General features: G+C 72.2%; 42 protein-coding genes and 1 riboswitch (1 of these 43 cut by a window edge). Of the genes, 21 read left to right on the plus strand and 21 right to left on the minus strand.

The annotated features are described in order from the left end of the window. Both N2041_RS03695 and N2041_RS03700 read left to right on the plus strand, forming a co-directional pair. Window positions 1-380, plus strand: partial view of a Fur family transcriptional regulator gene (locus N2041_RS03695; protein WP_297675932.1) — the 3' portion only. It extends 67 nt beyond the left edge of the window; 380 of the gene's 447 nt are visible here — the last part of the coding sequence; its start codon lies beyond the left edge, outside the window; its stop codon occupies window positions 378-380. 53 nt (window positions 381-433) lie between these two features. After that, on the plus strand, window positions 434-1609 hold the full coding sequence (locus N2041_RS03700; protein ID WP_297675934.1) for a thiolase family protein: 1176 nt from the start codon (window positions 434-436) through the stop codon (window positions 1607-1609). A 31-nt stretch (window positions 1610-1640) separates the two neighbouring features. Here N2041_RS03700 and N2041_RS03705 read toward each other — a convergent pair whose 3' ends face one another. Both N2041_RS03705 and N2041_RS03710 read right to left on the minus strand, forming a co-directional pair. Further along, complete coding sequence (locus tag N2041_RS03705; protein ID WP_297675936.1) at window positions 1641-2258, minus strand: TetR/AcrR family transcriptional regulator; 618 nt, start codon at window positions 2256-2258, stop codon at window positions 1641-1643. A 22-nt stretch (window positions 2259-2280) separates the two neighbouring features. Continuing rightward, window positions 2281-2451: a hypothetical protein gene (locus N2041_RS03710; RefSeq protein WP_297675938.1), complete on the minus strand. Its 171-nt coding sequence runs from the start codon at window positions 2449-2451 to the stop codon at window positions 2281-2283. A 148-nt stretch (window positions 2452-2599) separates the two neighbouring features. On the opposite strand from N2041_RS03710, the gene N2041_RS03715 reads away from it, so the two are divergent. Both N2041_RS03715 and N2041_RS03720 read left to right on the plus strand, forming a co-directional pair. Continuing rightward, a complete protein-coding gene (locus tag N2041_RS03715) occupies window positions 2600-3508 on the plus strand; it encodes a matrixin family metalloprotease (protein WP_297675940.1) in 909 nt (302 codons plus the stop codon). Window positions 3509-3536: 28 nt separating this feature from the next. Then, complete coding sequence (locus N2041_RS03720) at window positions 3537-4493, plus strand: hypothetical protein (RefSeq protein ID WP_297675942.1); 957 nt, start codon at window positions 3537-3539, stop codon at window positions 4491-4493. A gap of 2 nt (window positions 4494-4495) precedes the next feature. Here N2041_RS03720 and N2041_RS03725 read toward each other — a convergent pair whose 3' ends face one another. After that, window positions 4496-4987 carry an NUDIX domain-containing protein gene (locus N2041_RS03725; protein WP_297675944.1) on the minus strand — a complete coding sequence of 164 codons (492 nt, stop codon included), beginning with the start codon at window positions 4985-4987 and terminating at the stop codon, window positions 4496-4498. A 51-nt stretch (window positions 4988-5038) separates the two neighbouring features. Beyond that, window positions 5039-5119: riboswitch (ZMP/ZTP riboswitch) on the plus strand. A gap of 47 nt (window positions 5120-5166) precedes the next feature. Here N2041_RS03725 and purH point away from each other — a divergent pair. Beyond that, complete coding sequence (purH, locus tag N2041_RS03730; protein ID WP_297675946.1) at window positions 5167-6741, plus strand: bifunctional phosphoribosylaminoimidazolecarboxamide formyltransferase/IMP cyclohydrolase; 1575 nt, start codon at window positions 5167-5169, stop codon at window positions 6739-6741. A 115-nt stretch (window positions 6742-6856) separates the two neighbouring features. Beyond that, complete coding sequence (locus N2041_RS03735) at window positions 6857-7375, plus strand: group 1 truncated hemoglobin (protein ID WP_297675948.1); 519 nt, start codon at window positions 6857-6859, stop codon at window positions 7373-7375. A 7-nt stretch (window positions 7376-7382) separates the two neighbouring features. Here N2041_RS03735 and N2041_RS03740 read toward each other — a convergent pair whose 3' ends face one another. Then, on the minus strand, window positions 7383-9698 hold the full coding sequence (locus N2041_RS03740; RefSeq protein ID WP_297675950.1) for a DEAD/DEAH box helicase: 2316 nt from the start codon (window positions 9696-9698) through the stop codon (window positions 7383-7385). A 148-nt stretch (window positions 9699-9846) separates the two neighbouring features. Between N2041_RS03740 and N2041_RS03745 the strand changes: the two genes are divergently transcribed. The 3 genes from N2041_RS03745 to N2041_RS03755 all read left to right on the plus strand — a co-directional run bounded on the left by N2041_RS03745 (window position 9847) and on the right by N2041_RS03755 (window position 13103). Beyond that, window positions 9847-10686 (plus strand): FxLYD domain-containing protein, encoded by an 840-nt coding sequence (locus N2041_RS03745; RefSeq protein WP_297675952.1) that lies wholly within the window; start codon window positions 9847-9849, stop codon window positions 10684-10686. 66 nt (window positions 10687-10752) lie between these two features. After that, window positions 10753-11397, plus strand: a complete 645-nt coding sequence (locus tag N2041_RS03750) for a TlpA disulfide reductase family protein (protein WP_297675953.1) — start codon at window positions 10753-10755, stop codon at window positions 11395-11397. Further along, complete coding sequence (locus N2041_RS03755; RefSeq protein ID WP_297675955.1) at window positions 11394-13103, plus strand: cytochrome c biogenesis protein ResB; 1710 nt, start codon at window positions 11394-11396, stop codon at window positions 13101-13103. Before N2041_RS03750 ends, N2041_RS03755 begins: the two co-directional genes overlap by 4 nt. A gap of 13 nt (window positions 13104-13116) precedes the next feature. Here the strand turns inward: N2041_RS03755 and N2041_RS03760 are convergent, their stop codons facing one another. The 7 genes from N2041_RS03760 to N2041_RS03790 form a co-directional block, all read right to left on the minus strand. Beyond that, on the minus strand, window positions 13117-14889 hold the full coding sequence (locus N2041_RS03760; RefSeq protein WP_297675957.1) for an ABC transporter ATP-binding protein: 1773 nt from the start codon (window positions 14887-14889) through the stop codon (window positions 13117-13119). Continuing rightward, window positions 14886-16634, minus strand: coding sequence for an ABC transporter ATP-binding protein (locus N2041_RS03765; protein WP_297675959.1), 1749 nt, complete (start codon window positions 16632-16634; stop codon window positions 14886-14888). The genes N2041_RS03760 and N2041_RS03765 overlap by 4 nt, the downstream gene beginning before the upstream one ends. Before the next feature lie 186 nt (window positions 16635-16820). Further along, a complete protein-coding gene (locus tag N2041_RS03770; RefSeq protein WP_297675961.1) occupies window positions 16821-18065 on the minus strand; it encodes a hypothetical protein in 1245 nt (414 codons plus the stop codon). Window positions 18066-18246: 181 nt separating this feature from the next. Beyond that, window positions 18247-18639, minus strand: coding sequence for a hypothetical protein (locus N2041_RS03775; protein ID WP_297675963.1), 393 nt, complete (start codon window positions 18637-18639; stop codon window positions 18247-18249). 181 nt (window positions 18640-18820) lie between these two features. Beyond that, on the minus strand, window positions 18821-19774 hold the full coding sequence (locus N2041_RS03780) for an LLM class F420-dependent oxidoreductase (protein ID WP_297675964.1): 954 nt from the start codon (window positions 19772-19774) through the stop codon (window positions 18821-18823). A 164-nt stretch (window positions 19775-19938) separates the two neighbouring features. Further along, window positions 19939-20388 (minus strand): DUF6691 family protein, encoded by a 450-nt coding sequence (locus tag N2041_RS03785; RefSeq protein WP_297675966.1) that lies wholly within the window; start codon window positions 20386-20388, stop codon window positions 19939-19941. A 10-nt stretch (window positions 20389-20398) separates the two neighbouring features. Next, the gene (locus tag N2041_RS03790; RefSeq protein ID WP_270057524.1) at window positions 20399-20902 is read right to left on the minus strand and encodes a YeeE/YedE thiosulfate transporter family protein; all 504 of its coding nucleotides are present in this window, start codon (window positions 20900-20902) and stop codon (window positions 20399-20401) included. 131 nt (window positions 20903-21033) lie between these two features. Here N2041_RS03790 and N2041_RS03795 point away from each other — a divergent pair, with 131 nt between their 5' ends. The 3 genes from N2041_RS03795 to N2041_RS03805 all read left to right on the plus strand — a co-directional run bounded on the left by N2041_RS03795 (window position 21034) and on the right by N2041_RS03805 (window position 23764). Next, window positions 21034-21396: a CZB domain-containing protein gene (locus tag N2041_RS03795; RefSeq protein WP_297675971.1), complete on the plus strand. Its 363-nt coding sequence runs from the start codon at window positions 21034-21036 to the stop codon at window positions 21394-21396. Window positions 21397-21478: 82 nt separating this feature from the next. Then, window positions 21479-22444: a hypothetical protein gene (locus N2041_RS03800; protein WP_297675973.1), complete on the plus strand. Its 966-nt coding sequence runs from the start codon at window positions 21479-21481 to the stop codon at window positions 22442-22444. 492 nt (window positions 22445-22936) lie between these two features. Further along, entirely contained in the window at window positions 22937-23764 is an 828-nt protein-coding gene (locus N2041_RS03805) for a DNA-formamidopyrimidine glycosylase family protein (RefSeq protein WP_297675975.1), read from the plus strand. On the opposite strand, the gene N2041_RS03810 is transcribed toward N2041_RS03805, so the two are convergent. Next, window positions 23743-32028 (minus strand): GAF domain-containing protein, encoded by an 8286-nt coding sequence (locus N2041_RS03810; RefSeq protein WP_297675977.1) that lies wholly within the window; start codon window positions 32026-32028, stop codon window positions 23743-23745. The two genes, N2041_RS03805 and N2041_RS03810, sit on opposite strands and share 22 nt — an antisense overlap. 135 nt (window positions 32029-32163) lie before the next feature. On the opposite strand from N2041_RS03810, the gene N2041_RS03815 reads away from it, so the two are divergent. After that, window positions 32164-32817: a M23 family metallopeptidase gene (locus tag N2041_RS03815; RefSeq protein WP_297675979.1), complete on the plus strand. Its 654-nt coding sequence runs from the start codon at window positions 32164-32166 to the stop codon at window positions 32815-32817. Between the two features lie 115 nt (window positions 32818-32932). Beyond that, window positions 32933-34756 carry an ABC transporter substrate-binding protein gene (locus N2041_RS03820; protein WP_297675982.1) on the plus strand — a complete coding sequence of 608 codons (1824 nt, stop codon included), beginning with the start codon at window positions 32933-32935 and terminating at the stop codon, window positions 34754-34756. Between the two features lie 109 nt (window positions 34757-34865). On the opposite strand, the gene N2041_RS03825 is transcribed toward N2041_RS03820, so the two are convergent. Further along, the gene (locus tag N2041_RS03825; RefSeq protein WP_297675984.1) at window positions 34866-35693 is read right to left on the minus strand and encodes a hypothetical protein; all 828 of its coding nucleotides are present in this window, start codon (window positions 35691-35693) and stop codon (window positions 34866-34868) included. A 162-nt stretch (window positions 35694-35855) separates the two neighbouring features. Between N2041_RS03825 and N2041_RS03830 the strand changes: the two genes are divergently transcribed. The 3 genes from N2041_RS03830 to mgtE all read left to right on the plus strand — a co-directional run bounded on the left by N2041_RS03830 (window position 35856) and on the right by mgtE (window position 38669). After that, entirely contained in the window at window positions 35856-36074 is a 219-nt protein-coding gene (locus tag N2041_RS03830; protein ID WP_297675986.1) for a hypothetical protein, read from the plus strand. A 4-nt stretch (window positions 36075-36078) separates the two neighbouring features. Further along, window positions 36079-37089, plus strand: coding sequence for a GNAT family N-acetyltransferase (locus N2041_RS03835; RefSeq protein WP_297675988.1), 1011 nt, complete (start codon window positions 36079-36081; stop codon window positions 37087-37089). A 236-nt stretch (window positions 37090-37325) separates the two neighbouring features. After that, window positions 37326-38669 (plus strand): magnesium transporter, encoded by a 1344-nt coding sequence (gene mgtE, locus N2041_RS03840; protein WP_297675990.1) that lies wholly within the window; start codon window positions 37326-37328, stop codon window positions 38667-38669. A 10-nt stretch (window positions 38670-38679) separates the two neighbouring features. On the opposite strand, the gene N2041_RS03845 is transcribed toward mgtE, so the two are convergent. After that, complete coding sequence (locus tag N2041_RS03845) at window positions 38680-39435, minus strand: class I SAM-dependent methyltransferase (protein WP_297675992.1); 756 nt, start codon at window positions 39433-39435, stop codon at window positions 38680-38682. A 79-nt stretch (window positions 39436-39514) separates the two neighbouring features. Further along, window positions 39515-40261 carry a hypothetical protein gene (locus tag N2041_RS03850; RefSeq protein WP_297675994.1) on the minus strand — a complete coding sequence of 249 codons (747 nt, stop codon included), beginning with the start codon at window positions 40259-40261 and terminating at the stop codon, window positions 39515-39517. A gap of 105 nt (window positions 40262-40366) precedes the next feature. On the opposite strand from N2041_RS03850, the gene N2041_RS03855 reads away from it, so the two are divergent. The 3 genes from N2041_RS03855 to N2041_RS03865 all read left to right on the plus strand — a co-directional run bounded on the left by N2041_RS03855 (window position 40367) and on the right by N2041_RS03865 (window position 43167). Then, a complete protein-coding gene (locus N2041_RS03855; RefSeq protein ID WP_297675996.1) occupies window positions 40367-40702 on the plus strand; it encodes a helix-turn-helix transcriptional regulator in 336 nt (111 codons plus the stop codon). A 115-nt stretch (window positions 40703-40817) separates the two neighbouring features. Continuing rightward, window positions 40818-42866: an MMPL family transporter gene (locus tag N2041_RS03860; protein WP_297675998.1), complete on the plus strand. Its 2049-nt coding sequence runs from the start codon at window positions 40818-40820 to the stop codon at window positions 42864-42866. A gap of 28 nt (window positions 42867-42894) precedes the next feature. Then, a complete protein-coding gene (locus tag N2041_RS03865; RefSeq protein ID WP_297676000.1) occupies window positions 42895-43167 on the plus strand; it encodes a DUF2892 domain-containing protein in 273 nt (90 codons plus the stop codon). A 69-nt stretch (window positions 43168-43236) separates the two neighbouring features. On the opposite strand, the gene N2041_RS03870 is transcribed toward N2041_RS03865, so the two are convergent. The 5 genes from N2041_RS03870 to mnmA form a co-directional block, all read right to left on the minus strand. Next, on the minus strand, window positions 43237-43497 hold the full coding sequence (locus N2041_RS03870; RefSeq protein WP_297676002.1) for a glutaredoxin family protein: 261 nt from the start codon (window positions 43495-43497) through the stop codon (window positions 43237-43239). Window positions 43498-43507: 10 nt separating this feature from the next. Next, complete coding sequence (gene lgt / locus N2041_RS03875; RefSeq protein WP_297676004.1) at window positions 43508-44467, minus strand: prolipoprotein diacylglyceryl transferase; 960 nt, start codon at window positions 44465-44467, stop codon at window positions 43508-43510. Between the two features lie 72 nt (window positions 44468-44539). Further along, entirely contained in the window at window positions 44540-45295 is a 756-nt protein-coding gene (locus tag N2041_RS03880) for a hypothetical protein (protein WP_297676006.1), read from the minus strand. 60 nt (window positions 45296-45355) lie between these two features. Beyond that, complete coding sequence (locus tag N2041_RS03885; protein WP_297676007.1) at window positions 45356-46015, minus strand: hypothetical protein; 660 nt, start codon at window positions 46013-46015, stop codon at window positions 45356-45358. A gap of 149 nt (window positions 46016-46164) precedes the next feature. Continuing rightward, window positions 46165-47292, minus strand: coding sequence for a tRNA 2-thiouridine(34) synthase MnmA (gene mnmA, locus N2041_RS03890; protein WP_367187681.1), 1128 nt, complete (start codon window positions 47290-47292; stop codon window positions 46165-46167). Here mnmA and rsfS point away from each other — a divergent pair. Beyond that, window positions 47283-47675, plus strand: a complete 393-nt coding sequence (rsfS, locus tag N2041_RS03895) for a ribosome silencing factor (RefSeq protein WP_297676010.1) — start codon at window positions 47283-47285, stop codon at window positions 47673-47675. The genes mnmA and rsfS overlap by 10 nt on opposite strands. A gap of 15 nt (window positions 47676-47690) precedes the next feature. On the opposite strand, the gene N2041_RS03900 is transcribed toward rsfS, so the two are convergent. After that, window positions 47691-48569, minus strand: a complete 879-nt coding sequence (locus N2041_RS03900; RefSeq protein WP_297676012.1) for a crotonase/enoyl-CoA hydratase family protein — start codon at window positions 48567-48569, stop codon at window positions 47691-47693. Window positions 48570-48694 lie beyond the last annotated feature (125 nt).

Below are 48694 nucleotides of genomic sequence, written 5' to 3' on the forward strand. Positions count from 1 at the left end.
CCCAGCGGCTGGCCCTCCTCGCCGCTGTCCTCGATTCGCACGACCGCCACCTCTCGGCCGAAGACCTCTACCGCGAACTCTCCGAAGAGCTCCCCACCCTCAGCCGCGCCACCGTCTACAACAACCTCGCCGCCCTTGGCGCCGCCGGTCTCATCGAAAAGCTCGAAACCCCCGACGGCTCCCGCTACGGTCCCGTCGCCCGGCCCCACGTCAACCTCGTCTGCACCGCTTGCGGCAGCATCTCCGACGTCCTCGTCGGCGACCCCGACCTCGAAGCGCTCATCGACCGCGCCGCCGCCAGCGGTCAATTCCAGCCCCGCTCCGTCTCCCTCAGCGTCAACGGCCTCTGCAGCCCCTGCGCCGCCGCGGCCGCCGGCTGAGCCGCCCCGCCATCCTGTACCTTCGCCGCGCCCGCGGCTACGCTGGAGCCGCCATGCCTGCCGCCTTCATCTACGACGCGACCCGCACCCCGTGGGGCAAGTTCGGCGGCGCCCTCAAAGACCACGCGGCCAGCGACCTCGCCGCCCTCCTCATCCGCACCCTCGTCCAGCGCAACCGGCTCGACCCGGCCGCCATCGATAACGTCATCCTTGGCCAGGTCCTCCAGGCCGGCGCCGGCCAGCTCCCCTCGCGCCAGGCCCTCATCGCCGCCGGCCTCCCCGAATCGACGCCCTCCACCCTCGTCAACAAGGTCTGCGGCTCCGGCATGCGCGCCGTCACCCTCGCCGCCTCCCTCATCCAGCTCGGCGAGGCCGACCTCGTCCTCGCCGGCGGCATGGAATCCATGTCCAACGTCCCCTACTACGACGTCCACACCCGCTGGGGCGCCCGCATGGGCAACAAGACGCTCATCGACGGCATGGTCTACGACGGCCTCTGGTGCGCGTTCGACGATGTCCACATGGCGAACCAGGCCGACGACATGGCTGCCCGCCGCGAAGTCTCCCGCGAAGAGATGGACGAATGGTCCGTCCGCAGCCAGAAGCGCTGGGGCGCCGCCTTCGAAGCCGGCCACTTCGAGCGCGAAATCACGCCCGTGCCGAACCGGCGCGACCCCAACCACATCGCCCTCGCCCGCGACGAAAGCCCGCGCCCGAACTCCACCGTCGAACGCCTCGGCCGCATCCCCACCGTCTACGGCACCCGCGCCATCACCGCCGGCAACGCCCCCGGCACGAACGACGGCGCCGCCGTCCTCCTCCTCGGCTCCGAAGAAGCCGGCCGCCGCCACGGGCTCACCCCCCTCGCCCGCATCGCCGGCTGGGCCGAATCGGCCACCCGGCCCGCCGAGTACCCCGTCGCCTCGGCGCTCGCCCTCCGCCGCCTCGCCGACAAAACCCGCCTCGCCGTCGACGATTTCGACATCATCGAAGTCAACGAAGCCTTCGCCTGCGTTCCGCTCATCTGCGGCCGCGAACTCCACTGGGACGCCGACCGCGTCAACCGCTGGGGCGGCTCCGTCGCCATGGGCCACCCGATCGGCGCGACCGGCGCCCGTCTCGTGCTCACCAGCGCCTACCAGCTGCAGGAAGCCGGCGCGCGCTACGCCGCCGCCGCCATCTGCTCCGGCACCGGGCAGGGCGACGCCATCCTGCTCGAACGCCCCTGAAAGCAGCCGCCGTCCCGCGCCGGCCGGGCGCTCAGCCGGCGCCCGCCTCCATCCGCTCGCCGAACGCCGCCTCCATCAGCCGCTGGAGCGCCTCCAGCTGCCGCACCGGGCCGGGCGCGCCGGGCGCCATCAGCTGCACGAACCGCGCGCCCCAGTAGAACGAATAAAGCGCCTGCGCCAGCGCCTCGATGTCCCAGCCCTCGAGCCGGTCGCCGAAATCCCGCTTCAGGAGGAAGGCCACCGCCCGCAAGATCCGTCCCAGCTCCTCGCCGAATTCGTTCAGCAGCGCCGCATCCTCGTCCCGCACCGCCACCAGCGCCCGCTCGAACAGCAGCCGCGTATCGAGGTCCGCCCCCGGCAGCTCGAGCGCCGCGAACGTCGCCCGCGAAAGCTCCGCGAAGCCCGTCTCCACCTGCTCCGGGTGCTCCCACGCGGCTTTCACCGCCTCCGCCGGCCCCGCCATCCCTTCGCGCGCCAGCTCTTCCTTGCTCGCGAAATACCGGTAAATCGCGCCCGGCGAAATGCCCGCCTCCTGCGCGATCTCGGCCATCGTCGCCGCCGCGATGCCCTTCTGCGAAAACACCCGCGCGGCGGCTTCGAGGATGCTCCGCCGCCGCGCCTCCAGGTGTGCCTGCGAAACTTTCGCCATCCGTGTCCCTGCCCCCGCCGGCTCAGTTCGCCTTCGCCAGGTCCGGGAGCACCTGCAGTTTAGCGCGGGCGCGCTTCAGCGCACGCTCCAGCTTCTCCACGCGCAGCAGCCGCTCCAGCGTCATCCGCTGCGCAATCTCCCGCTCGAACGCCTCCAGCTCGCGCTGCCGCGCCACCATCAGTTCGTACAGCATCGTCCTGCCCTCCACGACAGTCTGTGAACGTTCGTTCACTGAATGAATAGTCGTTCATTTATGCCGGGACGTCAAGGCCCTCCCCGGCCCTAATCGTGAAATTTCCGCACCGATTCCCCGCCCCGCCCTGTGCGATACTCCCCATCCCATGCGCTTCGCGCTCCGGGCAGCCGCGCTCCTCCTCGTCGCCGCTTGCCTCGCTGGCGGCCGGCCCGCGCCTGCCCCCGCGCGCGCCGGCCCCGGCGAACCGCCGTACCCGGCTGCGTCGCCGGCCTTCACCGAAACCCGCCTCGCCTTCCTCCTCCCCGGCCCGGCCGGCCCGCTCGTCCTCGAAATCGCCGCCATCGCCCCCGCCGGCGCCGCCGCCGACCCGGCCGCGCTCGCCGCCATCCTCCTCGCCGCGAACCCGGGCGCCGTGCCCCTCGCTCCGCGCGAAGCCTCCGCCGCCTACGTCCTCGGGGATGAGCGGGGCGGCGTCCGCTGGCGCGTCCCCGTCGTCCCGTGGCGGTACAACCCTGCCAACGCGACCCCCTTCCTCGACCCCAAGGCCGCCCTCGAAGCCGTCAGCCTCGGCGCCGACGGCTGGCGCTTCGCCGGCGGCACTCCCGTCCAGTTCGTCTACGACGGCGAAACCGCCACCCCCACCGGCTGCCGCGGCGACCCCCGCGTGACCGGCTACGCGCCCGACGGCGAGAACGTCGTCGGCTGGGGGCCGATCCCGGGCGGCTACCTGGGCTACGCCTGCTGGGTCTCCTCCCCCTTCCTGGTCCAGGGCACCCCGTTCTTCGAACTCGTCGAGTTCGATATCGTCCTCCGCCCCGATTTCCAGTACACGCCGGAGCTCCTCCGCGCCCTCGCCCTGCACGAATTCGGCCACGCCCTCGGCCTCGGCCACAGCGACCGCTGCCCCGGCGCCGCGATGTGCGGCGGCCCCGCCTCGCTCGACAACATCGAGCCCCAGGCCGACGACATCGCCGGCCTCATCGCCCTCTACGGCCGGGCCGGGCCGGCACCCCTCCCGCCCCGCGCCCTCCTCCCGCTCGTGGCCCGCGATTGAGCGCCGCCCCGGCGCTACACTCCCCCGCATGACCATCGTCCAGGTCGATCACTGGCTGCGGCTGGCCGCCCTCGCCCCCTCCCCGCTCAACACCCAGCCGTGGCGCTTCCGCGTCACGCCCGCCGCCATCGAGCTGTTCGGCGACCCGGCCCGCGCCCTGCCCGTCGCCGACCCCGACGGCCGCGAACGCACCATCGCCTGCGGCTGCGCTCTCCTCAACCTCCGCGCCGCCGGGGCCGCCGCCGGCTGCGAAGAGCAGGTCGCGCTCCTGCCCGACCCGGCCCGCGAGGGGCTCCTCGCCCGCGCCGTCCTCGCCGAAGGCCCGCCCGATGCCGCGCTCGCCGCCCTCGCGCCCGCGATCGAGCGCCGCTGGACCACCCGCCGCGCCCTTCGCGCCGAACCCCTCCCACCCGGCCTCCTCCCCGCCCTCGCCGCTGAAGCTGCAGCGGAAGGCGCCGAACTCCTGCCGCTCGAAGGCCGCGCCGCCCGCCAGCTGTTCGCCGACCTCTGCGCCGAGGCCGACCGCCTCCAGCACCACGACCCCGCCTGGCGGCACGAGGTCGCCCGCTGGATCCACCCCGGCCGCGCGAACGACGGCCTCCCCGCATCCCGGCTCGGCGGCCGCGCCCTCCGCTTCCTCGTCGACCGCTTCGATTTCGGCGGCACCTCCGCCTCCCGCGACGAGGTCTACATCCTCCACGCGCCGGCGGTGCTCCTCCTCGCGTCCCCCGGCGACGAGCCGCGCGACTGGCTCCGCGCCGGCCAGGCGCTCGAGCGCATCCTCCTCCGCGCCGCGCTCGACGGCATCCAGGCCGGCTACCTCCAGCAGCCGCTCCAGGTGCCCGACCTCCGCGAGCGGGTCGCCGCCGCCTTCTGCCCCCGCCGCTGGCCGCAGGTCTGCCTCCGGCTCGGCCGCCCGGTCGAGGACCCCCCGCCCCGGCGGCGCCGCCCCGTCGCCGAATTCGTCGAGTTCGCTCCCGCCTGAGCCTACCAGCGCCCCGCGTACGGTCCGCCGCCCGCCAGCCACTCCCCGATGCGCCGCGCGCAGCCGGGGTCGATGTCCCCCGGCAGCCCGCCGCAGGCGAACCACCGCACCTCCGCAATCTCCCCGTTCGGCGCCGGCGCCTCCCACGCGAATTGTTCGCTGCCGAACACCGCGATGTAGTCCTCTTTCGCGTCCGAGAAGTCGGCGTACACCCCGAGCAGCCGCGCCTCCTCCAGCACGGCTCCTGCCTCCTCCCGCGCCTCGCGGCGGGCCGCCTCCTCCAGCGTCTCCCCCTTGTCGACGCCCCCGCCCGGCAGGAACCACCCCTCCCGGTAGCTGTGCCGCACGAGCAGCACCTCCCCCTCCCGCACGAGGATGACCCGCGCACCGATCGTCACCGGGTGGAACAGCCGCCAGCGCAGCCGCTCGCCCTCCCACATCCCCCGGCGGGCCAGCCCCTCCGCGCGCGTCCGCAGCCGCTGCCACATGGCCATCAGCCTACGCGCTCCCGCGCCTGCGGCGAACCGCCCCCGCTGCTACACTCGAAGCTGCCGGGCGACTGGCGTCACGCGGAGCACCGCGGGGGAGCCCGGCCTCGCGCATGGCCGCTCGCCTGGGCCGGCGGGCCGCACCGCACCCGCCGCAGACCACCCTTCCCAAGGAGCTCTGCCCCATGCGCGCCCTCCTCGGCGTCTACGATAAGACCGGCATCGAAGCCTTCGCCCGCGGCCTCGCCGACCTCGGCTGGGAGCTCGTCTCCACCGGCGGCACCTTCGCGGCCCTCCAGGCCGCCGGCCTCCCCGTCCGCAAGGTCGAAGACCTCACCGGCTTCCCCGAAATGCTCGACGGCCGCGTGAAGACCCTCCACCCGGCCGTCCACGCCGGCATCCTCGCCCGGCGCGACCTCCCCGCCCACATGGCCGCCCTCGAAGCCCACGGCATCGGCCCCATCGATCTCGTCGCCTGCAACCTCTACCCCTTCTACGCGACCGTCACCCGCCCTGGCGGTGTCGCCTTCGAAGAGGCCATCGAGAACATCGACATCGGCGGCCCCACCCTCCTCCGCGCCGCCGCCAAGAACCACGAGGCCGTCCTCCCGGTGGTCGACCCCGCCGATTACGCCCGCGTCCTCGAAGCGCTCAGCGCCGGCGCCGCCGGGCCGGACCTCCGCCGCGAACTCGCCTGGAAGGCCTTCGCCCACGTCGCCGCCTACGACAGCGCCGTCGCCGAGTGGCTCTGGAGCCAGCAGCACCCCGGCGACTTCCCGCCGCGCCTCACCATGCCGCTCGAACTCGCCCAGCCCCTCCGTTACGGCGAAAACCCCCACCAGCGCGCCGCCTTCTACCTCGACCGCTCCCTCGCCGCCCACGGCCGCGGCGGCATCGCCACCGCCATCCAGCACCACGGCAAAGAGATGTCCTACAACAACTACCTCGATGCCGATGCCGCCTGGAACTGCGTGAACGACATCCCCACGCCCGCCTGCGTCATCGTCAAGCACACGAACCCCTGCGGCGCCGCCACCCGCGACGACCTCTGCGAAGCCTACCGCCTCGCCGTCCGCGCCGACGCCACCAGCGCCTTCGGCGGCATCGTCGCCTTCAACCGCCCCGTCGATGAAGCCCTCGCGCGCGAAATCCGCGAATTCCGCAGCCCGAACGACGGCGAAACCCGCATGTTCTACGAAATCGTCATCGCCCCGGGCTACACCCCCGAAGGCCTCGCCACCCTCAAAGGCAAGTCCAAGGACCTCCGCATCCTCGAAGCCCGGCCCCTCGCTGCGGGCGGACTCGCCCTCCGCCAGGTGGGCGGCGGCTGGCTCCTCCAGGACCCCGACGACCTCCCCGCCGAGCGCATCGACTTCCGCGTCGTCACCGAACGCCAGCCCACTCCGCAGCAGCTCGACGACCTCCGGTTCGCCTGGCGCATCGTCAAACACGTGAAGAGCAACGCCATCGTCATCGCGAAGGACGGCCGCCTCCTCGGCATGGGCAGCGGCCAGCCGAACCGCGTCAAGAGCGTCGAAATCGCGATGGAGAAGGCCGGCGAGGAGGTGCGCGGCGCGGTCCTCGCCTCCGACGCCTTCTTCCCCTTCGCCTGGAACGACAGCATCGAAAAGGCCTGCCAGGCCGGCATCGCGGCCATCGCCCACCCCGGCGGCGCCCTCCGCGACCAGGACGGCATCGACTGCTGCAACCAGTACGGCGTCGCCATGGTCTTCACCGGCATCCGCCACTTCCGCCACTGAGCCCCGGGCGGAAACGCGCGGTAAAGGCGAGCGGGCCGCGCCCGCGCGGCCGGATCAACACCCCGCGCGTCCCCTGCGTACTACCGTGCAGCTTCGCACGCAGGAGACGCAGGCCATGTCCGAATCCCCTTCCATCATCGTCCGCGGAGGCCAGAGCCGCCGCGCCTTCCTCCGCTCCGCCGGGGCCGTCGCCGTGTTCGGCGGCGCGTTCCTCGTGGTCGGCTGCAGCGATGACGACAAGAAGGCGATGCCGACCCCCGTGCCCACCCGGCCCGGGCAGGCGAAGCTCTACGACCGGCTCGGCGGCAAGCCCGCCATCACGGCCGTCGTCGATGCCTTCGTCGCCAACGTCGCCGCCGACGCCCGCATCAACCGGTTCTTCGCGAACACCGATATCCCCACCCTCAAGATGCACCTCGTCAACCAGATCGGCGAGGCGACCGGCGGGCCCGAGAAGTACACCGGCCGCGATATGAAGACGGCCCACGCCGGCCTCATGATCACGAAGGCCGATTTCGACGCTCTCGTCGAAGACCTCGTCAAAGCGCTCGACCAGTTCAAGGTCCCGGCGCAGGAGAAACAGGAGCTCCTCGGCCTCCTCGGCCCCATGGAGAAGGACATCGTCACCGCCTGACCGCAGCTCAGCTCCCCCTGGCCCCGGCGAGGCGCTCCAGCAGCAGCAGCGCGGCGCGCTTCGCCGGGCTTCCCCGCTCCGCCTGCGGCCCCACGCACGAGGGGCAGCCGCGCTCGCAGCCGCAGCCTGCCACCGCATCGCGCGCCGCCCGAAGCAGCCGCTCCCGCGCTTCGAAGACCCGCTCCGCCAGCCCGATGCCGCCCGGCACCATGTCGTACAGGTACACCGTCGGCGCGCCGGTCGAAGGCGACCGCACCTGCGCATCCGCTCCCAGGTCGCGCGGGTCGCACAGGCAGAACACCGGCGCGAGGTTCCGCAGCACGTGCGCCAGCCCCTCCAGCCCGAGCGCCAGCTCGTCCCGCCGCAGCCCCGCGGCGGCGCCCTCCCCGAGCGTCAGCCATGCCGCCGCCGTGTGCATCGTTTCCTCCGGGATCGCGATCTGCCCCCAGCCCACGTTCTCGTGCGTGTGCAGCTTCACCTTCTTGAAAATCGTGGCGAGGAACGTAATCGCCGCCTCGCCGAGCTCCCACGCGCTGTCCCCGCCCGCCGGCGCCTCCCGCTCCCGCTCCAGCACCTTCAGGTCCACCGCCAGCTGCGCATCGGTGTAGTAGTCCACCGAGACCGCCCGGACGTACGCCTTCTTGTCGTCCCAGTCCAGGTGCTCCACCTGGTACTGCTGCCCCCGGTGCAGGTAAATCGCGTCTTCGTGGATGAGCAGCGGCGCGCTCGGCCGGTCGCACTCCCCGATGACCCGCGGCTTCGGTCCCTGCTCGATGATCACGAAGTTGTCCGTGCTCGCCGTCCGGAGGCTCACCTCCTCCGCCGGGTACGCTTCCGACATCCAGTAGTAGCGGCCGTTCGCCAGCTGGAGCACGCCCTCCTCGACGAGGATGTCCAGCATCACCTCCCCGTGCGCGCCGAACGGCTCCCCGTTCGCGAACGGCAGCTCGAAGGCCGCGCACTTCAGGTGGCTCGCGAGGATGTACGGGTTGTCCGGGTCGATCGCCGCGCCCTCCACGCCCTGCTCGAAGATGAACTCCGGGTGCTGCGCCACGTACTGGTCGAGCGGGTTCGACGAAGCGACGAGCACCGCAAGCGAACTCTCCCGCGCGCGGCCCGCCCGGCCGAACTGCTGCCAGAGGCTCGCCAGCGAACCCGGGTAGCCCGTCACGACGCTCGCCCCCAGCCCGCCGATGTCGATGCCCAGCTCCAGCGCGTTCGTCGCCACCACCCCGCGCACCGTCCCCTCCCGAAGCCCCCGCTCGATCGCCCGCCGCTCGTTCGGCAGGTAGCCGCCCCGGTAGCCCGCCACCCGCTCCGGGTCGCCCGGCTTCTCCCGCAGCGCCTCCCGCAGGTACGTCAGCAGCAGCTCGACCCGCACCCGGCTCGGCGCGAACACGATTGTCTGGACGCCGGAGCGGATCAGCTGCGCCGCGATGTCCCGCGCCGACTTCAGCGACGATTGCCGGATGCCCAGCTCCCGGTTCACCACCGGCGGGTTGTGCACGACGACGATCCGCTCCCCACGCGGCGCGCCGCTCTCGCTGATCACCTCCACGCTATCGCCGATGAGCCGCTCCGCCAGCTCGCCCGGGTTCGCAATCGTCGCCGAGCAGAGGATGAACGCCGGGTCGCTCCCGTAGAACTGGCAGATGCGCCGCAGCCGCCGGATCACGTTCGCCACGTGGCTGCCGAACACCCCCCGGTAGGTGTGCAGCTCATCGATGACCACGAACTCGAGGCTCTCGAACAGCTGCACCCACTTCGTGTGGTGCGGCAGGATCGCCGTGTGCAGCATGTCCGGGTTCGTCAGCACGATGTGCCCCGCCTGCCGCACCGCCCGCCGCGCGTCCGCCGGCGTGTCCCCGTCGTAGGTGAACGTCCCGATCTCCCCGCCGAGGTCGCCGATCAGCCCGTGCAGCTCGTCCAGCTGGTCCTGCGCCAGCGCCTTCGTCGGGAACAGGTAGAGCGCCCGCGCCGAGCGGTCCTTCAGCACCCGGTCCAGCACCGGCGCGTTGTAGCAGAGCGTCTTGCCGCTCGCCGTCGGAGTCACGACCACGGCATTGCGGCCCGCCATCGCCGCCGCGATGGCCCGCGCCTGGTGGGTGTACGGCTGGCGGATGCCGCGCCGCCCGAGCACGTCGATGAGCCGCGGGTCCAGCCCCTCCGGCCACTCACCGAACCGCGCGGGCTCCTCCTCCAGCCGCCGGACCCACGTCTCCGTCTCCTTCTGCCGCAGCTCCGTCACCAGCCGCTCGGCGACGAGCGCCGGCGGCACCGGGCGGACGGCAGGAACCGGGTAGCTCGGCGGCGGCTTCGCCATCGCGGGCCCTCCATCGCACAGATGTTCGCATTCTGACGGCCCGCCGGCCCCGGCGCAAGGTGCCGGACCGCCGACGCCGGCCGCGCGTCAACACCTGACGCCTCCCGGCGCGAAACTCCGGCGCCAATCCCTCGCACAGGAGCGGACCATGCCGCGCCCCCGCTATCTGCTCGCCCTCGCCGGGCTCCTCCTCGCCGGCTTCGCCGCCGCGCTCGTCAGCGCCCCCCGCGATGCCGGGAGCCAGGTCTTCACGCCCCGCGCCGTCGTGCCGATGGTCGCCCGCGACGAAGGCGCGCCGCCCCCGCCGCCCCCGGCCACCCCGACCCCGTTCGCGCCGAACGCGACGCCCACCGCCGCCCAGCCCACCCCGACCCCGCGTCCCCCGACCGCCACCCCGACGCCCGCTCCCTCCGGCCTCCGCCTCCAGGGCGTCAACTGGTACATCGATGAAGACATCGATTTCCTGTACGTCCTCGGCATTGTGGTGAATGGCCTGAGCACACCGGTGGAGTTCGTCGAGGTTTCGGCGCGGTTCTACAGCGCGTCAGGTCAGCTGCTCGCCACGGACTGGAGCTTCGCGGATGTCACGATCATCCCCGCTGGGGGGAGTTCTTCCTTCGGGCTCATCCTCATCGACCCGCCCGCGGGGATCACCCGCGTCGAGGTGGATATCACTGACTACGACATCTCGCGCCGGACTCCCATCACCGGGCTCCAGGTAACGGTCACCAACATCTACCGCGACTCGCTCGGCTGGCTGCATGTCGTCGGCACGGTGCGGAACACGTCGTCGACCTCCTACCGCTTCGTCAGCCTGTACGCCGCCTTTGTCGACCCGCTCGGCCGAGTCATCCGGCGAGATGTCGACGTTTCCACCCCCAGTGACCTTGCTCCCGGGCAAGCGGGGACGTTCCAGATGCTCCTCATCGACGCGCCGCCCGGTCTCGAGAATCTCAACCTCCTGATCTGGACCGACGCCATCCGCTGAATCTCGTAGCCCCCTTTCCCCCGCCCAACCCGGTCCGGTGGTACGCTCGTACCACCGGACCGCCCCATGACCGACCAGCTCCCCGACGAACGCCCCCAGCGTCGCCGCGAATACTCCGGGCCCGCCTCCACCCTCGGGCTCGCCGCCCTCGTCATCGCCGTCGTCGGCTTCGCCCTCTGGTGGTTCGAATTCCGCGATGACCCCTCCGCCGGCACGGCCAACTCCGCCGGCGGCCTCGGCGTCATCGCCCTCCCCGATGCCCTCAACCCCACCGGCCAGCCGCCCGCTGCCCGCGAAGGCCGCGCCGCCCCCAACTTCCGCCTCGCGGCCCTCGAGGGCGGCCCCCGCTCCCTCGATGAGTTCCGCGGCAGCTGGGTCCTCCTCAACTTCTGGGCCTCCTGGTGCGGCCCCTGCCGCGCCGAAACCCCCGACCTCCAGGAGTTCCACTCCCGCACGCTCGATCGCGGCATCGCCGTCATCGGCGTCAACCAGCAGGAGGACGCCGCCACCGCCCGCCAGTTCACCGCCCAGTTCGGCGTCACCTACCCCATCCTGCTCGATACCAGCGGCGCCGTCTCCCAGGCCTACCGCACCGGCGTCGGCGGCCTCCCCATGACGGTCCTGGTCGACCCCCAGGGCGTCATCCAGCGCATCTACCTCGGCCGCATCACCTGGGACCAGCTCAGCGAACTGGAGGCGCAGCTCCCGTGAGCGCCAGCCCCCGCGCCGCCTCCGCCTCCACCCTCCAGCCCGGCGGCCTCGACCCCCTCCGCTGGGCCTGGCAGCTCCTCACCAACGTCAAGTTCGCGCTCTTCCTCGTCGGGCTCGCCGGCGTCGCCGGCCTCATCGGCACCATCCTCCCGCAAATGCCGGCGCCGATGATCGGCAACCCGGCCGCCAAATCCGCCTGGCTCGAACTCCAGCGCGAAACCTACGGCCCCGTCACCGGCCTCTTCGATGCCCTCGGCTTCTTCCAGGTCTTCCACACCGCCTGGTTCAACGGCCTCTGGTTCCTGATCATCGTCGCCGTCACCGTCTGCACCGTCTCCCGCCTCCGGCCAACCATCCGCGCCGTCCGCCAGCCCCCGAAGCGCGTCCCCGATGCCTACTTCGAACGCGCCCACCACCGCGCCAGCTTCTCCCACCCCGGCGGCGCCGACGCCGTCGAACGCCTCCTCCGCCAGCGCCGCTACGCCGTCCAGCGCGTCCGCGAAGAGCCCGGCGCCGTCTACCTCTTCGCCGACCGCTACCCCTGGAGCCAGTACGGCACCTTCCTCTCCCACCTCGCCCTCCTCATGATCCTCCTCGGCGGCCTCCTCACCGTCTTCGCCGGCTTCGACCGCACCATGGTCATCGCCGAATCCACGCCCCCTGCGCCCGTCTTCGCCGAAGCCGGCCCCAACCAGCTCTTCATCCGCATGATCGACGCCAACCGCGGCCTCGACGACGACGGCAACATCATCGACTACCACTCCATCATCGACGTCCGCCGCGGCGACGAAACCATCCGCTGCAAGACCACCGTCAACCACCCCTGCCACGCCTTCGGCTACAAGGTCCACCAGGCCGCCTGGTTCGATGACATCGCCCGCCTCCGCATCACCGCACCCAGCGGCCAGGTCATCTTCGACGACATCCTCGACTTCGAAGGCCGCAGCGCCGTCATCCCCGTCCTCCGCGTCGCCGATGCCTCCGGCCGCATCCTCTTCGCCCAGCAGCTCCCCCAGATGGCGACCGACCCCGGCATCGACCCGGCCGACCGCTCTGACGACACCGCCCTCTCCCTCCTCGTCTTTCCGCAGGCGCCCGGCTCCGACCAGCTCGTGAACTACGCCGTTGCCTGGCAGTTCCGCAACGGCCAGATGCTCGTCACCATCACCAGCACCGATTTCGACCCCATCCTCCTCCGCCCCGGCGAGGAGCGCGACGCCGGCCCCTACCGCATCCGCTTCGACGGCGCCGCCACCATCCCCGCGACCACCGTGCTGGATATGCCCGGCGCCACCGGCCCCGAAGGCGCCGTCGTCCAGATGCCCCTCGGCGGCGACGGCCGTCCCTATCTCATGGTCGCCGGCGTCGACCAGCGCAACGTCGTCCTCCAGCAGGGCCAGGCCGTCACCACCTCCGGCGGCTACACCTACCTCTTCCAGGGCCGCGTAGAAGCCTCCGGCGTCAGCGTCCGCCGCGACCCCGGCCACACCTTCATCTGGATCGCCGTCGCCATGGCGATGGTCGGCCTCAGCATCACCTTCTACGTTCCCCGCCGCCGCCTCTGGGTGAAAGTCACGCCCTCCCGCACCTACATGGCCGGCATCGCCGAGAAGACGACCCGCTTCTCGCGCGAACTCCGCCTCATGGGCCGCGACCTCGGCGCCCGCGACGCCCTCCAGCCCGGCGACACCGACCCCGACCGCTGACCGGCCCGCGCGCTCAGGCGCTCCGCGCCGCCCGCCCCGCCACCCACTGCCGGTAGAGCGCCGTGTAGTAGCCGCCCCGCCGCAGCAGCTCCGCGTGCGTTCCGTCCTCCACCACCCGGCCGCCGTCCACCACGAGGATCCGGTCCGCGTGCTCCGCCGTGCTCAGCCGGTGCGCGATCACCACGCTCGTCCGCCCCTCCAACAGCGTCCGCAGCGCCCGCTCCACCTGCTCCTCCGTCTGCGGGTCGAGGCTCGAGGTCGCCTCATCCAGCACGAGCACCGGCGGGTCCGCGAGGAACGCCCGCGCGATCGACACCAGCTGCTTCTCGCCCGCGCTCAGCCGCGACCCCCGGAAGCTCACCATCGTCTCGTAGCCGTTCGGCAGCGACCGGATGAAGCCGTCGATGCCCAGCCGCTCGCACGCCGCCCGCACCTCTGCGTCCGTCGCCCCCGGCCGCCCGAAGAGGATGTTCTCCCGGATCGACCCCGTGAACAGGAACCCCTCCTGCGGCACCATCGTCACCGTCCGCCGCAGGTCCGCCGCCCGCAGCGTCCGCAGGTCGTGCCCCCCGATCCGCACCGTCCCCGCCGTCGGGTCGTACATCCGCGTGATCAGCTTCGCCAGCGTCGATTTCCCCGCGCCCGTCGGCCCCACCAGCACTACGTGCTGCCCCGGTTCGATGCACAGGTCGATGTCGCGCAGCACCGGCCGCGCCGGGTCGTACCCGAACATCACGCCCTGCAGCTCGATCCGCCCCTCCAGCGGCGGCTCCACCCGCGCCGGCCGCTCCGGCTCCGGCACGTCCGGCTCCACCGCAAGCACCCCGAAAATCTTCCCCAGCGCCGCGTTCGCGCTCTGCACCATGTCGAACACCTGCGAGAGGTTCTGGATCGGCTGGAAGATGAATTCGAGGTAGAACACGAACGCCGCCACCGTGCCCACCGTCACCGCATCGCCCGCCACCTGCCGCCCGCCGAAATACAGGATCAGCCCGATGGCGGCGCCCCGCAGGAACTCCACGAACGGGAAGTAGAGCGACGACAGCTTCACCGTGTAGACGTTCGCCTCGAAGTTCCGCTCGTTGATCTCGCCGAACCGCTCCCGGTTCTTCTGCTCCCGCGCGAACGCCTGCACCACCCGCAGCCCGGAGAACGTCTCCTGCATGTGCACCATCACGTCCGCGATCCGCTCCCGCACCCGGTGGTACGCCCGGTCCGAATACACCCGGAAGATCGCCGTCGCGATGATGAGCGGCGGCAGAATCAGCGCCACCGCGAGCGAGAGCCGGACGCTCATCGTCAGCAGGATGATCGAGGCCCCCAGCAGCGTCAGGGTCGATTGGACCACCACGAGGAACCCGTTGTTCAGCACGTCGTTCACGGTGGTCACGTCGCTCGTCATCCGCGCCACCAGCCGGCCCGCGTTCTCCCGCCCGAAGAACGCCAGCGACATCCGCTGGTAGTGCTCGAACAGCCGCATCCGCAGGTCGAACAGGAAGTCCTGCCCCACCCGGTTCACGAGGTACGTGCTCGCCGCCTGGAAGACGTACACCGCCAGCAGCAGCCCGACGAACGCCGCGCAGGCCGCGAAGAGCGCTGCCCGGTCGCCCTTCGCCACGCCCTCGTCCAGCGCCCGCTGGATGGCGATCGGCCGCGCCAGGCTCGCACCCGTGAACGCGACGATCGTCACCGTCGCCAGCGCCAGCATCGGCCAGCGCGGCGCCAGCATCCGCAGCGCCCCCGCCAGCCCGTTCACCCGCGGCGTCGGCCGCTCCTCCGCGCTCACGAGGCCATCGCCTCCAGCTGCCCGAGCACCTCGCGGTAGCGCCGGCTCGTCCGCAGCAGCTCCTCGTGCGTGCCCGTCGCCGCCACCCGCCCCTCGTCTACGAGCACCACCTGGTCCGCCAGCGAAATCGTCGAAAGCCGGTGCGAGATGATGAGCGTCGTCCGCCCCGCCATCACCTCCTTCAGCGCGTTCCGGATCTCCTCCTCCATCCGCGCGTCCACGCTCGAGGTCGCGTCATCGAGGATGAGCACCCGCGGCTCCATCAGGACGGCCCGGGCGATCGCGAGCCGCTGCCGCTGCCCGCCCGAGAGCGAGAATCCCTGCTCGCCCACCACCGTGTCGTAGCCCGCCTCCAGCCGCTCGATGAACTCGTGCGCGTGCGCCAGCTTCGCCGCCCGCTCGATCTGCTCGTCCGTCGCATCCAGCCGCCCGTAGGCGATGTTGTTCCGCACCGTATCGCTGAAGAGGAACGTGTCTTCGAAGACGATGCCGATGCTCCGCCGCAGCTCCCGCAGCCGGAGCGTCCGGATGTCCGCCCCGTCCAGCAGGATCCGCCCGTCGTCGACGTCGTAGAAGCGGGGCAGCAGCCGCGCCACCGTCGACTTGCCGCTGCCCGTCGCCCCAACCAGCGCGACCGACCGCCCCGCCGGGATATCGAGCGAAAACTCCCGCAGCACCGGCAGCCCCGCGCGGTAGCCGAACGTCACCCGGTCGAACACGATGTGGCCGTTCCCCGGCGGCAGCGGCCGCGCGTGGGGCCGCTCCTTCACGCTCGGCTCCTCCTTCAGCACGTTCCACACCCGCGCCGCCGAGACGATCGCCCGCTGCCCCGAGGCGATCATTTCGCCGAGGCTCTGCACCGGCCACGCCAGCATGCCGAGGTACTGCAGCGCCGCCACCAGCGCGCCGAGCGTCATCCGCCCTTCGACCACCAGCCAGCCGCCGTACGCCAGCACCACCAGCTGCCCGAGTCCCGGCAGGAGGAAGAAGAGCGGCCCGTACACGGTCCGCAGCCGCACCACCTCCATCGCATCCCGCCGCACCCGGTCCGCCGCCGCCCGCATCCGCCCGATCTCGTGCTCCTCCCGCCCGAACGCCCGCACGAGCCGCGCCCCGGCAATCGTCTCCTCCGTCACGCTCGCCACGTCCGCGAGGTCCTGCTGCACCCGCTCCGTCCCCGGCTCCAGCCGGTTGAAGAAGCGCACGCTCAGCCACGTCACCACCGGGAAGACCGCCATCGCCAGCACCGCCAGCGAGAGGCTCGTCATCACCAGCAGCACGAACGCCCCGACCGCCATCAGCAGGTACGCCGAGTTGATCGGGATGTTCACGAGGAACGCCTGGATCTCCCGCAGGTCCGCGCTCCCGCGCGACATCAGCTGGCCTGTCGCCGTCCGGTCGTGGTAGTCGAACGAAAGCCGGTTCACCCGGTCGTACAGCTCGAGCCGCAGGTCCGTCTCGATCCGGTAGCTCGTTCGCATCGCCCAGTACCGCCGCGTCCCCGCGCACACCGCCAGCACGGCGGCCACGCCGAGGAAGGCGAGCACGTACTGCGTCAGCCGCGTGAGGTCGCGGTCGACGATGGCGTGGTCGATGGCCAGCCCCACGAGGTACGGCTCCACCAGCCGGAGCAGACCCCAGCTCAGCCCGGCGCCGAAGGCCAGCGCGAGCATCGGCCAGCGCGCGCGCAGGTGACGCAGGATGAGGTCCCTGCCCGCGCGCAGATCTAAGGCTTCCTCGGTCACGGTGCCTCCCGGGGTGAGCGCCGGAGCGGAACACGGCGGCGCCCGCAGGCGCCGCGAAGGCTATCGTCGGTATCGATGGCAACGCCGCGGCGCCCTCGATAGTTAACCGCCGTTCATCGAAAGCCGCCACCCGCCGGGAAAGACCGCCTTCCCCGGTCCCCCGCGCGTCAGCACGACGTCCGCCGCTCACTCCGCCGGGGCGAGCTCCACCTCCCACGGCCCCGCCGCCGTCTCCGCGGGCGCGCCGAGGCTCACGGCCACCGTGCCCATCAGCTCCGAAACGTCGTCCACGTCGATGGCAAGCGTCGTCACCGCGCCGACGATCGCCCCCGTGCCGTCGCGCTGGTAGCCGACGCCCCAGGCGTTCACCGGCACCTGCTTCCCGCCCGGCAGCAGCACCCATCCGACCGGCCCGGGTGCGCCGGGCGCCGGTTCGGCCGCGCCGCTCAGCTCCAGCTGGGCGCGCGTCTTCCCGCCGGGCCCGGCGTCGAACCACAGGCGGAGCGGCACGAACTCGCCCCGCACCGCGCGGATGGCCGCCGGCCCGATGACCGCCGACTCGCCCGGCCGCCCCGCGAGGCCGTTCGCCGCGATGACCGCGCCGAGGTCGACCGCCGTCTCGTGCGCCGGGGCGCCCGCCGGCGCCGGCAGCGCCATGTGCCCGAACACCAGCGTCACCGGGCCATCGACCGGCGGGAAGATGAACCGGAACGGCCCGTCCCCGAGCCGCTCGAGCGCGGCGCCCGGGAAGGTCGCGCCATCCGGCCGCCGCAGCACCGGCACGTCCAGCGGCACCGCGCCCCCGCTGAAGGCGACGACCACCTCGACCTCCGTATTCGAGCGGGCCGCCGAGACGAGCTGCACCTGCACCGCTGCCGGGCCCCGCACTGCGGCCGCCTTCAGCGGCTCCACCCGCAGCAGCCGGTCGACGTCGCCCGGCACCCGCACCGTCAGCCGCCACGGCCCCGTCACGCTCCATGCCGTCCCGTCGGCCGCGTACAGGTCCACCTGCGCGACCTCGAGCACCCGCTCGTGCGCGTCCGTCACTGGCGAGAGTCGCAAGATGAGCGGCGCCGGCTTCCCGCCGGTGAGCGCGCCGCCCGTCGAAGCGGCCAGGGCCGCGAAATCCCCGCGCACCGCGCTCCGCGGGATGGCGAGCGCGGCCGGCGCCTTCCCGCCCGCGGTGCTGCCGCCGGCCTCTGCCTCGAGCCGGACCAGCGTGGCCGTTCCGCTGAAATCCGCCGAGGTGAGCCGCAGCGTGATGCCGCCCGCGGCGGCCTGCCCCTCCTGCGCGTAGGGGAACTCATCCGCCAGCCTCCGCGGCTCCGCATCGCCCCCGCGGAAGGCTCCCAGTGCCGTCGCCGCTGCCGCCGCTGCCACCAGCGCCGCGACCCCCGCGATGACCCATTGCCGACTCGCTGAACGCGCCATCGTCCGCTCCTTTCCACTCGCCGGCGAGCGGGCCGCATGTCGCGAATTCGCCGCCCGGTCCTGCCCCGCACCCTGCGCGAAGCGCGCCGGCGAATACGCCCTATTTTTTCCCGAAGACTTCGCCTGTCAATACATCAGCCGTCGACAATGCTCGGCGAAGCGAACCATCCCGGGGCCGCCCCTACGCCGCCCGGCCGAACCAGCTGAACGCCGCGACCGGCTCGTTGCCGGACACCGGCCGCCGCGCCGGGAACCACAGCGGCGAAAGGATGTTCTCCAGCCGGCTCACCCGCGGCAGCGCCGGCCGCCGCGTCACCCACGCCGGCATCCCGTCTGCGTCCCGCCGCGCCTCTGCCCGCCCCTCCTCGGCGGACCCGCCGCCGCCCGCGGCCTGCTGCCGCTCCCGCTCCGCCCGCACCCGCAGCCCCCACGCCTCCAGCGCCGCCACGATGACCTCCAGCGAGGCGTCCCCCTCGATGTACAGCACCCGCCGCCGCTCCTGCGAAACGACGGTCAGGGGGCTGCTGCCCGGGGCTTCTTCGTCGGCACGGGGGACGGGCTGGAGGTAGCGCATCGTATTCTCGAAGACGGCACCCCGGCCCCGCCCCAACAGGCCCCCGAAAACCGGTTCGGTAACACCCCGGTGGAGCCCCGGAGACACCCCCGCCGCATCGCAAACGCTGGGTAAACCGCCCGCCAACCGCGCGCAAAACGGCCCGCCGCCCGCCGCCAAGTGAACGCCCGTGACCGGCCGGTTACAGCCCCTTCGCCGCCCGCGCGATCTCGGCCGCCAGGTACTCCGGCACCGTGTCGTCGTCGAACAGGAAATGCTGGAACTGCACCTCCTGCAGCCCGAGCGCCGCGTACCGCCCCAGCGCCTCCAGCACCTCCTCGTTCCCGCCGACGATCATCCCACGCGCCCGCAGGCCAGCCCGGTACTCCGCTGGCGTCGTCCCCGGCCGCGCGCCCCACATCGTCATCATCCGTTCCGTCGCCCGGTCCAGCGTCCGCTCGTCCGGGCCGATGACCGCGAACGTCATCATCGACCGCCGGATGGTCGCCGGGTCGCGCCCTTCCGCCTCGCAGTGCCGTTCGAGCACGGCCACCTTCTGCGCGTACACCTCCGGCGAGACGTTCACCGCGTTCCACTCATCCGCATAGCGCGCTGCCAGCCGGAGCGTCTTCTTCTCGCCCGTCCCGCCGATGAGGATCGGCGGCCGCCCCGGCGCCGGCTTCGGCAGCAGGTTCGCGCCTTCGAGCCGGTAGAAGCGGCCCGCGAAGTTCGCCGGCCCCTCGCGCCAGGCGGTCTGCATCAGCCGAATCGCCTCCTCCAGCCGCGCGAACCGCTCCGCGATGGGCGGGAACGGGATGCCGTAGGCCCGGTGCTCGGCCTCGTTCCAGCCTGCCCCGAGCCCCATCACGAACCGGCCGCCGCTCAGCAGGTCGATTTGCGCCGCCATCCGCGCCACATCGACCGGCGTCCGAAAGGTCACCGGCGAAACCAGCGGCCCGAACCGGATGCGCGACGTCTCCCGCGCGGCCACCGCGAACGAGAGGTACGCCTCCAGCGAATCCTGCTGCGGCCCGATGAAGTAGTGGTCCGAGCGGAACACCGTCGGGAAGCCGAGCCGCTCCGCCAGCCGCAGGATGTGGAGCCACCGCTCCCAGGTCAGGCCGTTCTGGCCCTCCACCATCAGCCCGATCTCCATCGCCGAACCCCTGTTGCGCCGTTTCCCCGGATGCTACCCGCGCAGCCGCAACCGCGCCCGCTGGCCGCGCCAACCCGAAAGGTTCCGGACCCAACCTTTCACCTCGCCCCCGCCGATAGCAACAACCTTACTATCGATCAGGCTCCTCAGCAGTTTCCCGCGCGCTACCCCTCTCCCGTCCCCACCGCCAGCGGCGGCAGCCGGAACGGCCGCGTCAGCACCCGGTACGAGCAGCCGAACAGCGCCGCGCCCGCCAGCACCCCCGCCAGCGCCGCCAGCGCATACAGCTTCCCTTCGCCCACGTTCACCAGCACCGGCCCGGGGCACATCCCCGTAATCGACCAACCGATGCCGAACAGGATGCCGCCGTACACGTTCCCCCGGTGCCCCGCCTTCCGTTCGACCACCAGCGGCTTCCCCGTCAGCGTCTTCCCGTACCGCTTCAGGAGCCAGAGCCCCGGCGCCGTCAGCGCCACCGCCGTCCCGATGATGCCGTAGAGCTGAAACTCTTCGAACAGGAACATCCCCTGGATGTAGTCGTAATCCGCCGCCCCCGAGCGGCTCAGGATGAAGCCGAACAGCGTCCCCAGAACGACATAAAACAGTGTCATCATCGCCTGCCCCCTACACGATGACCCGGTAGATCAGGTTCGTCGTCACCGCCCCCGCGGCCATGAAGCTCACGGTCGACACGAGGCTCGGCAGCTCCAGGTTCGAAAGCCCGAAAATCCCGTGCCCGCTCGTGCAGCCGCCCGCCAGCCGCGTCCCGAACCCGATGAGCAGCCCGCCGACGAACATCCACGCCACCTTCCCCGCCGGCCCCCAGCCGATCGCCGTGTCGAACATCCCCAGCGCCCAGGTCGGCTCCCAGCCGCCGCCCAGCACCGCCGACAGGAACCCCCCGAGCACCAGCCCGCCCAGCAGCGGGAGCCGCCAGCCGTTCGACCCGCGAATCGCGTCCCGCCCGAAATACGGCGCCCGCACCACCAGCGAGCACACGTTCTCGAACCCCGTCGAAACCCCCAGCCGGTTGCTCGAAACCCAGAGCAGCGCCAGCGTCACGAACGCGATCCCCGCGCCCGCCAGCCACCACGGGATCGGCTCCAGCCCGTTCAGAATCAGCGGCATACGTCCCTCCAACACACAGCGTGCGCCAAGCATAGCCCCCATCGAACCTGCGAACTCCCCCTCAAGTCCGAAACCGTTTCAGCCGAAACGATCGGAGGACACCGCTACTGAGCGACCGCTAAGGAGGATTCATGTCGATGAGCCAGGATGTCATCCTCAAAGCCATTGCCGCCCACGGTCAGTGGAAGCAGCGCCTCCGCGACGCCGCCGCTACCGGAAAGTCCGAATTCCGGCCCGAGGTCGTCAAGACCGACAACGCCTGCGACCTCGGCAAGTGGATCTACGGCGAAGCGAAGGCGAAACTCCCCGGCGACCCCCGCGTCGAAGAAGTGCGCAAGCTCCACGCCGAGTTCCACCAGCACGCCGCCCAGGTCCTCTCGCTCGCGCTCCTCGGCAAGAAGGCCGAGGCCGAAGCGGCCATGGCGCTGGGCTCGCCCTACAGCAAAGTCTCCACGGCGCTGGTCAACGCCCTGAAGAAGCTCGAAGCCGCCTGACCCCCGATCGCGGCCGGCCGGCGCCCGATTCCCCGGCCGGTCGGCCGCTCCCCCGCACCGCCCGCCGCGCGACCCTCGAACCATGAGACGCCGGCGGGCGCTGCTTTCGCTCCTCGCGTTCGGCCTCGTCCCGTTCCTGCTCGCCTGCGCGGGCGCTGCCCCACTCTCTCCCGGCGCCGCTCCTGCCGCTGCCCGCGACCCCGGCACCATCGCCTACCTCGAGACTGCCGGGTGCATCGCCTGGGTGCCCCTCGCCGGCGGCCCGCCCGGCCGCGCCTGCCCGGCCACCCGCGGCGGCGTCTCCGCCATCACCTGGCTCGATGCCCGCACCATCGCCTACGTCACGCCCGAGCTCGCCCGCACCGGCTGGCGCGCCATCCGCACCGACACCGGCGAGGACATCGCCCTCCACCCGGCCGAATCGCCCCGCATCTACCAGGTCGGCGCGCCGCAGTTCTACTCCGTCCTCGGCGACCGCATCGATATCGAGGCCGGCGCCGCCGTCTTCACCTCCGCCGACGGCAGCGATCGCCGCACCCTCCTCGCCCCGGGGCCGGGCCGCGGCGCCGTCGCCATGGTCACCTGGTCGCCCGACGGCGAAGGCGCCGTCCTCGCCGAGGGCGCGGCCAAGGCGCTCTGGGTCGTATCCCGGTCCGGCGGCGAACCCCGGCGTGTCGCCGCCGCCAGCAGCGGTATCGTCTCCTGGTTCGTCCCGGCAGCCGGCGCGATGCCCCATGCCGACCTCACCTGCACGCTCCCCGGCGAATCTACCTGGCGCTGCGAGCCCCAGCCCTGGCAGCCCGCCGAAGGCGCCCCGGCCGCGGCCGGCGAAGAGGTCGTCCTCACCTGGTCCGCCTGTCCCGGCGCCACCGGCTACGAACTCGAAATCACCGCTCCCGGCGGCGCCGTCATCGTCAGCCGCATCTCCGCCGCCCAGGCCCAGCGCTTCACCCCGCCCGCTCCCGGCGTCTACACCTGGCGCGTCCGCTCCCGCATCGGCAGCGCCCCCGGCCCCTGGGGCCCGCCCCGCACCCTCACCGTCCAGTAGGAGGCAGAAAGGCAGAAACGGAGAAAGGGAGAATCCCCCTCCGCCAGGTCGTCTCCCAACTCCCACCTCCCAACCCCGTAGTCGCGGGCCTCCGCGCCCGCGGAGGGCCGGGAGGCCCACCCGGACGTTCGCATCCACCCGCCTCCCGCCTCCCGCTTCCCGGTTCCCGCAACCTCCGTTGGGCGCATGGCGCCCCGCGGGGACGGAGCCCCGCGACTACGGTTGGAGGTTGGAGGTTGGAGGTTGGAGGTTGGAGGTTGGAGGTTGGAGGTTGGAGGTTGGAGGTTGGAGGTTGGAGGTTATTCTCCCTCCCCGTTCCCGCCTCCCGCCTCCCGCCTCCCGGTTCCCCGTTCCCCGTTCCCCACCCCCACCGCCGCCGCGGAGCGGCGGCATCCCGCGCCACCGCCGGCGCAGCCGGCCAGCCATCCCCCGCGGCACCAGCCGCGCCACCCAACTCCCACCTCCCAACTCCCAACTCCGTATACTCCCCCCGTGCCCGAAATCCCCGAGCTGGAGGCGATCCGCGGCTTCTTCCAGGAGCAGCTCGCCGGCCGAACCATCGCCGCCGCCGCCGTCCGCATCCCCGTCGTCTTCCGCACCCCCGCCAGCGAATTCCGCGAGACCCTCCCCGGCGACCGTTTCGCCGCCTTCCGCCGCCGCGGCAAGTTCCTCCTGTTCGACCTCGCTTCCGGCCGCGTCCTCGCCGTCAACCCCATGCTCACCGGCCGCTTCCAGTACGTCGACCCCGGCACGAAGCCCCCCGCGAAGACCTGCCTCATCCTCGACGTCGAGGCCGGCCGCTCCCTGCGCTACGCCGACGACCGCCTCATGGGGAAGCTCTACCTCCTCCCCGCCGACCGTCTCGAAGCCATCCCCGGCTGGGCCGACGGCGGCCCCGACCTCCTCGACCCCGCCCTCGACGAAGCCGCCTGGCTCCAGCGCATCGCCAAATACCGCGGCGGCATCAAGAACGTCCTCGTCAACGCCGCCTTCGTCCAGGGCATCGGCAACGCGTACAGCGACGAAATCTTCTGGGAAGCCCGCATCAACCCGTACACCCCCCGCACGAAGCTCAGCGAGGACGACCTCCGTCGCCTCTTCCGCGCCGCCCGAGCCGTCATGGCCTGGGCCGAACCGCTCGCCCGCGCCGCGATGGTGAAAGACGGCACCCTCGACTACGAGGAGCGGCGCGACTTCCTCCGCGTCCACCGGCGGGGCGGCCAGCCCTGCCCCCGCTGCGGCACGCCGATCACCGAGATCACCGCCAACCAGCGCGTCACCAGCTTTTGCCGCCAGTGTCAGCCCGAGCTGCCCGCCTGAGCCTCGCCCGCTGCTGAGCCGTCCGCGTCGGTGACCCGCTCCCGGATCACGCGGGCGATGTCCTCCACCCCGTACGGCTTCGCCAGCAGCTCGAGCCCGTACCGCTCCACCAGCGCCGTCACCCCCGCATCGGTCGTCGCGCCGGTCGCGATGATCGTCCGCGGGATGAGGTGCGGCATCTGCGCTTCGAGCCCCTCGAACACCGCGTCCGCGGTCTCCGAAGCCAGCCGGTAGTCGCACAGGATGATGTCCGGGTCGAACTCCGCCGCGAGCGCCAGCGCTCGCTCGCTGTTCTCCGCATCGAGGCACAGGTGGCCGAGGCTCTCCACCAGCCGCCGGCACACCTTCCGCAGGCTCGGCTCATCGTCGATGACCAGCACCGTCGCCTGCCGCGCGGGGGCTGGCGCCTCGGCCGCCGCGTCCGCATCCCCGCCGCCCGCCGGCGCCGGCAGCGTGATGATGAAGCTCGTCCCGATGGCCGGCTCCGAAAGGCACTCGATGCTCCCCCCGTGCGACCGGATGATCGAGTAGCTCAGCGGCAGGCCGAGCCCCGTCCCCACGCCCTGCTTCGTCGTGAAGAACGGCTCGAAAATCCGCGCCCGCGTCGCCTCGTCCATCCCCGAGCCCGTGTCGCTCACCGCCAGCCGCACCTGCCCCGCTTCGTCGCGCGACCCCGCGATGGCGATCTGCCGCACCGGACGCCCTTCCAGCGCGTGCTCCGCATTCGTCACGAGGTTCAGCAACACCTGCGTCAGCTGGTGTTCGTTCCCCCACGCCAGCAGCCCCGGCTCGACCTCGACCGATACCTCGATGCCCGCGCCCTGCCACAGCCGCTCCCGCAGCCGCTGCACGTGGCCCACCACGTCGGCGATCGCCACCGGCCCATGCTCCGCCGTCCCCGGCCGCGCGATGAAGAGCAGGTCGCGCACGATGTTCCGCGCCCGCAGCGCCTCCTTCTGGATGATCGCCAGCTCCTCGCCCATCTGCCCCGTCGTGTCGGAGAGCGCCAGCACCTCCGCGAAGCCGAGGATCGCCGTCAGCGGGTTGTTCAGCTCGTGCGCCACCCCGCCGATGAGCTCGCCGAGCGCCGCCAGCCGCGACGCCTGCTCCATCCGCGCCCGGTTCGCCGCCTCCTCCGCCGCGCGCCGCACCTCCTCCGTCACATCGGCCGCCACCGTCAGCACCCGCATCTGCGGGTCGTCCAGCGGCACGAATTCGTAGTCGAAATGCCGCACCTCGCCGTCGATCGCCAGCTCCGCCCGGCCCCGCGCGCCCAGGCCGTCTTCGAACGCCCGCCGGAACGGCTCCCGCAGCTCCTCCGGCAGCCGCGCCGCAATCGCCGGGATGTCGTTCGCCGTCTTGTCCGGGTCGATCGCCCGCACGATCTCCTGCCCCAGCGCGTTCGCGAAGATCGGCCGCCCCGTCCGGTCCGAGAGGATGACCGCCTCGGAGAGCGACCGCAGGATGAGACCGTAGACGGCCGCCTGCCGCTCCCGCTCCTGCGTCGCGATGGCCGCTTCGATGGCCGGGCCGACCACCTGCGCGATCCGCCGGAGCAGGCCGAGGTCCCGCTCCGAGAACGCGTGCCCCGGCTCCCGGCTCGCCACCAGCAGCAGCCCCGTCGCCGCCCCCGCAGAGTAGGTCGCCGTGTAGCTCACCGTCGTGAAGCCGAAGTTCGGCCCGTAGTGGGAAGCCGGCACCGCTTCGCCCGGCACCACCACCTGCCCCACCGCCCGGGCTTCGGACTCGTGCGGCAGCACCGGCAGCCGGAGTTCGCCTCCGAGCAGGTGCGGCCACGCCAGCTCGTCGCCGTCGAACCGCCCGTAGGCCGCGAACGCCCTCGGCACGAACCGCTCGAGCGCCGGCGTGATCCCCCGGAGGATCGCTGTTGGCCCCTGCGCCGTCGCGGCCGCCGCGCTCACCTCGGCGAGGACCCGCTGCTCCTCCGCCTGCCGGTCCCGCTCGGCCTGCGCCGTCACCGTATCGATGACCGGCCCGACGACGGCCGTCACCCGCCGCAGCAGCGCCAGCTCGCGCGGCCCGAACCGGAACGCCGGGTCGCGGCTCGCCACCATCAGCATCCCGGAGACGCCGCCCGCAGCGTGGTACGAGGTCAGCGCGTACGCGCACAGCCCCAGCTCGCCGTAGAACGTCTCCCGGTACGGCGCGAGGTCGCCGACCCCCTGCCCCGCGGTGTGCGCCTCCCGCCCCACGGGCGAGAACCGCATCACGAGCTCGTCCTGCCCGATGATGCGCCGTCCCTCCGGGTCCGTGACCTGGTAGGCGATCGCCTCGCCGCGCACGAAGCCGTACATCGCATACGCGCCCGGCACCCGGCTGCCGAGCGCGGCGGGCAGGAAGTTCACGACCTCGGCCACCGTCCGCGCCGCCGCAGCCGCGGCGGCCACGCTCGCGACGATCCGCTCGTCCTCGGCCTCCTCCAGCCGGCGGCGGCGCTCGCGGAAGTTCGCCATCGCCGGCCCGGCGATGTCCGCCACCAGCCGGCAGAGCCGCAGGTCGCGCTCCGTGAACTGGTACGCGGCATCCCGCGTCCCCACGATGAACGCGCCGATCGTCTCGCCCTCCGAGGCCGCCGCCGTCGTCACCCACCGCCGCAGGCCGTTCCCGCTGACCCGCTCCCGGTTCTCGGGCAGGATGTCCGGCGTCTCGAGCGCGTCGACCGACTGCCGCATCTCCACCGCCCTGCGGATGCCCGGCCCCAGCGGCCACACGTCGCCTGTCGCCGCATCCCGGATCTGCTCGCCTTCGATGTAGAAGAAGCCGACGGCCGCGCGGGGCACCAGCCGCCCGAACGTCGCCCTGAGCCCCTCGAGGAACTCGCGGTCCGCCGTCGCGCGCGCCGCTGCGGCCGCCGCATCGGCGAGGAACCGCTGCTCCTCCGCCTCCTCGATGCGCCTCCGCCGCTCGCGCAGGTTCGCCATCGCCGGCCCGAGGATGTCCGCCGCCAGCTTGATGACCCGCAGGTGCCGCGCCGTGAACCGGAACTCCGGGTCGCTCGTCCCCAGCCAGAGCACGCCCATCGTCACCCCGCCCGAGGCGAGGCGCGCGTTCACGCTCCGCACGATGCCCAGCTCGCGCTGGCGCTGACGCGAGGCCTCCGTCACCGCCTCCGCCGGCGTCCGCACCATGGGTTCCGGCGCGTGCGCATCCTCGTAGTCGAACCCCACCGGCAGCCGGACCTCCGGGTTCACCGAGCTCACGAGGCTCCCCGCCTCGTCGAAAATCAGCAGGTCCAGCCGCGCCGCTGGCACCAGCCAGCGGAACTCCCGCCCCAGCTGCACCACCAGCTCCTGCTCCGTCGCCGCCCGGGTCGCCACCGCCGCGATGTCGGCGAGGAACCGCTGCTCCTCCGCATCCTCACGCGCCCGCTGGGCCGCCCGCGCGTTCTCCATCGCCGGCCCGACGATCTGCGCGATGAGCCGCAGCAGCCGCAGCTCCCGCTCGCCGAACGTATAGTCCGGGTCGCGCGAGGCCACCACGAGGAACCCGATCGTCCGCCCCCCGGCCCGCGCCGCCGTCGTCGAGCCCGCCTGCGCGCCCATCGTCCAGAGCGGGCTCCGCGGGTCGAGGTCCGCCGGCAGCCGGTCCGCGTGCGTCTGGCCGGTCTCCTCCGCGGTCCGGGCGTAGGCGTCCGGCTCCGTCTCGAACACCGTCCCATCGCCCAGCGGGAAGTGGATGCGGTCGCCCTCCTTCAGCCCGAACGACACGATCGGCAGCGGCACGAGCCGCCGCAGCGGCCGCTGCAGCGCCACCACCAGCGCGTCCGGCGTCGCCTCGCGCGCGGCCACCGCCGCGATCTCGGCGAGCAGCCGCTGGTCCTCTGCCTCCAGCCGCTCCCGCTCCGCCGCGCGCGCGTTCGCCATCGCCGGCCCGACGATGTCGGCGATGAGCCGCGCCAGCCGCACCTCCCGCTCGCCGGGGGCGAACGTCCCATCCCGCGAGCCGATGACCAGCAGGCCGACCGGCAGGCCGCCCGACGTCGCGGCCGCGATGATGTGCGCCTGGATGCCCAGCGCCTCCAGCTCCGGCAGCGCCCCGCCCGGCGAGGTCCGCTGCTCGGCCGGCGGCACCACGGCCACCCCCTCATCGAGCGCCTGCCGGAAGTTCGGCCCGAGCTGGACCGCCGTCGCCCCGCCGGCGCGGTTCGGGAACTGCACCTGCGCCCCGTCGAGGAAGCCGAACGCCACGTACGGCTGCGGCACGAACCGCCGCGCCACCGACGTGAGCGCATGGACGATCGCGAGGGGGTCGTGCTCCCGCGCCACGGCCGACGCAGCCGCCGCCACCACCGCCTGGTCCTCCGCCTCCCGCCGCTCCCGCTCGACCGCCATCGCGTTCGCCATCGCCGGCCCGACGATATCGGCGATGAGCCGCGCCAGTCGCGCCTCCCGCTCGCCCGGCACGAACGTCTCGTCGCGCGTGCCCAGCAGCAGCACCCCCACGATGTCGCCCCGCGAATACGCCGGCGCCACCACGTGCGCCCACAGCCCGAAGCGCCGGACCTGCTCGGCCGCCTCCGGCGTGCCGCCCTGCGCCCCCGTCAGGATGAACGTTTCGCCCGCCCGAGCCCGAGCGAAGGCCGGTCCGATCGGCAGCCGCACCTCGCCCAGCGGCCCGCCCGGGAACCAGACGTGGTCGTCGCGGAAGAAGCCGAACGCGGCGAACGGCTTCGGGAAGAACGCCCGCGCCGTCTGCTGCAGCCCCCGCATCATGTCGTACGGGTCGACCTCCCGCGCGACCGCCGCCGCCGCCTCGGCGATGATCCGCTGCTCCTCCGCCTCCCGCCGCTGCCGTTCCTCCGCCTGCAGATTCGCCAGCGCCGGCCCGACGATATCGGCGATGAGCCGCACGAGCCGCGCCTCCCGCTCCCCCGCCCGGAAGTCCGCATCCCGGCTGAAGACGAGCAGCAGCCCCGCCGTCTCGCCGCCCGCCCGCGCCGGCGCGACGATCCGCGTCGAAATCCCCGATTGCGCCATCTCCTGCCGGGAGACCTCGTACAGGACCGGCGCCTCCGGCCCCAGCACCGCCGGCTCGCCGGTCTCGAGCGCCCGCGCCGTGCTCGGTCCGATGGGTATCCGCACCGAATCGCCCCGGTCGCGCACCACCTCCATCTCGTCCCCCCGCAGGAAGGCGATCCGCACGAGCGGCGCCGGGATGAAGCCCGCGACCGCATCGGTCAGCGCATCGGCGATCGCCCGCGGTTCCCGCTCCCGGGCCGCGGCCGCTGCCGCCTTCGCGATGATCCGCTGCTCTGCCGCCTCCGCCGCGCTCTGCTCGACCCGCCGCCGGTTCGCAATCGCGTAGGCGACGAGCGCCCCCGCGAGCTCCGCGAACCGCACCTCATCGGCATCGAACGGCCGCGTTCCCTTCCGGCCGATGGTGAGCACCCCCTCCGGCTCGTCCCCCGCCTCCAGCAGCACGCAGGCGATCCGCCCGATGCCGCCCTCGAACAGCTCCGCCGGCACGACCGGCTCGTTCGCCGCCTCCTCGGCCGTCAGCTGCGCGCTTCGGATGCCGGCCTCCAGCATCCGCAGCACCCGGCCGTCGTCCACGAAGGCCGGCGCCGCCCCCGCCCGGTCGGTCGAGCGGAGCAGCCGGTAGCGTTCGCCGAGCGGGTCGCGCGCTGCGATCGAGACGAGGTCGATGCCCTCCACCGCCAGCAGCAGCCGGCTCAGCCGCTCGAAGTGCGCCTCGATCGGCGCGCCGTCGTTCACGAACAGCGCGAGCTGGTTCAGGATGTGCTCCTGCTGCGCCTGCCGCTCCCGCCGGAGCCGCGCCCGGTGGCTCGCCACCGCCTGCCCCACGAGCGCCGTCACCAGCCGGATGAACTCCAGCTCCTGCTCGTCGAACCGCTCGTTCTCCACCCGCCCGATGGTCAGCAGCCCCTCGTACCCCTCGTTCGAACTGATGACCGCCGTGGCCGCCCGCCGGTAGCCGGCCCGCATCAGCGCCTGCGGCACCCGGTTCGGGTTCTTCCGCGTCTGGTACTGCACGATGCCGCCCGCTTCCGCCGTCTCCCCGATGCTCGCCTCGCGGAAGTTCGGCTCCGCATCGATATCCAGCGGCTGCGACCGGATCGGCCGGTACTCCCCCGTCACCGGGTCCCGGTAGGTGATCGACAGCCAGTCGAAGCCGACGCCCTGCAGCAGGATTCGCGAGAGCGTGTCGAAGTGCTCGCGCACGTCCTGCCCACCCACCAGCAGCGCCGTCAGCTCCGAAAGCGCCTGCCGCCGCACCATCTCGCCGACCCGCTCCCGCACCTTCCGGTGGTTCGCCATCGCCTGCCCCAGCAGCGCCGCGACCGTCTCGAGGTGCGCCCGCTCCTCCGGCTCGAGCGGCCGGTCGCTCATCCGCGACATCAGGAGGAGCCCCTCGTCTTCGCCCTCGTGCCGGAGCGCCACCGCCGCCGCGCGCTTCACGCCCGCCGCCCGGTTCCGCTCCGCCACTGGGCCGCTGAACTCCTCGATCGTCGCCTCCACCACGGTCGCATCCCTCAGCCGTTCGACGAGCCCGCCGAAGCTGTCCCGCCGCGCCCGGTAGCCCGGTCCCGTCGACCGCCGCCGCAGGCTGTCCACCACCCGGAAGTGGTCCGGCCCGTCGACGACCCAGAGCGACAGCCCGTCGAAATCGACCGAGGCCTGCAGCCGCGCCGAGAGCGCCTCGAAGAACGCCTCCGGCCCTTCGCCGCGGTTCAACAGCAGCGCCAGCTCGTTCAGGATGCGCGACCGCTCGTACGCCCGCGTCGTATCCAGCAGCCTCCGCCGATTCCCCACCGCCACCGCGAGCAGCCGCGCCAGCGTCGCGATGAACGCCCGCTCCCGCGCGTCGAACGGCTCATCGGTCGCCCGGGCGAGGTGGAGCGTGCCGACGAGCTCCTGCCCTTCCTGCAGCAGCGCGGCCAGCCCCCGCCGGTAGCCCGCCTGCGCCACCAGCCGCCCGAACTCCGTCAGCGCCTCCGCGGTCGCGTACTGGTAGATGCCGTCGGCGTCGAACGGCAGCCGGACGCTCGGCGCCGTTGCCCGCGGGAACGTCATCCCCGCCCGCAGCCGTCCCGCGGGCTGCGTGCCCACCACGCGCAGGTGCTCGCCGTCCGGCTCCAGCGCTGCCAGCGCCACCCAGTCGTAGCGCAGCGCCTGCGGCAGCACCGCACACAGGTCGTCGAAAACCCGCTCCAGCGGCGTGCCGACCGAGAGGTGCGCCGCCAGCTCGTTCAGCGCGCGCGCCCGGGAGGCGTCGGCCTCCGCCTGCCGCCGCCGCGCATCCCCGGTCAGCGCCTGCGAGAGCAGCGCCCGCAGCAGCCCGATGAAGCCGAGCTCCTGGTCGTCGAAGCGGCGGTGCGCCCGCCGCGCCACGAGGAGGAGGCCCGCCGTCTCGTTGCCCTCCCGCAGCACACCGATCGCCGCCCGGCCGTAGCCCGCCAGCGAGAGGCTGTCATCCGGGCTCGCCCCCGCTTCCGGCCGGAACTGCAGCACATCGCCCCGCCGCGCGAGCCCTTCGATGAACGCGTTCCCCTCGGCCGTCGGCGGCCGCCCGGCGTGTACCCCCGGCGGGTGTTCGCCCACGAGCGCGAAGCCGCCCGGCCCGCGCAGTACGAGGCCCGTGTAATCGACCGGCAGCGCCTCCGGCAGGAGCGCCGCCAGCGAAGCGAACAGCGTTTCGAACGAATCGCCCCGTGCCAGCGCCGCGCCCAGTTCTGCCGCCGCGCGCGCCCGGGCCGCCGCGGCATTCGCCGCCCGCAGCTCCCGTTCCCGCGCAGCCGCCGCGCCCAGCAGCGCCGCCGCCTCGCGCAGGAGCGCGCACTCGCGCTCGCCCGGCAGCTCAGGCGAGCGCCGCCCGGCGACGAGCAGCCCGACCGGTTCGCCCCGCTCGAACAGCGGGCTCACCCACCCGGAGCCGTACCCCAGCCGCCCCAGCGCCTCCGCTGCCGGGTGCTCGGCCGGCGCCGCCGTCGGGAAGGCCGCCCCCGCCGCCAGCTGCCCCGCGAGGTCCAGCCCGATGCTCTCCGCCGGCAACACCCGCCCGATGAGCGCGGGCTCGTGCTCGACGGGCCACGAGCCCGCGACCCGTGCGCCGTCGCCGCTCCCCTCCGCCACGAACAGCGTCAAAAGGTCGCAGCCCGCCGCCTCGCCCAGCAGCCCGGCGAATCGCGAAAACCGCTCCGGCAGCGGCCCCCCGCCCGCCGCGATGACCGCCAGCTCCTGGAGCACCGCCCGGTCGCGGGATGTCAGGCCTCGGGCCGTCATATCGTGCTCGCCTTCTCCCCCATCCCTGAAGTGTCGGATGCTGCCATGGCCGGGCCTATGAGGGAATTCCCCAAATCCGGCCCCGGTGACAGCGCCCCCTTCGCGCTCGGCCTACCGCCCGGCAGCCTCCCCGGCATGGAGACCCCAGCCTTCGGACCTGCCCTCATCGAACGTGCCAACTATATCGGATTGCCGATGACCGGGACGATCACCGCGGCATTCGGCAGCCGCACCATCCCGGAACACGCCGGCGGCCACACGGGCGCCGATATCGCCGCCCCCGCCGGCACCCCCGTACGCGCGCCGGCCTTTGGCGTCGTGCTCGAAACCCGCAGCGGCGACCCCGTCTTCGGCAGCGCCGTCGAACTCCGCCACCCCGGCGGCTGGCGCACCCTCTACGCCCACCTCAGCCGCATCGACGTGGCGCCCGGCCAGCCCGTCCGCCCCGGCGACGGTCTGGGCCTCTGCGGCTCCACCGGGCTCAGCACCGGCCCCCACCTCCACTGGGGCCTCGCCCGCGGCCACAGCCCGGCCGTCCGCGGGTCGGGCCTCGCCGACCCCCTCGCCTTCGTCGCGCCGGCCCCGCTGCTCCTCGACGAGGCCCGCCTCCTCGGCGCCGCCGCGGCCGCCGTCTACGCCGGCCTCCAGGCTGCGGCCACCCTCTTCGCCAGCCGCGACGAAGACGACCTCGCCGTCTACCCGCCCGGCTCGCCGGCCCGCCTCATCCTCGAGATCCAGCGCGCGGCCAACCCCTTCCTCGCCCGCTGGCTGGCTGCGGGGGCCGAATGATTAAGGGAACGCTAAGCAGGTGCATCGACAACAGGCTGATGATGCGTATACTCCGCGGCGGCGGGTTCTATGGCAGCTATAGAGCCCGCCGAACGAACGAGGGGGATTGCTCAACGTGCCTGACAGCAACAACTACTGGACCCGCAGACTCGCCCGCCAGGGCATCACGCGGCGCCGCCTGCTCGGCAGCGCCGCCGTGACCGGCGTCGGCGCTGCCGCGCTCGGCCTCGTCGGCTGCGGCGGCGGCGACGATGACGACTCCGGCGGCCAGCCCACCGCCACCCGCCCCGCGGGCGGCGCCTCGCCCACCGCCGCCGCCTCGCCCACCCAGGCCGCGAAGCAGAAGGGCGGCATCGCCAAGTTCACCTCCGCCGGCAACACCTGGGACACCTTCGACATCGACCGCTCCCGCTTCACCCCGGTCTCCACCCTCTTCGGCTGGACCAACCTCGGCGTCGTCCAGTGGGACAGCTACACCCAGGGCAAGATCGGCGGCGCGCTCGCCGAAAAGTGGGAGCAGCCCGACAAGCAGACCATCGTCTTCACCCTCCGGCCCAACGTCTTCTGGCACGACAAGCCGCCCGTCAACGGCCGCGCCACCAAGGCCGAGGACATCGCCAAGTTCATCCAGCGCAACGTCGCCGGCAAGCTCCGCGACGGCACCGACGACCCGAACTTCTACCGCAAGTCCGCCTTCCAGGTCGTCGACAAGGTCGAAGTCGTCGACGAGAAGACCGTCCGGGTCACCCTCAAGAGCCCGAATCCGTTCTTCCTCAACACCCTCGCCGGCGCCTACGCCAAGGTCCAGGCCCCCGAGGCCATCGACGCCTTCGAAAAGGACTACGCCAACCTCAAGCCCGAACTCGTCATCGGCACCGGCGGCATGGTCCTCAAGTCCTTCAAGTCCGAAGGCGAACTCGAACTCGTCCGCAACGAGAAGTTCTACAGGCAGGTCAACTGGGACGGCGTCCGGTATCTGAACCTCTTCACCGACCAGACGGCCCAGCTCGCCGCCTTCGAACAGAAGCAGCTCGACTCCTTCACGCCCACCCAGAACGCCGTCGCCGACGACCTCCTGAAGCGCTACCAGGGCAAGATCACCGAGTCCAAGCAGTTCTCGGCGAACCCCCAGGCCGGCACCTACTACGGCGGCGCCGCCCCGTGGAACAACCCCAATCTCATCGGCGCCATCTTCCGCGCCTTCGACCGCCGTGCCCTCGTCCAGTCGCTCCTCCAGGGCAACGCCGTCCTCTCCGGCAACGTCCCGCCCACCCAGGCCGCCTTCACCATCACCGAGAAGGAGCTCATCACCTTCCCCGGCTACCTCGAGGACCGCGCCAAGGAAGAAGCCGAGGCGAAGAAGATGTGGGAAGCCGGCGGCGGTCCCGCTCTCGGCGAAATCATCGTCGACATCCCCGACATCTGGGAAGGCCTCTACTCCGGCGGCGCCGCCCTCATCACCAACCAGCTCCAGAAGGTGCTCGGCAACAAGTTCACCGCCAAGATCGAGCCCTACTCCACCATCACGACCAAGATCGTGAAGCAGGAGTACGGCAACGGGAAGAACAACATCTGGTACGGCTGGATCACCGAGATCACCGACCCCGAGCCCTCCCTCCTCAACTTCCTCAGCTACAACTCCAAGAACCCGCAGTTCCAGCAGTTCGGCGTCAAGATCGACAAGGTCGACCAGCTCACCGACGCCCTCATGCAGGAATTCGACATCGCCAAGCGGCAGGAGATGAACAAAGAGATCGTCCGCGAGCTCATCAAGAACTACGGCGCGGGCATCCCCTACACCCTCGTCGGCGTCTCCCGCATCATGCGCTGGAACTACTTCAAGACCGGCGAGATCGTCCCCTTCGTCACCAGCCACCAGGCCGTCACCGAAGCCTGGTTCGACCAGACCGACCCGACCTGGCAGGGCCGCCCGGCCTAGGCCGCGGCGCCGCTGCTCCCGGCCGCCAGCGCGGAGGGGCTGCCATCCCGGCAGCCCCTCCCTCATGTCGGGTTGCGGGCCGCGTCGGCCCCGCGCCCGGCCAACTGCGCTAGTAGTACGCCGGCCCCGGTCCCGTCCCGCCCTCCAGCCGCGCCAGCGCCGGCCAGTTCCGCGCGTCGAGCCGCAGGAGCGCTGCATACTTCCGCGCCAGCTGGAGGTGCCGCTCGTCCTTCGTCTCCCGGTAGCGGTTGAAGGCGTCCAGCATCCTGTCCGCGATGAGCTGCATGTCGATGCCCATCACGTACCGGTCCGAGATCTCGTTCAGCGCCTCCACGTACACCTCGAAGAAGCGCGCCAGCCGCTCCAGCGTCGCCCGGAGCCGCACCCACTCCGCCATGTCGTGCCGCGCCGCCATCTCGTAGTACCGCCGCCCCAGCGTGATGAAGTACTGCCGGTCTACGTGCGGCGCGCCGCCCATCCGCCCGGCCGCCCGCTTCCGGCCGAGGCTCGCCGGGAACACCCCGGAGATGAACAGCGCGTTGTCACCGTACTTCCGGTACGCCTCGAAGGCGTTCTGGTACGCCCCGCTCGGGTTCGCGGTCTCCTTCAGCAGATCCGCGAGGTACGGCACGTAGCCCCGCCCCGGCCCCAGCGAAAGCTCCGAGGCCTGCAGATACCGCTCCAGCAGCCGCCCCAGGTAGGTCAGCGTCTCCGCGTCGCGGCTCCGCCTGTTCACGTACAGCGCCTTGATCAGGAACAGGTCCAGGATGTCGCCCAGCCGCAGCGCCGTCAGCTCATCGATGTCGTCGTAGAAGTCGCTGATCAGCTGGTCCACCTTCCGCGCGAAGGCCCACGTCGCCACGTTCGAGCCGTCGTGCGCGCGGATCGTCTCCCGCAGCCCCGCAATCTCCTGCGTCAACAGTTCCGGGTCCGCCATCGGCCTCCCTCCCTGCTGAACTTCTCCCTTATCCGTAGCGAACGGCGTTTCGCCCCGTCAAGCACATCCGGGTTCTCCCCGACACCCGATACCCGGCGCCCGTTTCGCGGTTCCCGTAGCGCCGTTCCACGCTCCCGGCCCCGGACGGTAAAGTCATACGCGATGACGGAAAGCCACGAACCGCTCCGCCTCGCCGCCCGCTGCCTCTACCTCCAGGTCACCATGGGCGATTACCGCCACGGCCGCGGCCTCCTCAACCTCTGCCGCCACATCGTCCGCGACGGCCGCGAATGCGTCGGCCCCTTCCTCGAAGACACCGAAACCGCCTGCGGCCTCTGGGAGGAGCGCCCCCGCTCCGGCACCTACGGCCTCCGCGGCTGACCCGATGGACGACGCTCCCGGCCTCGATACCCCGTCCCTCATCACCGCCGAGGAGTTCGCCGCCCTCGCCCCCGAATGGGAGGCGCTCGCCGCCGCCGTGCCCGGCGCCGCCCCCTTCCATCTCCCCGGCTGGCACCGCGCCTGGCTCAGCGTCTTCGGCGCCGGCGCCGAACCCGTCTTCCTCGCCATCCGCCGCGGCGAAACGCTCATCGGCGTCGCCGCCCTCGACCTCCAGCCGGCCGGCGCCCGCGACCTCGGCGACCCGGATGTCCGCGACCTCGCCGGCCCGCTCGCCCTCCCCGGCGCCGAACCCGCCGTCGCTGCCGGCATCCTCGAATGGCTCCGCGAAGACCTCACCCGCGTCCTCGAGCCCTGGGGCATCCCCGCCGGCAGCCCCTGGCCGGCCGCCTTCGAAACCGCCGCCGCGCGCTGGGGCTGGAGCTTCGCCGCCGAACCCGAAGCCGTCTGCCCCGGCGCCGACCTCCCGGCGACCTTCGAAGCGTTCGTCGCCAGCCTCCCGAAACACGACCGCCACGAACTCCGCCGCAAGCTCCGGAACTTCGAAGCCGCCGGCATTGCCGCCTTCGAACGCCTCGCCGGCGAGGCCGTGCCTGCCCGCCTCGACCTCCTCTTCGACCTGATGCGCGCCAGCAGCGCCGCCAAGGCCGCCTTCCTCACGCCCTCGATGGAGGCCTTCTTCCGCGCCCTCGCCCGCGAGTTCGCGCCCCGCGGCCAGCTCAGCCTCGGCCTCACCACCCTCGACGGCCGGCCCGCCGGCGCCGCCCTCACGTTCGAGTTCGGCGCCGCCGTCTTCCTCTACAACAGCGGCTACGACCCGGCGCTCGCCCACCTCGCCCCCGGCCTCGTCAGCAAAGCGTGGGCCATCCGCGACGCCATCGAGCGCGGCTTCCGCAGGTTCGATTTCCTCCGCGGCGACGAAGAGTACAAGCGCCGCCTCGGCGGCCAGCCCCGCCAGCTCCTCCGCCTCCGCCTCGAGGACCGCGCCGGCCGGTAACCTCCAACAGGTGTCGACCGTTTCCCCCGTTGCCGCTACCGTCGAGGGAGATGAGCGAAATTCCCGGGAAAGGAGGCCGCGCGATGAGTCCCGACGGCAGTCACCTGCCACCCTGCCCCTGCTCCGCATCGGCGGCCGCCCGCGCCATCTCCGCCCGGGGTCGTTAACCACCCCCGCGGCCTCCCCGGCCAGGCTGGCCCGGCGCGCAGCCGCCCCAGCACCCGAGGAGGTTCCCCGTGACCCAGGCCATCGTCATCGACGACGTCCGCCGCCTGATCGACCGCCGCGACTGGTTCGGCCTCCGCGCCGAACTCGAAAAGTGGAACCCCGGCGAACTCGCCGACCTGCTCGACGCGCTCGACAGCCGCGAGCAGGCCCTCGTCGTCCGCCTCCTCCCCCGCGACCGCGCCTCCAACGTCATCGCGCAGGTCGGCGTCCACCGCGCCCGCCGCCTCATCGAAGGCCTCGAAGACCGCGACACCCGCCGCCTCCTCGCCTCGCTCCGGCCGGACGACCGCACCGCGCTCCTCGAAGAGCTGCCCGGCCCCCTCACCCAGCACCTCCTCAACCTCCTCCCCGCCGAGGACCTCGCCGAGGCCCGCGCTCTCCTCGGCTACCCCGAGGAGAGCATCGGCCGCGTCATGACGCCCGACTACGTCGCCGTCCGCCCCGAATGGACGGTCGAAGAAGCCCTCGCCCACATCCGCGCCATGGCCCGCCGCGCCGAGACCGTCAACGTCGTCTACGTCGTCGACCGCTCGTGGCGCCTCCTCGATGCGCTCGAACTCGCCCGCTTCATCACCGCCCGCCCCGGCCAGCGTGTCGCCGACCTCATGGATGGCCAGTACGTCGCCATCTCCGCCTTCGCCGACCGCGAAGAAGCCGTCCGCCTCATGCGCCAGTCCGACCTTCACGCCCTCCCCGTCGTCGATTCCGACAACACCCTCGTCGGCATCGTCACCATCGACGACGTCCTCGATATCGCCAGCGAAGAAGCGACCGAAGACTTCCACAAGGTCGGCGGCGTCGCCCCGCTCGATACGCGCTACCGCGATGCCAGCCTCCTCCAGCTCTACCGGAAGCGCGTTCCCTGGCTCGTCGGCCTCGTCGTGCTGAACCTCGCCTCCTCCACCGTCATCGCCGCCTACGAAGACGTGCTCGCGAGCACCATCGCGCTCGCCTTCTTCATCCCGCTCCTCATCGACAGCGGCGGCAATACCGGCGCCCAGTCCGCGACGCTCGTCGTCCGCGCGCTCGCCACCGGCGAATTCGACCGCGGCGGCTGGGCCCGCGCCTTCGCCCGCGAACTCGCGGTCGGGCTCGCCCTCGGCGCCAGCATGGCCGCGGCCGCCTCCGTCCTCGGCATCTTCCGCGGCGGCCCCGAAATCGGCCTCGTCGTCGGCATCGCGATGTGCCTCATCGTCATCACCGCCAACCTCGTCGGCGCCGTCCTCCCCTTCCTCCTCAGCCGGCTCCGGCTCGACCCGGCCGTCGCCTCCAGCCCCCTCATCACCACCGTCGCCGACGTCGCCGGCCTCGCCATCTACTTCACCACCGCGGCCGTCATCCTCGGCGTCTGAGGCTGCCCCGCTACGTCCGAACCGCGCGAATGACGGCGATCGGCTGGGCGAACCCCCACGGCGCATCGCGGAGTTCGAAGGCGGCCCGGAGCGCCGGCGTCGCCTCCGCGAAGAGCTGGCGGATCATCGCCACCTTCTCCGGCGGCGTCCGCTGCCGCGCCGCCCAGTCCGCCCCGTCGAGCGCCAGCACCATCCGGTGCACCATCTCGGCCTCGAACCCGCCCGCGCGCAGCATCCGCAGCCACTCCGAGCCGCGGTAGTCCCGCACGTGCGAGGGGTCGCGGAGGAACTCGATCGTGTTCAGGAACGTATCCGCCTTCGCATCCTCCGGCGCCACCGTGTCCGAGAGCACGAACCGCCCGCCCGGCCGCAACACCCTCCGCACCTCGTCGATGACTCGCCGCACGTCCGCGAAGTGGTGCGCCGCCGCCCGGCAGGTCACGGCATCGAACGTCCCGTCCTCGAACGGCAGGTGTGCGGCGTCCGCCTCGCGGAACTCGATGGTGCCGATGCGCCGGCTCGCGGCGAGGTCCGCCGCCGCGGCCAGCATCTCCGGCGTCAGGTCGACCGCGACCACCCGCGCCGCGTGCCGCGCGCAGGCCATCGCGGTGTGGCCCGCGCCCGTCCCGAGGTCGAGCACCGTCTCCGCGCCCGTCAGCCCGGCCGCCTCGACGATGACCGGCAGGTCTGGCCCGCTCGCGTGGTAGGAGAACGTCGCGTAGGCGGAGGCCGCCTGCCCGAACTGCTCCCGGACATCGCCCGCCATGGCGCGCACCTCCCCGCACAGGATGCCGCCATCGTGGCACGCCCGTCCTGCCCTGTCGATGCGCCCCCTCGGCGCCGGCTCAGCGCGGTGTGAACGAGGTCGAGGCCGTCCAGGTCATGCCGTTCTTCGTGGCCGTCACATCGATGACGACGGTGTAGCCCTTCGTCGCCGCTCCGATGCTCCGCTTGCAGGTCGCGACTCCGTCCGGGCCCGTCGTCGTGTCGCAGCTCGACGTCGTCGACTTGAACCGCCACCTCGAGGTGACCGTCGCACCGGCCGGCGAGCCGCCCGTGCAGGAGAGGACCGCCGTCAGCGTAACGTCCCCGTTTTGCGGCGGAGTCGGGTCGCTCACCGACGCCGAGAGCGTGCAGCTCATCGCGGGCGCCGGGACGGGCGTGTTCGTCGGCGCCGGACGGGTCGGCGTGGATGTCGGCGGTGGCGGGGCTGCAGCGGCCCTGGTCGGCGTCGCCGGTGCTGTGGCCGGTGTCGTCGCGGTCGGCGTCGGAGTCGGAGGCTGGGGCGTCGCGGTCGGTGCAACCGGCGTCGGCGTCGCCGGCGCAGCGGTTGGCGTAGCGGTCGGCGAGGGCGACGGCGACGTGCTCGCTGCCAGCGACGTGGCGTCCGCCTGCCGGTCGGCGGCCGCGGGAGCGGCGGCTGCCGAACCCCCGTCCGTGGTGTTCGCCTGCCGGTTCTCGGCACCGCCCGATGTGGCGGCGACCAGCAGGAACAGGGTCCCGAACCCCAACACCGGCCCTTTGACCTTCCACGGCCACGACCAGAACTTCGCGAGCCCCCGCTTCCCGAGGCGGAGCACAGGCTGCAGCACGCGCATCGTTCTCCTCCGTCACATGATGTTTCGGCCACCAATCACCGCTTCGACAGCCGCCCGCCCCCTTGCGCTTCATCGCTCTATAGCGATAGAGTTCGATCCATGGCCGAGATGGTCCCGCCCCACCTCCTCGAACCCGTCGCAGAACGCTTCCGCATCCTCGGTGATGCCACCCGCCTCGCCATCCTGCGGACCCTCATGCTCGAAGGCGAACTCAACGTCTCCCAGCTCGTCGACCGCCTCGAGATGAGCCAGGCCAACATCAGCAAGCACCTCAAAATCCTCGCTGATGCCGGCATCGTCGCCCGCCGCGCTGAAGGAACGGCCGCCTTCTACCGCGTCACGGACCCGACGCTCACGACCCTCTGCGACCTCGTCTGCGGACGCCTGCGCGAACAGGCCGAAGCCGAGGCACGGGCCTTCTCGACCACCCGCTGACCCCGAAACCCCATCACACCACCCGCGGAGGAGCACCCCCTTGGACCAACCATCGCTGCATCGTCATGAACCGGTACACTGGCGGCCCGGCCCACTCGGCCGGGTCGGCCGCTGGATGGCCGCCCGCCGCCTCCCCGTCATCCTCGCCTGGGTGCTCCTCGCCGGCGCCCTCGGCGTCTTCGCCCCGAAGCTCGAACACGCCCTCTCCGGCGCCATGTGGGAGGTCGAAGGCTCCGACTCCCTCGCCGCACGCCAGGTCATCGAACGCGAATTCGGCGGCCTCTCCTCCCAGTCCGCCGTCGTCGTCATCTGGTCCGATACCGCGACCGCCGACGACCCGGCCTTCGCCGCGAAAATCGCCGCTGCCCAGGCCGTCTTCGCCGGCGAACCTGCCCTCGGGCACGCCCTCCCGCCCCAGCCCGGCCCCGATGGCCGCACCGTCATGATCCAGGCCGGCGCCACCGTGAGCCCCACCGAGGCCGTCCGCGCCGCCGAGCGCATCGCCGACGATATCGGCGCCCTCGATGATCCGAACGTCCACGTCGCCCTCACCGGCTCCCCCGCCTTCTGGGCCGATTTCAACGCCGTCAACCGCGAAGGGATGATGAAGGCCGAGATGCTCACCTGGCCGGTCACGGCCCTCATCCTCGTCGTCGCCTTCGGCTCCCTCGCCGCCGCCGGCCTCCCGCTCATGCTCACCGCCGCCGGCCTCATCTCCGCCATGGGCGTCCTCTACGGCATCACCCGCGTCACCGACCTCTCCATCTGGACGCTCAACTTCGCCATCATGTTCGCCCTCGCCCTGGGCATCGATTACGCGCTCTTCATCGTCTCCCGCTTCCGCGGCGCCATCCACGCGACCCCGAACGACCGCCTCCTCGCCGTCGCCGTCACGATGGATACCGCCGGCAAGGCCGTCCTCTTCTCCGGCCTCACCGTCCTCATCAGCCTCTCTGCCATCCTCCTCGTGCCGATCCCGGCCTTCCGCTCCATGGCCGCCGGCATGATGCTCGCCGTGGCCTTCGTCCTGCTCGCGGCGCTCACGCTGCTGCCCGCCGCCATCGGCCCCTGGATCAACCGCCTCGCCCTCCCCTGGCACTCCGTCGGCGAACACCGCAGCCCGTGGTGGGCCGCCTTCGCCCGCCGCGTCCAGCGCCGCCGCGGCATCCTCGCCCTCGCCTCCGTCGCCCTCCTCCTCGGGCTTTCCGCCCCGCTGCTCCGGCTCGAAACCGGCATGCCCTCCATCTCCGTGCTTCCAAAGGATGAGCAGGCCCGCGAAGGCTACGAAGCGCTCGCGACCCGCATGGGCCCCGGCGCGCCCGGCCCGATCCAGGTCATCGTCCCCGCCGACGGCGACCCGGCGGCCGTTGCCGAGGCCGTCGCCGCCACGCCCGGCGTCGCCATGACCTATCCGCCCCAGCCCGGCGCCGGCGGCTCTCACCTGATCACCGCCATCACGGCCTTCGACCCCTCCAGCGAAGCGATCATGGGCGTCGTCGCCTCCCTGCGCGACCGTCTGCCCTCGCAGGTGCTCGTCGGCGGCCCGGTCGCCGAGAACTACGACCTCGACCAGGCGCTCCGCTCCACCGCGCCCCTCGTCATCGGCATCGTCCTCGTCCTCGGCTTCCTGCTCCTCCTCTTCGCCCTCCAGGCCGTCTTCATCGCCTTCGCCGGCGTCGTCTTCAACCTCCTCTCCGTCGGCGCGGCCTTCGGCGTCGGCGCCCTCGCCTTCCAGCACGGCTGGCTCGCCGGCCCGCTCGGCTTCGAAAGCCAGGGCTACCTCACCTCCTGGGCCCCGCTCTTCTTCTTCGCCCTCGTGTTCGCCATCTCGATGGACTACACCGTCTTCCTCCTCGCCTCGGCCCGTGAGCACTTCGAACGCTCGAACGACCCCGACGAGGCGATCGAAGGCTCGCTCGCCCACACCGGCCGGCCGATCGTGGCCGCCGCCGGCGTCATGATCGCCGTCTTCTACACCTTCGCCCTCGCCGGCACGCTCCCGATGAAGGAGATGGGCCTGATCCTCGGCACCGCCGTCCTCGTCGATGCCTTCATCGTCCGGCTCGTCCTCGTCCCCGCCGTCATGTCGATGGTCGGGCGCCGCGCCTGGTGGCTGCCCCGCTGGGCCGACCGCGTCCTGCCCGATGTCCGCTTCGCCCACTGACCGCCGAATCCCCGAAAGGAGTCCCGCCATGCAGCGCACCGCACCCGTCAGCGAACCCCGGCCCGGCCGCTTCCCCCGTTTCGTCGCCTCGAAGCCGGGCCGCCTCCTCCGCGTCGCCTTCGGCGCATCCCTGGTGGGCGCCGGCCTCTTCGCGGTCGGCGGCCCGGCGGGCATCGCCCTCGCCGCCTTCGGGCTCGTTCCCATCGTGACCGGCGCGCTCAACCTCTGTCCGGTCGCGCCGCTCTGGGGCGGCCACTTCTTCGGCGCGAACTACTGCGAGGCCCGGCCGCCGAAGCGTTGATTCGTCCCTTCCCGCGAACGCCTCGCACCGGGGCGCCGGCGCCGTCACTGGCCCGGCGCCCTTCGCCGTTCACGGGCCGTGGCGCTCCGCCAGCAGCGCCTCCAGCTCCGCCGCGAGCGCCGGCTCCGCGATACGCCCCTGCGCGATCACCCGCCCCTCCGCTTCGATGACCGGGATTTCGAGGAAGTACTTCGCCTCCAGCTCCGGGTCGCTCGCGATGTCCACCGCCTCCACCGCCAGCGGCAGCCGCCGGCCGATGCGCGCCAGCAGCACCTCCGCCCGGTCGCAGAGCCCGCACGCCCGGCCGCGGTAGAGCGTCACCCGGAGCATCGCCCGCTGCTCAGGCGCGGGTCGCCGCCGCCCCGGCCCCCGTCTGCCCCTCGTCCTTCGGCGGCGCGATGTCCTCCGGCAGCCGCCCCCAGACCCGCATCGCGTATTCCGGCGTAATCGGCCCCGGCTTCTTGTAGAGGATGCCCGCCGCGATGACCGCGATGCCGAGCGTGATCGCTGCCGTGATCTGCGGCACCGGCACCCCGCCGATCACCTGCTCATCGACCCGGAAGTACGAGAGGAAGAACCGCATGATCCCGTACATCGCCACGTACGAGCAGAACACCCACCCGGGCACCTTGATCACCCGGTAGCAGACGAACAGCAGGATGCCCAGGATGATGAAGTCGCCGAGCAGCTCGTAGCCGCCCGCCACCGGGTGCACCGCGTACGTATCCAGCGGCCGCAGCGGGTTGTTCGGGTCCTGGTTCAGCAGGTTGTACTGGTACTGCGGGCTGTCCGGGTGGAGGTACTTCACCCCCCACGGCAGGTCCGTCCGCTTCGCGATGTGCTCCCCGTTGATCAGGTCGCCGATCCGCCCGATGCCCTGTCCGAGGATCATCCCCGGCGCCGCCGCATCGAGCCCGATGCCGATCGGCCACTTGTGCCAGATGGCGTAGATGAGCCCGCCGAGCACGCCGCCCACCAGCCCGCCGTAGAGCGTGATGCCGCCTTCCGTGATGCCGAACACGATGCTCGGCAGGTCGTTCTGGAAGCGATCCCAGTGCTCGACCACATAGAACAGCCGCGCACCGACGATCGCGCAGGGCACGCCGACCAGCGCAATCTCCTGCGCCACCTCCACCGGGATGCCGTCCCGCTTCGCCAGCCAGACCGAAAGCGTGACGCCCGCGAGGATGCCGATAGCCGTGAACAGCCCGTGCCAGGTCAGCGTGAACGGCCCGAATTCGGCCATCACGGGATTGATGTCGATGACGATGGCGAGGAAGGGGAGGGAGATGGCGCCCATAGCTGCGCACAGGGTAGCGCCGGCCGCCCCCACGCGATAGGCCCGGCCCGCCGCTGCCCGGAAAGGCCCCGTTCAGGCCGGCCGGCCCGGCCGCCGCGCCCGCCGCTCTGCCGCCCGGACCGCCGCCGCGTGCGCGCGCTCCTCCGCCGCGTCATCGAGCGGCGGCAGCTCCGCCCCCGGGCCGTACCGCCGACGCAGCCCGGCGAGGATGAGCGCATCCGCCAGCGCCGGGTTCTTCGGCAGCAGGCTGCCGTGCAGGTAGGTGCCGATCGCATTGCCCCGGATGGCCCCCTCCGTGCCGTCCTCCGCGTTGTTCCCGAAGCCGAGCCGCACCCGCCCGAACGGCTCCTGCCCCGGCGCGAGGTACGTCCGCCCGCCGTGGTTTTCGAACCCCGCCACCTCGCCGAAGCGCGTCTCGACCACGATATCGCCGATGCACCGGTCCGCCACCGGCCCCGGGTGCCGCGTCTCCGCATCGAAGACGCCGATGCCCGGGATGACGCTCCCGTCGTGGTCGATGTACCGGTGTCCGAACAGCTGGAATCCGCCGCAGACCGCCAGCACCGGCAGCCCGCCCTCCACCGCCTCCCGGAGCGCCGGTCCCCGCTCGACGAGGTCCGGCGCAACCCGCCGCTGCTCCCGGTCCTGTCCCCCGCCGATGAGCACGAGGTCCGCGTCCAGGGGGTCGAACGGGTCGCCGATGTCCACCGGCAGCACCTCGCAGCGGATGCCCCGCCGCGCGCACCGCGCACGGACGGCGATCGCGTTCCCGCGGTCGCCGTACAGGTTCATCACCTCCGGGTAGAGGTGCGCGACCCGCAGCTCCATGCCCCCAGCGTAACAGGCGGGAGAAGGGAGCAGGGAGGAGTCTTTCCCCTTCCCCGGGGGCTACTGCTGCTGGCCGCCCTCCGGCTTCGCGCTGCCGTCGCGGCCGATCGCCGTCTTCACGACGACCTTCACGCCCTGGATCGTTCCCTCGACCGCGCGCCGGACGCGCACCGCCGCCGCTTCGCTGATCTCGCCGGCCGCTTCGACGGCGCCGGTGGCTGCCGCGCTCGCCGCCTCTTCGGCCGTGATCGTCGCGCTCTTCGCGGCCTCGATGGCCCCCTCCACCGCGCCGACCGCCGCCGCGGTCACATCGGCCCCGACTTTCGAGGCCTCGCTCACCGCGCTCCGCGCCGACAGCGAAATCGCCGAAACCGTCTCCGTCCCGGCTTCCGAGGTCCCCCGGACCGTCCCGATGACGGCTGCCTTCGCCGCATGCCCGACCGAGGTCGCCGTGACGCTCGCCGCCTCGACCGTCGTCGAAAGCGTCTTCGAGGCCGTCGTCACGGCCTTCCCGACCACCTCGCCGACCGCATCGATCGCGCCCTTCGTCGCGTTGATGGCGAGGTTCGCGACGGCCCCGCCGGTCTCGCCCGTCTCCCGGACGATCGTTTGCACCGTATCGGCGACCGTCTCCACCGCCGCCGAGGTGATCTCGCCCGTCCCGCGGATGACCCCGATGATGCCCTCTTTCACCCGCCTGCCGATGTCGTGCTCATCCATCTCGCGCCTCCCGGCAAAGGATGCGCGGACCGTATCGCAGCCATATGAACATTTCAAGACGGCGTCCGCCCCGTGCCGCCGGAGGTTGGAGGTTGGAGGTTATCGCTCCTCCCTTCTCCCTCTCTCCCCTTCTCCCTACTCCCTACTCCCTACTCCCTACTCCCTCCTCCCTCCTCCCTCCTCCCTACTCCCTCGATCGTGCCCCCGCCCAGCACCTCTTCCCCCCGGTAGAACGCAATCGCCTGCCCCGGCGTGAGCGCCCGCTGCCGCTTCTCGAACCGCAGGAGGGCCCGGCCCGGCCCGGCCGCCTCCAGCACCGCCGGTGCCGGCTCCGCCCGGTAGCGCGCCTTCGCCTCCAGCCGCGTCCCCGGCGGCGGCGCCTCCCCGGCCACCCACGTCACCTCCGCCGCCTCCACCGTGTCCGCGAACAGCGCCTCCTCCGGCCCGATCGTCACGATGTTCCGCGCCGCGTCGATGCCCGTCACGTACCGCGGCTCGCCCGCCGCGACCCCCAGCCCCCGCCGCTGCCCGATCGTGTACGCCGCAATCCCCCGGTGCTCCCCGATCACCCGGCCGGTCTCGTCGCGCAGCTCCCCGGGCACTTGCGGCACCCGCGCCTCCACGAAGGCCCGGTAGTCGTTCCCCGGCACGAAGCAGATCTCCACGCTGTCCGGCTTCGCCGCCACGTCGAGGCCCAGCCGCGCCGCGTGCGCCCGCACCTCGTCCTTCGTCAGCCCGCCGACCGGCAGGAGCAGCCGCCGGAGCTGCTCCTGCCCCAGCATGTACAGCACGTACGACTGGTCCTTCGCCGGGTCGATCCCTCGCAGCAGCCGGTACTGCCCCGCGCCGGCGTCGAACACGACCCGCGCATAGTGCCCGGTCGCCACGTACTCCGCCTCCAGCGCCGGCAGCCGCTCCAGCAGCGCGCGGTACTTGATGTGCTCGTTGCAGCGCACGCACGGGTTCGGCGTCCGCCCCGCCGCGTACTCGGCCACGAACCGCTCCACGACGTGCTCGCGGAACTCGCGCTCGAAGTTCATCACGTAATGGCGGATGCCCAGCTGCCCGGCGACCCGCCGCGCATCGTCGATGTCCTCGATGCTGCAGCATTGCTGGTGGCCGCGGAACTCCTCCGGCCGCTCCTCCGTCCACAGCCGCATCGTGACGCCCACCACGTCGTAGCCCTGCTCGAGGAGCAGCGCCGCCGCGACGGAGCTGTCCACCCCGCCGGACATCCCGACCACCACCCGGGGGCGTCGCGTCACCTGTGTTACCATTCCTTTCGCCCGCACCGGCGGGCAGGAGTTCGCGTCTGAGTCCCGAGACCCTCGCGCAGCGCGCCGTCGATGTGCTTTCCGAGCATAAAGCGCTCGATATCGCCCTCATCGACATCTCGCGGACGGCGACCTTCACCAACTACTTTGTCATCGCCACCGCGCAGTCGCCACTCCAGTTCGACGCCCTCGTCGAATACCTCGAGCGCGACCTCGGCCCGAAGGGCATCCCGCTCCGCCACCGCGAAGGCTCGCCCGAGTCCGGCTGGGTGCTCCTCGATTTCGGCGACATCATCGTCCACCTCTTCACCGCCGACCAGCGCGAGTACTACCGGCTCGAAGAGCTCTGGGGCCGAACCTCCCCCGTCGTCCGCTTCGCCGACTGACCCGCCGGACGGGATTCAGCCCCGCTCGTCCCGCGGCCGTTCGCCGTAGTCGCCGAAGGGCGCATCCCGCCGCCGGATCGTCTCCCGGAAGCCCAGCTCCCGGAAGCTCTCCACCCAGCGCAGCGCCTCCTCCGTGTGCCGCGTGATGCCGTCGAACAGCGTTCCCAGCAGCTGCGTCGTCCGCAGCCCCATGTTCTCGAACGCCTGGTTGATGAGCAGCTTGTTGAGCGCCAGCTGGTTTGCCGGGATGTTCCGGAACCGCCGCGCGTACGCCTCCGTCCGCTCCGCCAGCTCCTCCGCCGGGTACACGTGTGAAACGAGCCCGATCCGGTAGGCCGTCGCCGCGTCGATCTGGTCCCCCGAGAGCAGGAACTGCTTCGCGTGCTCCAGCCCCAGCCGGTAGACCCAGAGCATCGTCGTCGGCGTCCCGTAAATCCGCGACGGCGGGTAGCCGATGATCGCGTCCTCCGCCATGAAGATCAGGTCGGCGCAGAGCAGCAGGTCCGTCCCGCCGCCCAGCGCATAGCCGTGGACCTGCGCGATGACCGGCTTCGGGCACTCCCAGAGCGTCATGAACCGCCGCATGTTGTGGCCCATGAACTGGAGGTCGCGCACCGGGTCCCAGGCGCCGGGCCGCGGCTCCGGGTGCGGCGCATCGAACCGCCGCGGCCAGGGCACGCCGCCGGCGCCGGGATTCAGGTCGTATCCTGCCGTGAACACCCGCCCCGCCCCCCGCAGCACGATTGCCGAGACCGCCGCCGATGCCGTCGCCCGCTCCACCGCATCCGCGATCCCCTGGATGACCGCCTCGTTCAGCGTGTTCAGCTTCTCCGGGCGGTTCAGCGTCACCACCGCGATCCCGTCGCGCTCCTCGTACAGCACCGGCTCGGCCATCGCGCGGAGTATAGCGAGAAGGGAGGAGGGAGAAGCGAGCAGGGAGAAAGGGAGAAAGGGAGAAAGGGAGAAAGGGAGAAAGGGAGAAAGGGAGAAAGGGAGAAAGGGAGAAAGGGAGAAAGGGA

Origin of the sequence: Tepidiforma sp. (genome assembly GCF_026419595.1) — a bacterium.
Lineage (GTDB): Bacteria > Chloroflexota > Dehalococcoidia > Tepidiformales > Tepidiformaceae > Tepidiforma.

Coding starts and splice junctions, on each gene's coding strand:
- N2041_RS03775 (WP_297675963.1), bottom strand. CDS start 18,639: ATGCGCTACCTCCAGCCCGTCCCCCGTGCCGACGAAGAAGCCCCGGGC.
- purH (WP_297675946.1), top strand. CDS start 5,167: ATGCGCGCCCTCCTCGGCGTCTACGATAAGACCGGCATCGAAGCCTTC.
- N2041_RS03855 (WP_297675996.1), top strand. CDS start 40,367: ATGGCCGAGATGGTCCCGCCCCACCTCCTCGAACCCGTCGCAGAACGC.
- N2041_RS03795 (WP_297675971.1), top strand. CDS start 21,034: ATGTCGATGAGCCAGGATGTCATCCTCAAAGCCATTGCCGCCCACGGT.
- N2041_RS03800 (WP_297675973.1), top strand. CDS start 21,479: ATGAGACGCCGGCGGGCGCTGCTTTCGCTCCTCGCGTTCGGCCTCGTC.
- N2041_RS03705 (WP_297675936.1), bottom strand. CDS start 2,258: ATGGCGAAAGTTTCGCAGGCACACCTGGAGGCGCGGCGGCGGAGCATC.
- N2041_RS03860 (WP_297675998.1), top strand. CDS start 40,818: ATGGCCGCCCGCCGCCTCCCCGTCATCCTCGCCTGGGTGCTCCTCGCC.
- N2041_RS03885 (WP_297676007.1), bottom strand. CDS start 46,015: ATGGATGAGCACGACATCGGCAGGCGGGTGAAAGAGGGCATCATCGGG.
- mnmA (WP_367187681.1), bottom strand. CDS start 47,292: ATGGTAACACAGGTGACGCGACGCCCCCGGGTGGTGGTCGGGATGTCC.
- N2041_RS03870 (WP_297676002.1), bottom strand. CDS start 43,497: ATGCTCCGGGTGACGCTCTACCGCGGCCGGGCGTGCGGGCTCTGCGAC.
- N2041_RS03900 (WP_297676012.1), bottom strand. CDS start 48,569: ATGGCCGAGCCGGTGCTGTACGAGGAGCGCGACGGGATCGCGGTGGTG.
- N2041_RS03830 (WP_297675986.1), top strand. CDS start 35,856: ATGACGGAAAGCCACGAACCGCTCCGCCTCGCCGCCCGCTGCCTCTAC.
- N2041_RS03745 (WP_297675952.1), top strand. CDS start 9,847: ATGCCGCGCCCCCGCTATCTGCTCGCCCTCGCCGGGCTCCTCCTCGCC.
- N2041_RS03815 (WP_297675979.1), top strand. CDS start 32,164: ATGGAGACCCCAGCCTTCGGACCTGCCCTCATCGAACGTGCCAACTAT.
- lgt (WP_297676004.1), bottom strand. CDS start 44,467: ATGGGCGCCATCTCCCTCCCCTTCCTCGCCATCGTCATCGACATCAAT.
- N2041_RS03845 (WP_297675992.1), bottom strand. CDS start 39,435: ATGGCGGGCGATGTCCGGGAGCAGTTCGGGCAGGCGGCCTCCGCCTAC.
- N2041_RS03700 (WP_297675934.1), top strand. CDS start 434: ATGCCTGCCGCCTTCATCTACGACGCGACCCGCACCCCGTGGGGCAAG.
- N2041_RS03740 (WP_297675950.1), bottom strand. CDS start 9,698: ATGGCGAAGCCGCCGCCGAGCTACCCGGTTCCTGCCGTCCGCCCGGTG.
- N2041_RS03865 (WP_297676000.1), top strand. CDS start 42,895: ATGCAGCGCACCGCACCCGTCAGCGAACCCCGGCCCGGCCGCTTCCCC.
- N2041_RS03720 (WP_297675942.1), top strand. CDS start 3,537: ATGACCATCGTCCAGGTCGATCACTGGCTGCGGCTGGCCGCCCTCGCC.
- N2041_RS03835 (WP_297675988.1), top strand. CDS start 36,079: ATGGACGACGCTCCCGGCCTCGATACCCCGTCCCTCATCACCGCCGAG.
- N2041_RS03710 (WP_297675938.1), bottom strand. CDS start 2,451: ATGCTGTACGAACTGATGGTGGCGCGGCAGCGCGAGCTGGAGGCGTTC.
- N2041_RS03810 (WP_297675977.1), bottom strand. CDS start 32,028: ATGACGGCCCGAGGCCTGACATCCCGCGACCGGGCGGTGCTCCAGGAG.
- N2041_RS03785 (WP_297675966.1), bottom strand. CDS start 20,388: ATGATGACACTGTTTTATGTCGTTCTGGGGACGCTGTTCGGCTTCATC.
- N2041_RS03725 (WP_297675944.1), bottom strand. CDS start 4,987: ATGGCCATGTGGCAGCGGCTGCGGACGCGCGCGGAGGGGCTGGCCCGC.
- N2041_RS03735 (WP_297675948.1), top strand. CDS start 6,857: ATGTCCGAATCCCCTTCCATCATCGTCCGCGGAGGCCAGAGCCGCCGC.
- N2041_RS03770 (WP_297675961.1), bottom strand. CDS start 18,065: ATGGCGCGTTCAGCGAGTCGGCAATGGGTCATCGCGGGGGTCGCGGCG.
- N2041_RS03715 (WP_297675940.1), top strand. CDS start 2,600: ATGCGCTTCGCGCTCCGGGCAGCCGCGCTCCTCCTCGTCGCCGCTTGC.
- N2041_RS03880 (WP_297676006.1), bottom strand. CDS start 45,295: ATGGAGCTGCGGGTCGCGCACCTCTACCCGGAGGTGATGAACCTGTAC.
- N2041_RS03790 (WP_270057524.1), bottom strand. CDS start 20,902: ATGCCGCTGATTCTGAACGGGCTGGAGCCGATCCCGTGGTGGCTGGCG.
- N2041_RS03780 (WP_297675964.1), bottom strand. CDS start 19,774: ATGGAGATCGGGCTGATGGTGGAGGGCCAGAACGGCCTGACCTGGGAG.
- N2041_RS03825 (WP_297675984.1), bottom strand. CDS start 35,693: ATGGCGGACCCGGAACTGTTGACGCAGGAGATTGCGGGGCTGCGGGAG.
- N2041_RS03750 (WP_297675953.1), top strand. CDS start 10,753: ATGACCGACCAGCTCCCCGACGAACGCCCCCAGCGTCGCCGCGAATAC.